Below are 57,671 nucleotides of genomic sequence, written 5' to 3'. Positions count from 1 at the left end.
GCAACTGCCCTGCTTTGCACGGGCAGGGCTGTTGCACAGGCAGAAGAATTACAACAAATAGGGCATCTTTTAAATGATGCCCTATTTTTTTCTGATCAGTACGTAACCCCTATATCCGATGCGGCGGTATATCAGTCTGTGTCCGGTTGGGTAAGATCGGCTAAAAACCCTGAGCCGTGGCAGGTTGGTTTGGAGTTTCATGCTAACGTGTTTTTTACACCGCAACACGACCGTACTTTTACCATTTATAATAGCGATTTTAGTTTTTTTCAGTTGCAGGAGGGCACTTCGGCTACGGTGCCTACAGCTGTGGGTAACGATTATCAGGTAACTATGATTGGTATGCTTGGTGACAGCGAGGTAAGGCTGAAAACTCCGGAGGGCATTGATATGAAAACCGTTGCCTATCCTTATTTACAGGCTTCGCTGGGGTTGCCTTATGGTAGCGAGCTTGTAATAAAATATTCACCGCAGGTCAATCTTAAAAAGAGCGACTATCAGGTATATGGTTTTGGTTTGAGGCATAATCTTAGTCATTATTTTATATCACTTGCCGATAAAAAGTTTCATATTTCAGTTCTTGCGGCCTACTCTAAAGAAGAGGTTTCGTTTAGTTTTCTGGATATACAGACTGATTATGGTACGCTGGGCATAAATAAACTTACAGGAATGGTAGATACATGGCAGTTTCAGGGCAGTGTATCTAAGGAATATGATGCTTGGGAGTTTATGGGGAGTTTTATGGTTACCACCAGCGACCTTAAATATAAAGTGAGTGGAGAGAAAGGTACGGTGGAAGAAATACTGCCTTTTCAAACCATTGTAAACAACCGTTTGAAAGAGATCTATAAAACGCGTGTAAACTATATAGGTGAAGTTTCTGCAAAATATAGTTTTGGTAAATTTAATGTACAAACTGCTCTCAATTTTGGGAAATTTGTAAATACTAATGTATCTTTACAATACATAGTTAATTAAATTAACCCATAATCAAATATAAATATGAAAGTAACTATAGTAGGCGCCGGCAATGTAGGTGCAACCTGCGCAGATGTAATTTCTTACAGGGGTATTGCTTCTCAGGTAGTGTTGCTGGATATTAAAGAGGGCTTTGCCGAAGGTAAGGCTATGGATATTATGCAATGTGCCCCAAACACGGGTTTTAATACCTATGTTACAGGTGTTACAGGCGATTACAGTAAAACAGCCGGGAGTAACGTAGTGGTAATAACATCAGGGGTGCCGAGAAAGCCGGGCATGACGCGCGAAGAACTTATTGGTATTAATGCCGGTATTGTAAAGGGTGTGGCTGAAAATGTACTTAAATATTCGCCTGATGCTATAGTTGTAGTGGTTTCAAATCCTATGGATACCATGACTTATCTTACTTTAAAGGCTACAGGGCTACCTAGGCACAAAGTTATTGGTATGGGTGGTGCGCTTGATAGTGCCCGTTTTAAATATTTCCTTTCTAAAGCTCTTGATAAACCTACCGGAGATGTTGATGGTATGGTGATTGGCGGTCATGGCGATACTACTATGATTCCGCTTACAAGGCTTGCTTCCTATAATGGTATTCCGGTTACCGATTTTCTTTCGGGAGAGGAACTTGAAAAAGTGGCTGCCGATACTATGGTGGGTGGTGCAACACTTACAAAATTATTAGGTACATCGGCCTGGTATGCACCGGGTGCTGCAGTTGCTTATTTGGTAGACAGTATATTGAATGACCAGAAAAAAATGATAGCATGCTCTGTTCTGTTAGAAGGAGAATATGGTCAGGACGATATTTGCCTGGGAGTGCCATGTATTATTGGTGCTAATGGTTTGGAAGAAATTTTAGACATCCATCTTAATGATGAAGAGAAAGCTAAATTTGAAAAAAGTGCTGATGCAGTAAGGAATATGAATGCCGATCTAAAGGAAGTGCTGGCGTAAGTTTTTAGCTATAAAACATAGGGCTGCCAATAGGCGGCCTTTTTTTTATGATATAATTTACAAATAAATTGGTTAATCTTATCGTAAATTATATATTTGCTCGTTTTTAAAAAATCGGAATAATTAATTTTTAGTAATAATGCAGAATAAGGGACTCGTTAAATTTTTCGCAATTTTATTTGCCTTAGTATGTATCTACCAACTTTCCTTCACGTTTGTGTCTCACAGGATCGAAGATGATGCTAAAGCACAGGCCGGTGGTGACTCAGACAAAGAGCTGGCATACCTGGATTCTATGAAGGATTCAGTAGTGTATCTTGGTTACACCTACAGCGAAGTAAGGGATAAACAAATTAATAAAGGTCTTGACCTTGAGGGTGGTATAAATGTTATGCTTGAAATATCTGTAAAAGATATCCTTAAAGGCCTTTCAAATAATTCTAAAAACCCTGTTTTTAACAAAGCTCTTGATGTGGCTACAAAAAACAGGCAGGGTAATCAGGATTATCTTGAAGCATTTTTTGTTGCCTTTGAAAATGAATCGAAAGGAAGTGTTAAGCTTGCATCGCCTGAACTGTTTACAAACAGGATAATGGGTAGCGAAAGCGTTAATACTGAAATGAGCGATGAGGCTGTTAAAAAAGTATTGCGTAAAAAAGTAAGCGAGTCTATTGACAGCGCTTTTGGCGTTCTTACTGAGCGTATCGATAAATTTGGTGTGGTACAGCCAAACATCCAGAGAATGGGAGAGTCTGGTCGTATCATGGTAGAGCTACCGGGTGCTAAAGATGAAGCGCGTGTAAAAAAACTATTGCAAAGTACTGCTCAGTTAGAGTTTTGGGAAGCTTATAAAGTAAGCGACCTACAGCAGTTTTTACTAACTGCTAACGAAACTCTTAAAGCTACAGAGAAAAACGTCGCTACTGCTGAAACTAAAACAGCATCTAACGATTCTATCGATAAACTTTTAGGTAAAAACGATTCTGCTGCTACAGTAAAAGGTAACAACCCGCTGTTTGATAAATTGGCAATCAGCCCTGCTGGTCCTGTTATTGGTATGGCGTCTGTAAAAGATACAGCTGTATTGAACGGTTACCTTAAAAGGTCTGATATCCGCAGCCTTCTTCCTGCCGACTTAAGGTTTGCACGTTTTGCGTGGGGTAAAGAAGATGTTAAGAAAAGTAAAGGTGTTCTTGAGCTTTATGCTCTTAAATCAAATAAAGATAACGTTGCTCCTCTTGGAGGAAACGTGATTACAGGTGCAAGTGCTACTTTTGACCAAATGAACAAACCTGCTGTAAGCATGCAAATGAATACTACAGGTTCTCAGAAATGGGAAGAAATGACAGGCAAGGCATACAGGGAGCAAGGCTTTATTGCTATTGTTCTTGATAATGTGGTGTATTCTGCTCCGGGTGTAACTTCTGGTCCTATTGCCGGTGGTAACTCTCAAATTTCAGGTGCTTTTGACGTAACTGAGACTAAAGACTTAGCAAACATATTAAGAGCAGGTAAACTTCCTGCAAAAGCAGATATCGTACAGTCTGAAGTTGTAGGACCATCACTTGGTCAGCAGGCTATCGATAACGGTATCAACTCATCTATCGTAGGTTTATTATTAGTATCACTATGGATGGTTGTTTATTATGGTAAAGCAGGCTGGTATGCAAATGCTGCGTTGCTTGTAAATATCCTTTTCCTATTCGGTTTCCTTGCAAGTTTAGGTGCTGTGCTTACACTACCGGGTATTGCAGGTATCGTACTTACAATTGGTACAGCGGTAGATGCTAACATCATCATTTATGAGCGTGCTAAAGAAGAGATTCGTCATGGCAAGTCGCTTGATGAGGCTGTAAAAACTTCATTTAGCTGGAGAGGTGCTATGTCGTCTATTACAGATGCTAACGTAACACACGTGCTTACAGGTTTAGTACTATTGATATTTGGTTCGGGGCCGGTTAAAGGTTTCGCAACTACATTGCTTATAGGTATCTTTACTTCACTATTTACTTCGATCTTCGTTACAAGACTATTCCTTGACTGGAGTGTTAAAAAGGGAGAGAGCTTAACATTTGTTACCGGAATGTCTAAAAACTGGTTTACGAATGTTCACTTTAATTTCCTTGGAGCTAAGAAATTTACTTACATATTCTCTTCTTTAGTAGTTGTTGTAAGTTGTGTATCATTCTATATAAATGGTCTTGATCAGGGTATCGACTTTGCAGGTGGACGTACGTTCCAGGTTAAATTTGAAAAACCTGTATCTATAGAAGAAGTAAGGGATGAACTTACCGCTGTATTTAACAGTAATGTAGATGTTAAAGTATTTGGTAACGAATCTCAGCTAAGAATAACTACTAAATATAAGGTAGACGAAAATACTGTAGAGGCAGATCAGGAAGTAAACACAATGCTTTACAATGGTCTGAAAAAATACTATTCTACACCTCTAACTGAGGCGCAGTTTATAAACACCAGCGAAGGTAAAACGTTAGGCTTACTTCAGTCGTCTAAAGTTAATGCTGCTGTGGCAGATGATATTAAAGCTAACTCTGTTTGGGCAGTATTAGGTGCAATGGCTATCGTGTTTATTTACCTAATGGTAAGTTTCAGGAAATGGCAGTACAGCCTTGGTGCAATTGCTGCTGTGGCGCACGACGTTATATTTGTATTGGGTATTTATTCGCTTTGCTACAAATTTATGCCTTTCCATATGGAAATGGATCAGCACTTTATTGCGGCTATCCTTACCGTTATTGGTTACTCAATGAACGATACTGTAATTGTATTTGACAGGGTACGTGAGTTTATTGCAGGTAAAACCCGTGGTAACTTTACACAAATTGTAAACGACTCTATTAATACTACATTATCGCGTACGGTAAATACATCATTAACGATGGTGTTGGTATTACTTATCATGTTCATTTTTGGTGGTGAGTCTATCCGTGGATTTATCTTTGCAATGCTTGTGGGTATCATAGTGGGTACATATTCATCGCTATTTATTGCTACTCCGGTTCTTGTAGACAGTATGTCTAAAGAAGATAAAGCAGCTATCGAGAAAAAACATAATGAAGAGCTTGAAGAAGTAAAAGCTTAACATTTTTTAATACTTTATAAGAGCCTGCTTATGTAAATAAGCAGGTTTTTTATTTTTTTGCATACTCAAAAAAGCATATATTCGTTATCCATTAAAAGCAGGCTTGCCTGTTTAAAGCCAAATACACTATAGCAACTAAAAGCAAAACATGACAAACTTATTTTTATTATTGCAGGATACCATCCCTGCCGCTGCTACAGATAGTACTGCAACCGTTGCAACATCGACCGAAGAATCTGTTAATTATTTTTCGCTGCTCATGAAGGGTGGTGTAATGGTAGCCCCAATTTTGTTGTTACTGTTCTTTACTCTTTATGTAATTATAGAAAGGGCACTTTACTATAAAAAGGTTGCTAAAGAAGATACAAGGCTTATAGACGATGTAAGGACGCATTTAACATCCGGCAAGGTAGATGCAGCGCAAATGGCAGCAGCACGTTCGGGCACGGCCTATGGTAATATTATTGAGAGTGGTATTAGCCTGGTTGGCATAGGAAGGCCACTTGGCGAGATCGAAGGTATTATGGAAAAAACCACCAATGTAGAGATTGGCCAGATGGAGAAGAAACTGGGGTGGTTGGGTCTTGTGGCCGGTATTGCACCCATTCTTGGATTTATTGGTACCATATCGGGGGTTATCAAGATATTCTATACCATTTCGATTACTGAGAATATCAGTATCGGAAGTATTTCGGGTGGTCTTTACGAAAAGATGATCAGTTCTGGTTTAGGTCTTATTGTAGGTGTAATTGCTTATTCAGGGTATCACTACTTCAACATGATCATTGACGATTTTTCACTTAAAGTGCAAAAGCAGGTTATACAGTTTGTTAATATAATAACGACCGGAAAATGAGAGTAAGGAGAAGTAAACGTTTTCATGCAGAGGTTGCAGCACACGCCCTTAGCGATATTATGTTCTTCCTGCTGTTGTTTTTCCTTATTATATCTACACTGGCAAACCCCAATGTTATAGACCTTGCTTTGCCCAAGGCAGATTCTAACAAAACAACAGATAAGGCGCATACAACCATTTCGGTTACTGCCGATAAGCAATATTTTGTAGACAAACAGCCTGTTGCCTTTGAAGAGCTTGAAGGCACACTTATGGCTAAATTGGCACAGAGTGGAGACAACGTGGTTATTGTAAGGCTTCCTAAGGACCTGCAGGTGCAGGATATGGTAGACATTTTACAGATAGGGCAGAGGAATAAACTGAAATTTTCTATTGCCACAACAAAATAATAGTATTGATGGCTGCATATACAGAACAGGAAAAAAAATCGTTAATTGCAACTACCCTCATATTCGGGCTGTTGCTTTTGGCGCTTATCCTGATTAAATATTCTGAAAAAACAGAACTGGCCGACCTTGAAGGCGGCGGCGGTGGCGGCGGTGTTACCGTTAATTTTGGTGATAGTGATGTGGGTTCCGGTGCCGATTTTAAGAGTGAGGTGCTTGAGGTTAAACAAACAACCAAACAGCAGCCTCCGGTTGCGAGCGCTCCCGAAGAAGAGATTATTGGCAGCGATCTTGAAGATGCGCCTGCAATAGCCAATACTAAGCCTGTAACTAAAAAAGAGCCTAAAAAGGAGGATGCTAAACCGCAACCAGTAAAGGCTCCGCAGCCTTCTAAGTCTACAAGCGATGCATTGTCTAACCTACTCAACGGAAACGCTAAAGGAGGCGATGGCGATGATGGTGTAGCCGGAAATAAAGGTAAGAGCACAGGCAGTCTTAGCAGTGGTAGTTATGACGGCGATGGCGGTAGCGGCGGAGGCCGTGGCGGCGGTAACGGAAGCGGAGACGGAACAGGTACTGGTCCGGGTAGCGGAAGTGGCTCTGGCGGTGGCAGTGGTTCGGGACGAGGCACGGGTGTAGGTAACTACAATCTTGCCGGACGCAAAGTGCTAACAAAGCCGGCTCCAAGATATACCTGTAATGAGCAGGGAACAGTTGTTATACAAATTACTGTTGATGATAGTGGTAAAGTAATTAAGGCAGAAAGAGGCAGGGGCACAACAAACTCTGCACAGTGTCTTTTCGACCAGGCCAAACAGGCGGCATTGAATACAAAGTTCGATAAGGGCTCTGTAGCGGCTCAGGTAGGAACAATTAAATATAACTTTACACTTACCGAGTAAGGTAATGCCAGATATAATAAAAAGAGGCTTTTTTGAGAAAATTCAGATAAGCCTCTTTTTATTTATTCAAACGGCTGATGGAATTTAATTGCTAAATTTGCGCTAAAATAAAGGCAATTACTGATAATAAACCTATTGCCTGCAACATATAATATGAAAATAAATTTAAAATCGGGTATTGGCCAACTTGTGTTTGGTATGAAGGAAAAAGACGTTAAAGCCATTTATGGTGAGCCTACGCGCCAATTTAAGGATGACGACAAAAATACTATTTACCTGTATAACAAAGAAAAGATAAGACTTACGTTTTATGCAGATGAAGATTTTAAGCTTGGTTACCTTATTGCAGCACATCCTGATCTTGAACTGTTTTCTGTAAAAGTTTTAGGCCAAAATTGGGAAAGCCTTAAAAAGGTATTAGAAGAAAAAGGTATTAAAGGCTTTGATAAAGAAACGTATGACTCTGAAGATAATTATTTTAATGAAGCTAATTGGGCCATTTTTCGTGTAGAATTTGGAGAGGTTATTCGTGTAGAACTTGGTGCTATTATAAATAGTAAAGATGAGTTTGACTGGAAGTTTTAACTATTATATCCAATTCTACTTTTAACTCAAATAAGAAAGGGATTCCGCTGCCGGAATCCCTTCTTATTTTTTGGATAGATAATGCTATTTTGCAAGCATTTCAAGCTCAAACACAAGGTTTGCATTGCCTGGAATTTTACCCTGTGGCATACCTCTTTCTCCATATCCAAGGTGAGACGGAATGAAGATAATAGCTTTATCGCCCAGTTTCATATTTTCTATACCTTCAATAAAGCCCGGTATCATTCCTGATTTTGTACCAATGGTAAAAGGTATTGGCTTATAGTATCCGGCTGCATCTTTTTGAGGGATGTAGTTGCCCATATCTTTAGCTACTTGTGGAATGCTCGAATCGAACAAAAACGCATCATTTTCAAGATAACCTGAATACTCTATCAATACTTCAGATCCATCAGCAGGTTTTTGCCCTGCACCCTGTTTTAGTATTTTATATACCAGTCCGCTGGCAGTTTTTGTACCTGTGGCTTTAGCTTCGGCAAAAAATGCAAGTTTATCGGTTTTTGCTTTTGCAAGCGCATCTGCTTTGGCTTTTGCCTCAGCAGCCGCTTTCTCATAATATTCTTTAAATACTTTGTCTGCCTTAAAGCGTTTAGCGTCTTTACCTACGCGTACAATCTTAACTGTTTTAATATCGTCGTTTTGCTCTATGTTGTTAACAACATCCATGCCCTGCACTGTGTGACCAAAAACAGTATGAAGACCATCCAGGTGAGGGGTAGCTTTGTGTGTTATAAAGAATTGGCTGCCGTTTGTTCCGGCACCTGCATTTGCCATAGAAAGTATGCCAGGCCCACTGTGTTTAAGGTCGGTTATTTCATCTTTAAACTTATATCCCGGTCCGCCCGATCCGTTACCTGCCGGGTCACCTCCCTGTATCATGAAATCTTTGATAACACGATGCCATTTAAGGCCGTCATAAAATGGTTTGCCTTTGTATTTTGCTTCTACCATTTCGTTTTTTCCTTCGGCAAGTGTAACAAAGTTAGCCACTGTAAGCGGTGTTTTTTGATACTCAAGTTGTACAACTATCAAACCTTTGTTGGTTTCTATTTCGGCATAAAGCCCGTCGCCTAATTTGCCATAGTCTGGCGGTGGTGTGTTCTTGCAGGAAAATAAAAGTGCTACTAAGCTTAAAAACAGACTTGTCATTGGTTTCATTTATATTAAATTAATTCTCTTTTACAGTGGTTTCAGCACCGCTTTCGGGCTTAATGTCGTTTAGTGTAACGGTACACATTAGCGGCTGGTTAATGCCAATTTTATCGTTGTCGCCATGATAGCCATAGCCCATGTGAGACGGAAATAAAAAGGTTACCTTTTCACCTTTGTTCAATAATTTTATACCGTCTCGAAGCCCCATCATTATATTTTGTTTGTCTACAAGATATACCTGTGGTTTAAGTTCGGCCTGGCTGTATATTACATTGCCTTTTATGTCTTTAACTTCATAATCAAAATAAGCCACATCACCGCGTTTTGGGGTTACAGTATCGGTAGTAACTTCTACGTCATAGCGATACCAGTATCCTTTGCTCGATGCTATATATTTTGCATTGGGGTTGTTCTTAATAACAGAGTCTATTTGCTGTTCTTCATTTGCAATAAGCTTTTTATTTCTCTTTACAGACTCGCGCATAAACGTACCCGAACTTTGCGACAGTGGCCTGCGCGCCTGTTGCTGAGAGCAGCCTGCAATCAAAATTGCTGCAGTTGCAAATACCAATATATATACCTTCTTCATATTCATCACTCTATATTTGTGTGTGCTAATGTAGCAATAAATTTTTGTATGGTAGCCTCTAACGATTCGGTGCTTTTGCCACCTGCCGCGTTTATATGCCCTCCGCCACTAAAATGTTGTCTTGCATAAGCATTAACGTCAAAATCTCCCTTAGACCTAAACGATATTTTAATAATGCCTTCGTCTTTGTTTTCGGTAAAAAAGGCTGTAAAAACAATATCTTTCATGCTCAAGCCATAGTTTACAATACCTTCAGTATCGCCTTTGCTATGTCCAAAGCTGTTAAGCTCTTCCTGGCTCATGCAGCTGTATGATGTTTTATAAGCAGGCAATACTTTCATGTTCTGCAAAGCCCTTGCCAAAATTTGTATGCGATTATGGGAATGATTGTCAAACAGCAGGCTGTGTATAGCACTGTTGTCTATGCCAAGGTCTATAAATTCTGCCGCAATGCGATGTGTTGTTCCTGTGGTCGAATGGTAACGGAAAGAACCGGAATCGGTAACGATACCTGTGTAAAGACAGGTAGCAATGGTTTTATTAAGCAGGTTGCCATGCCCCAGTTGTTGAATAAAATGATATACCATTTCGCAGGTAGAGCCATAGCTGGTATCACTAAAGGTTACAACAGCATAATCATCCGGTTTTTGATGATGGTCTATCATTATAAACGGCACTGTAAGTCTGCGCAATGCTTCGGCCATAAAGTCTCCTGTGCGGCTCAGGGTGTTAAAGTCGAGTGTAAAAACAAGTTCTGCGGCCTGTAAAATGCGGTTGCATGTTTCGGTATCCCTTTCATAAACCTTTACAGTATCCGATGACGGAAGCCATGCTAAAAAATCAGGAAATTCGTTAGCTATCAAAACGGTAGGCTCATGCCCAAGTAATTGTAAAAAATGGTATAAACCCAACGTAGAACCCATGGCATCTCCATCAGGGTTGCGGTGGGGTATAATTGCAATTTTTTTAGGGGTGGTAAGCAGTTGTTGTACCTTCTCTATATCGTCATGTGTCATCATTCTGCGAATTTACATTATTTTATCTTATAGCCAATAACATGGTGGGTATTAACAAAAAAGCCCGCCACAAATTTGGGCGGACTTTTTTCATGAAAAAGGCGTGTATTTTAAAGGCCTGTAACCTGTGTTTTTGGACCCGAAACTTCAAAGTATAAACCCGGCAAATTGTACATGTTTTGGTTTATTGCAAAATAGTCGTACTGGCCGTTTGTAGCATATTCATCGCCAACGGGTTCAAAGCCTAAAATGCTTACAAGCTCATATTCGTTGGTGGCATCTATTACGTGTATGCTGTTTTGTTTGGTAGTTCCGTCGCCACTGCTCAAAATAGCATCTATAATAATATCAGTTTGTGCACGCTCAATTTTAGCGTCTTTGTATAGCTCCAACTGCATAAGGCAGTACTGACGGTATTTTTTTATAGTAATGCTAAATGGGTTGGCCTCTAATAGTACTGCGGTATATTTTATAACATCGGTAAGATCGGCAGTGGTAGGATTTTCTTTTTTCAGGATATCATTAAGGCTTGCATGTGTTGTGCTAAGCAAAGCTTTGTCATAGGTTTTAGGCATAAGTGCGTAGCCATAATAAAGATGCCTGCTTTCCTCTGTAGTAAGGGTGCTGTCTCCTTTTTTATAACGGTTGTAAAGCTTTTCGAAATATAAAGGAGAATTTTTATCGCTAATGTTTTTTTGTATAAGGGCATAGTCCGGCATTGCGGTTTCAGTTTGCTGTGCATTAGCTCCTAATACCATCAGGAATACTAATATTGTAAATATCTTTTTCATAATCCTTGCGTTTTGTAGTATAAAGTTACTTGTGGTTAGCCTTAATTTTATCTCAATTGGCTGATTGTTAAGTCAAAAATACCATACATTTAACACACGGAAAGAGGCTTTAAGTTCAAACCATTATCGCTATAGTTCAATGGCAGAAATGTGTAGATAAACGGGTTTTAATGCCGTTGGTCGAAGAGGTGTAAGGGCAAGGAAGTAATGAAGCTTATATAAAACAAAAAATTGGCTCGCGCCAATACAAATTGAAATAATATTTAAAATAAAATTAGTCGCCACCACCGCAGCCTCCGCCGCATCCACTACATCCGCTGTCTCCTCCATCTGACGAGCAGCTGCTGTCAGAAGAGCAACTGAAAGATGAACATCCGTTTTCGTTTCCATTACCATTGCCTTTTTTTCTGAATATATTAAAGAGAATAATGGTTATGAATATTATTAGGAATCCAAAACTGTCAGATGCCTGGATGAACAACATTGCCAAAGCTGTTATAAACAATTGCATTATAAGTGATCTTATTTTTGCCGATGGTTTTCTTACAATCCAATATTTAGCTTTGTTAGTCCTCACAAAGTCAATATCTGAAAAACGGATTTTTTCATCGTGCCAGATGTCGGTTGGAGGTTGCGAATTAAACTTTTCGGTATACAATTCGTATAATTTTTTGTATGATATACTGAATTTTTGCTGTTCTGATTTACCGCCCTTTGTTGGGTTGTGATGAATTTCCATTCCCAATGTGTCACGACAAAGGTTCTGCCAGTAAGATTTGGTGTAAGTTAAGTGCAGATGCCATGCCTGATCTACAGGGTCTGAAGGAGTTATGGGCTCTGCCGAAGTGCAGCATAAAAAGATAAACTTTTTATACTCATCTATTACCCGTTTGGTGTAGATGGATGTCCAACCGTTTTCTCTCGCCAGTCTCGTTTTAAAGGTTAGTTTAGTTTCTGGGGCGTCAAATTCAAAATTCAGAATTTTGCTCCAAAGTTGATTTTCAAAATGTGTCATTTTTTTTATAAAGATACATCCAAAAACAAAGAGATGTATGTTTTTGATTCCGGTTTCATTTCATTATTTTGGAGGGATACTGCATATTTTCAATAGCTCCGGCATTTTAAATTCTATGTTCTGTTATCCCTTATCTAAAATCTAAAAATCTTTATAAAATTCTATTTTCAAATTTCAACAGTTTGATTTACTTTTGCACATGCAACACAACGTACTTATTTTAGACTTCGGGTCGCAATACACACAACTTATTGCGCGCAGGGTTCGCGAGTTAAACATTTTCTGCGAAATTTTCCCTTACAATAACCCACCTACAGATCTTTCAACTTATAAAGCGGTAATACTGTCGGGCAGTCCTTTTTCTGTCAGGGCTGAAGATGCCCCGCATCCTGACCTTTCAGAAATTCGCGGCAAACTGCCTTTGCTTGCTGTATGTTACGGTGCGCAATATCTTGCCCATTTTAACGGTGGCGAGGTAGCACCAAGCAATATTCGCGAGTATGGCCGTGCAAACCTGTCGTATATTAAAGAGGGCGAAGCCTTTTTTAATGGTGTAAGCCTTAACAGCCAGGTTTGGATGAGCCATAGTGATACCATTAAAAAACTTCCGGCTAGCGGTGTGGTACTTGCAAGTACTAAAGACGTGGCTAATGCTGCTTACAGGATAGATGGCGAAATTACCTATGCAATACAATATCATCCTGAGGTGTACCACAGCACAGACGGAAAGCAAATGCTGGAAAACTTTTTGGTACACATTGCACAAGTTCCGCAGAGTTTTACACCAACATCTTTTGTTGAAGATATTGTAGCCGAACTTAAAACTAAAATTCAGGACGATAAAGTAGTGCTTGGCCTTTCGGGTGGGGTAGATTCTACTGTGGCTGCCGTATTGCTTAATAAGGCTATTGGCAAGAATTTGTACTGTATTTTTGTGAATAACGGTTTGCTGCGCAAAAATGAATTTGAGAGCGTGTTGAACCAATATAAAGATATGGGATTGAACGTAAAAGGTGTAGATGCATCTGAACGTTTCCTTTCTCAGCTTGCAGGTGTCTCTGATCCGGAAACAAAACGCAAAACCATTGGTCGTGTGTTTATTGAGGTATTTGACGATGAAGCACATTTGCTAACAGATGTTAAATGGCTTGCACAGGGCACTATATATCCTGACGTTATTGAGTCGGTTTCAGTAAAAGGGCCATCGGCAACTATAAAATCGCACCACAATGTGGGGGGGCTTCCTGATTTTATGAAGCTTCAGGTGGTTGAACCATTGCGAATGCTGTTTAAAGACGAAGTGCGCAGGGTAGGAGCAACATTAGGTATTGACCCTGAGCTTTTGGGGCGCCATCCGTTCCCTGGACCGGGATTATCTATAAGGATTCTTGGTGATATTACACCGGAGAAAGTACAGATACTACAGGAAGTAGATTATATATTTATTCAGGGATTAAAAGATCACGGACTTTACGACAAAGTTTGGCAGGCGGGTGCTATACTACTGCCTGTAGACAGTGTTGGGGTTATGGGCGATGAGCGCACGTATGAAAAAGTGGTTGCCCTTCGTGCTGTAGAAAGTACTGATGGTATGACTGCCGATTGGGTGCATTTACCTTATGAATTCCTTATGAAAATAAGTAACGAGATTATAAATAAAGTTAAAGGTGTTAACAGGGTTGTATATGATATTAGCTCCAAACCACCAGCCACAATTGAGTGGGAATAATCTTTTTAAAAAACTCTAAACCGTGCAGTAATGTGCGGTTTTTTTGTGTTTAGTATTAAGTGTATGTAAAATTAGTAGTTTGTGATGCGTGCATAATAATTTTGAGAAACGAATTGTTTGTGAATTTATTATATTATGCTTTTAAATTTAACATTTGAATTTTTTAAAAGCATAAAAATTTATGCCTGATTGGTAATTATACAAAAATGTAAGAATTGGATTTAGTATGTTGACTGAAATTGTATAATTACGTAATTTTAGGTATCTGATTTATCCACTTACTAAACTACATCATGATTGCAAAAAAATACTTTATAGCCGCCTTACTAATCGGCTTATCGTGCACTGGCGCATTTGCCCAGGAACAAACTAATCAGGCTGCGAATGCTCCTGAAACAACAGGCTACCAAAAGAAAATGCTTGAGCCTAAGGAAGGCGAAGAGTTTTTAAACCACACTGTAGAGCTTGGTGAAACCGTTATGCTTATTTCTAAAAAGTATAAAGTAAAACCACAGGATATTTATGAGTATAATCCTGAAGCTGCCCAGGGAATTGGCGCAAGCGCTGTTTTGCAGATACCAATGCACAGGAAATTTAAAAGCAAAAAAGCTAAAGCTGCAGAAGCTGCCGCTGCAGAAAGTGCTTCTAATAACTAAATAATTTTCACATATTGTAAAAACACCAAAGCCTGTAGTTTTCTACAGGCTTTGGTGTTTTTAGTATTCAGAGTTTTTGAATTTTTCTATATCATTTATTGGGTTACATATACCCATCCAACAATAGGCTCAGGAAAATCAGGATCGTTTAATTCGAGTACAAAATAGTAAGTGCCTGTTGGTACAGTTGTGTCTTTATTACCCACTTTTTGCACATCGGCAATACCATTCCAGTCGGCTTCGTTGTGGTCTCCGGTCCATACAAGATTGCCCCAACGGTTGTAGATATTCATTTTAAAATTCAGGAATATATTGCGCAGACCTTCTACAAAAAACGTGTCGTTGTAACCGTCTCCGTTAGGTGTTACATAATTATAGGTTGTAGGAGCACACTTTTTTATTCTTAATAAAAACGATGCTGTAGTATGGCAGGTTCCGTTGTCAAGTCGCACAAATATGCGCTGAGGGTTAGTGTCATTTACAAATTGCGTGGTATTATAAATAGGGTCTATTGCCTGGTCAGCACTTTGCTGCGATCTGTAAAAGGTTACAGTTTCGTTAGGGTAGTTCTTCAGGCTTTCGGCATAGTCAGAAAAATCAAAAGCCCCTGTGCTGTATCCTTTATCGCAGGATGTTATATCATCAGGCTGCTGTAGCACAGGAGATAACACTAGCGTAGTTGGCAATGTATAGCTGTTATTGTTTTCGTCGGTCTCAATAACGATCCCTGTGCCGTCTCCGGTATCATCTGCCACAAAAGTAAGGTCAAAATCAAGAGGTACACCTATAGGTATAGTAAGGGTTATGTAGTTACTTTCGCTTTCGCCAATAGCTATATCTTCAATAGTTTCGGTGTAGTCTAAAAAGTTTCCGTTTACATATATGGCAACCGGGGTGGAGGCAGGCAGTACATCGGTACCGTTTAGGTTGCTTACATGGTAGTGTACATGTATAATACGCGAATTACATTGCTTATAAACTTCTTCTATTACTACGGTTGCATCCGGAAAATAACAGTCAATAATTATCAATGTAAATGGTTTAACATCATAGCAGCTGTTAACATCTTCTAATCTTACAAATATCTGCGTGTTGTGCGGGGCTATGTATGCGCTTGATAACGTAATATCATCGGTACCATTTATGGCTTGTTGCTGTGTGGCATGAAAGGTTATAACGTCAGTAGGAGTGTTTTTAAGGGATTGCTCATAAGCCGAAAAATCAAAACTGCCCACACCACTGCCATTAAAGGTTTCGCACGCAGTTATATTTGCAGGTTGCCTTAATACAGGAGATACCCACAGGCTAACGGCAAACGGTGCACTGCTGTTGTTGGTTTCGTCGTTCTCTACCACTACTCCTGTCCCCGTACCGTTATCGTCGGCAACAGCGACTAAGTTAAAGTTTAAAGGTATACCTGCCGGAATACTGAGCGTAATAACCGCTGTAAGGCTTCCGTTTACAGGTATATTACCAACAGTGCTCGCTAAACCAAGCAGTGTAGATCCTGTATAAAAAGCTACCGGGGTTGCAAGCGGCAAAATATCAAAACTATTAAAATTGTGTACGGTATAAACCACGGTAATATCGCGGCTATCGCACTGCTGTATTATTTCGTCTATTGTTACAGTAGCATCAGGAAAAAGGCAGTCTATTGCTATTAGCGAAAATGTTGCAATGCCAAAGCAACCATTTACATCCTGCAGCCTTACATATATGGTTTGTGGGTTGGCTCCGTTCGATGTATAATTTTCCGGATTGGTAATGTTGTTGTTTCCACCAAGCAGTGCATCGTTTTGAGTAGTGTAAAACCTAACAACATCGGTAGGGTTATTTTTAAGTGACTGTTCATAGGCCGAAAAATCAAAAATGCCAATATTACTGTTGTTGGCTGTTTCGCACTCGGTTATATTCTGCGGCTGGCTAACTGTTGGAGACACCCATAGTTGTACAGGCAGTGTAAAGCTGTTGTTGGTTTCGCTTATCTCTTCGACAGTATTGGCAATATCTACCCTGAATATAAGGTCAAAGCTAAGCGGGATACCTGTTGGTATGGTAAGAGTGACCGTAGCCTGTTCGCTACCGCCTACAGGTATAATAACAGCTGTTGCTGTTGTACTTATCAGTTGTGTGTTTGCATAAATGCCAATCGTTGTTCCTGCCGGGAGTACGTCAAAACTATTGAGGTTGCTAACAGTGTAGGTTACAGTAATAGATCTGCTGTCACATGCCTGTATAAGGTTAGTGGCAGTAATGGTGGCGTCAGGAAAAAGGCAGTCCCTCACATTAAGCAAAAACTGGGTAATGGCATAGCATCCGTTTGCATCCTGAAGCCTTACATATATGGTTTGAGGGTTAGTGCCGTTTGAGGTATAATTTTCCGGATCGGTAATAAAGTTATTACCTCCAAGAATAGCATCGTTTTGGGTGGTATAAAACCTTATAACATCTGTAGGTACATTTTTAAGAGATTGCTCATAAGCCGAAAAATCAAAAATGCCAATGTTACTGCCGCTGGTTGTTTCGCAAACACTAAGGTTTAACGGTTGTTGTACTGTTGGCGATGTTCTTAGCTGTATTGCAGGCAGTATAAAGCTGTTGTTAGTCTCGTTTCGCTCTATAATTGTGTTATTCTCGTCTACTATAAAATTGAGGTCGAAGGGAGATTGCACACCAGCCGGAATAGTAACGTTTACCGTTAGGGTTTGCGAACCTCCAATGGGTATGGCGGCTGTAGTGACAGCCGTAGTTAAACGTACTGTGCCCACATATATGTTTATAGGTGTACCTGCAGGTAAGGCTGCAAAACCATCTGTATTGCTAACAGTAAGGCTAATGGCTACATCTCTCGTGCCACATGCAGGAAGGGCAGTAGCCGATACTGTGGCATCAGGATAAAGGCAATCGTCTGTAATAAGTGTGAACGATGTAAAGGCGGTACAACCGTTCTCATCTTCTACACGAACATATATTTCCTGTGGGTTAGCAGTGGCTAAAAAAGCTGCGGCCTCTGTAAGGCTTATAGGGGTACGGGGTGTTTGGGCATCGTTTTGGGATCTGTAAAATGTAACCACATCGCCCGGTGCGCCCATGAGGGATTGCGCATATCCGGAAAAATCGAATATACCCCTGTGGCTCCCCAAAACTGTTTGGCAGGCGTGTATATCTGCAGCTGTCGGAGCATCCTGCAGCCATAGTGTTTCATTAAGTGTAAGGGTGTTATTGTCTTCGTTGGTTTCGGTAACGGTGCGCAGGTGGTCTACAAAAAAGAAAAGTTCAAAATCGCGGCCTGTTGCGGCGGGTACAGTAATGGTTACAGTGCCACTTTCGCTGCCGCCTATGGGTATATCTGCCACTGTTTGCGTAACAGCAACAAGTTGGGAGTCTACATAAATGCCTACGGTTGTTCCGGCCGGGAGTATCTCGGTGCTGTTAACATTGTGTATGGTGTATTGTATTTCTATATCGCGCGAGTAGCATTGCTTTATTATATTTTCTACTGTAATGGTAGCATCGGGAAGCTGGCTGTTGAGCTTTGTAATAATAGCGTTTATCATTACAAAATCTGCCCCGAATTGATTTCCGGATGTAAGCTGTATTTCTGCTGTTTGATCGCCTATGCGTATAAAATTCTGAATATCATAAACATCCAGATCCATATTATAAAGCGAGTCAGATTGTGTTATACTATTTGTGCCATTGAAAGCATTATCGCGCGGATTTAAAGGAGGATTACTCAATACATTATTATTGATCCTCAAAGTCTCGTTATAATCAAGAGGGGCATCACCTTCCCAGGCAACAAAACCTATTTTTGCCCCAATATTATCAACAACATTAAGGCTTGGCAGGCTAACGTTTACAACATAGGGTATAAACTCAAGCCCATCGTATAAGTTTAGCTGGTTTAGGGGTAAAGAACTATTTTCATAAACTACTACAATTACCCATCCGCCAAAATTTGTACCGTTCCTGCAATATAAATTATTGTTAGGGGTGGTGTTCATGTTAATAATGCTGGTAAGATCCAGATCAGATAATGTATATGTGCCGTTACCGGTTGAGCTTACTAATTCGGTAACATCGGCAAAAGCACTAAAAAAAGGCCTGCTGATGCCATCAGTGTTATTGGCTATAACAGGAAACGTCCGCTGTGCTGTAATATCCTGTCCGTTAAGTTTAACGTCAAAGTCACCGGTGCCTGATCCTGCCCAATATAGGTAAGCCTTTAGTATATTATTTCCGAAAGTTAGATTTAGATTTGCCGATGAAGATGTCAATATTTCGCAGGGATTGTCATTTCCTGTATTGGCGTGGGTGTTTAATGTGTTGCCCACATATGTAAAATCATACCTGCCGTTAAACTGCTCATATAAGCTTATACTTATTTGGCTGTGAATGCCTAATGAATATAAAATTAAAAGAGCTGTTAGTAGTAGTTTTCTTTTCACGGCATATTTTTTTCTAAAATTAACAAAAATATAGCAAAGCCAAATTTTTTAACTAAAAACAACAACAATGTGGCGGCAAATGTGTTTATATAACTAAACCCCGATTATTTTTGTACTTTTACCTTAAATAAACTAGTTATGGAGTTTTCTTTTTATATTTCATAACCGCCTTTAATGTATACTATACAACCATACAACATACAGTATTACGATCAGTGGAATGATTTTGTTGCCCGTTCTAAAAACGGTACATTTTTGTTTCATCGTGATTTTATGGAATATCATGCCGATAGGTTTACTGATTATTCACTGCTGGTTTTTAATGATAATAAACTTGTAGCATTGTTACCGGCCAACAGGGTAGGGGATGTAGTATATTCGCACCAGGGGCTAACTTATGGAGGGATTTTGCTTACCGCTCAAAATAAACTTGCTGATGTAATACATATTGTAAGGGCTATCCTGAAATATTTGAATGATAGAGGTATTACTGCTTTTTCAGCAAAAAGTATACCTGATATTTACCATAAAATGCCCGCACAGGAAATGGAATATACACTTTTTGTGGCGGGTGCAAAACTGGTAAGAAGGGATGGCCTTTCTGTTTATGATATATTGGGAACATTTCCTTTTACGAAAAAACGATTGGAGGCTATAAGGAGAGGAGAGAAAAATAATCTTTTAATTGTAGAGGAGCCTAATTTTGATTTATTCTGGAATGAAATACTTATTCCTAATCTAAAGGAAAAACACGAGGCAGCCCCGGTGCATACTGCTGAGGAAATAAAATTTTTGCATAGTAAGTTTCCTGAAAATATAAGGCATTTTAACGTTTACAATAATGGTACTATAGTGGCCGGTACAACCGTTTTTATTACAGATACTGTAGCAAAGCCTCAATACATTAGTGGCAATCCTGATAAAAATCAATTAGGAAGCCTTGATTATCTTTATAATCATCTAATCAGAAACGTTTTTAAAGAAAAGCAATATTTTGATTTAGGCCCTTCTCATGACCCTGACAGCCGCAAGTTGAAGGAAGGGATTATTTTTTGGAAAGAAAGCTTTGGTGCAAGAACACTTAACCATGATTTTTATGAAGTGCCAACCGTTAATTTTATAAATTTAGATAACGCCTTAATTTAATCAGGATGAACATAAAAGGACGTTTTTTAAAATTTATATTTGTTACTTTAAGAATAAAAAAGTATCAGTTTCTTTCTGATTGTAAGCGCGTTGAAGGAAACCTCCTAATGTATCACCCTGTTTTGTTAAAAGGACCGGGGAGGATAGTTTTTGGCAAAAACGTGCAGGTAGGTGTTATATCATCTCCAAATTATTATACCCATTATGCATATTTTGAAGCAAAATCCGAGAATAGTGAAATAATCATAGGTAACAACACAGCTATTAATAATGGGTTTTCGGCAATAGCCCTATCTAAAATAAGTATTGGAAATAATGTTTTGATAGGAGTCAACTGTTCGGTAATAGATTCAGATGGTCATTTATTAGATCCTCAAAAACGAAATCATGATTTGTTAAATGCTGTAGATGTAAATATAAGTAATAATGTTTTTATAGGATCTAATGTGGTGATTTTAAAAGGCGTTACTATAGGAGAGAATTCAGTAATAGGAAATGGCTCTGTAGTAACAAAAAATATTCCTGCTAATGTAATTGCTGCTGGTAATCCTGCGCGTGTAATCAGAAGTTTGTAATATTGTATAAGCCAGCTAACATATTCAAAACGCAGCTTTTTCGTGTATCGTCTCTCAATACGCTGAGCATTGTTGTGCGAATTGCCGGAGGGCTATTAGCCTCTAAAATGATAGCACTTTTTATAGGGCCTTCAGGAATGGCACTTACAGGCAATCTTCGTAACTTTTTAACTTCGGTAGATGCATTTAGCACACTTGGGCTTCAAAATGGCATAATAAAATATACTGCCGAGCATGAAAAAGACGACTGCAAATTAAAACAGGTACTTGCAACGGTTTGTTTAAGCATTTTTGCAACGGTTGTTGTGGTAAGCTTTTTACTTTTAATGTTATCGTCTTACTTTAGTTCGTGGATATTTAATGGCAACCAAAATTACAGTTGGGTTTTGCAACTTTTGGCCGTTGTGCTGCCATTTTATACAGGGAGTCTTGTTTTTGTAGCCATACTTAATGGTTTTGGCAGCTATAAGCAGGTAATATGGATCAATATATTTGGTAATGCTGCCGGGGTTGTAATGTCGGCAATACTTATATGGCAAATGGGGCTTTCGGGTGCTTTTTGGGGTATAGTGCTATCTCCTGTACTTGTGTTTTTGTTTTCTTTATTTTACATCAGTAAGCAGATTGTATTATCAAATATATTTAAAATGAAATGTTTTGATAAACACCTACTTAAAAAGTTATTATCATATAGCCTGATGAGTTTGGTAACGGCACTGTTGGGGCCTGTGGTATATATAAGCATTCGTAATTATATTGTAGAGGTTGATGGTGCTGAACAGGCGGGCTATTGGGAGGCAATGGGACGCATTGCTACCTTTTATATGCTTTTTGTTTCTACACTTTTAACACTCTATTTTTTGCCAAAACTGTCTGTTGCTAAAACAAATAAAGAAACAAAAAATATATTTTTTAGTTACTTTAAAAGTATAGTGCCATTATATGCCGTTGGGCTTTTGGTTGTTTACATACTAAGGTTTTTTATTGTAAAGTTGCTTTTCAGTGCAGATTTTTTACCAATGACAGACCTTTTTGCATGGCAGCTTTTGGGCGATTTTTTTAAAGTATGTGCTCTTATTTTGGGTTTTGAGTTTTTTGCAAAGAAAATGACCTCTGCTTTTATATTAGTAGAAGGATTCTTATTTTTAGTTCTTTACTGTTTCAGCAAGATATTTATATCTGTTTATGGAAGCGAGGGAGCAGTAATGGCTCATGCCCTTACCGGGTTTTTAAATTTCATACTGCTTTCTGTATATTTTAAAATAAAGTACAAAACCTTGTAGGGTATGCTACAATCCCTCTGCAAATCCTCTTATTGATGTAAAAGTTTCAATACCCTTTGGTAACGTATCTTTATTAATAAACGATATGCCTTTTCCAAAAACATACAATTGAGTTTGGGTATCATTAACCACTTCGGTTTTAAGTGTGCTCAGGTATTGGCCTATACGGTTAAGGTTGGTTTCAACGGTAAGATAGGTTACAAATGTAATGTTGGCAAAGTAATTCTTAATATCTGTAAGGTTTGCTGTAGGTATATTAGCGCCTATGTAAACAGTTTGATGTCCTATCCTGATCAGTTCGTAGTTGATAACCATAAGTCCCATTTCATGAATTTCCCCTTCGGGCAGATATAAAACAAAAGTACGGTCGGTTTTAGTAGGTGGGGTGTTTTGCAATGCCTCTGTGCTAACACTTATTTGCTGTTTAATAAGACAGCTTATAAAATGCTCGTGTGCGGGAGTAATGGTGCCTGTTTGCCACAGCATGCCTGTTTCGCGCAGCAACGGAACAAAGAATTCAAAAAATATCTCGCTTAACGATTTTTCGGTAAGCAGGTTGTTGTATGTAGTGCTAAAAAGTTGCCTGTCAAAATTTATCATAGCAAGCTTAAAGCTATTCAGGGCATGGTTGCTAAGAGTTTTTCGGCTCAGTATTTCGCGTACAATGACAGGTATGGTCTCTTCCGGTAATTTGGCAATAGCGCTTATCTTGTAGCCATAAGAAGTAAGCGTACAGATGTTGAGCAATTTTTGCAGGCTTTGCATAGAATAAACCCGTATGTTGCTTTCGGTACGCATGGGCTCAAGAATACCGTAGCGTTTTTCCCAAACTCGAATGGTATGTGCTTTTATGCCCGAAAGGTTTTCCAGGTCTTTTATAGTAAACGCATTTTTTAAAATGTTCATACTTTCGGGGGTAAAAGTTCAACAAATATATTAAATATATACGTTATTTTTACAGTTTTGGTTTTAGGTTTGTATGTGGTTGTTTTTTAAATATATACATTGTTTGGTGCGTTTTTTTATAAAAATATTTGTAGTAATTATTTCTATATTGTTTGTTTAGGAAGCATTTTTTAAATTCTTTTACTGAAAGAATGACTCTGTAAAATAGTTAATTCCCGTCTTAGAAAGTTGGTTTGGATAGGTAAAACGTTATCAAAACACTACCAGTATGTTACATTTTTTGCTAAATGTACAACTATGATGCAAAGCCCTCTGTATAAAGTTTTTTTTATCAAAATAAAGTGTACCTTTGCAGCTTCAAAAAAAGACAGATGGCTGCTATTAGAAACATTGCGATTATTGCCCACGTTGACCACGGTAAAACTACGCTGGTTGACAAAATTATGTACCATTGCCAATTGTTCCGTGAAAACGAGAACACAGGTGATTTGATACTTGACAACAACGACCTTGAGCGTGAGCGTGGTATTACCATTACCTCTAAAAACGTATCGGTAACTTACAAAGGTACAAAGATCAACATTATAGATACCCCGGGCCACGCCGATTTTGGTGGAGAGGTAGAGCGCGTGCTTAATATGGCCGATGGTGTTTGTCTTCTTGTAGATGCTTTTGAAGGGCCTATGCCGCAAACACGTTTTGTACTTCAAAAAGCTATCGACCTTGGTCTTAAGCCATGTGTGGTTATTAATAAGGTAGATAAAGAAAACTGTACACCTGAAGAAGTGCACGAAAAAGTATTCGATCTTATGTTTGAACTTGGTGCACAAGAATGGCAGCTTGATTTCCCGGCGGTTTATGGTTCGGCAAAAAATAACTGGATGAGTGACCATTGGGAAAATGTAACTGATAATATAGAGCCGCTTTTGGATATGGTTATAGAAAATGTTCCTGCTCCAAAAGTATCTGAAGGTACTCCGCAAATGCTTATCACATCGTTAGACTTTAGCAGCTTTACAGGTCGTATTGCTATAGGGCGCTTACAACGTGGTGTGCTTAAAGAAGGCATGAACGTATCGCTTGTAAAACGCGATGGAAAAATATTGAAATCTAAAATAAAAGAGCTTCACACTTTTGAAGGCCTTGGCCGTAAAAAAGTAGAAGAGGTTATAGCCGGAGATATTTGTGCTATTGTTGGTCTTGAAGGTTTTGAAATTGGCGATACTGTTGCTGATTTTGAAAATCCTGAAGCATTAGAGTCTATTGCTATCGATGAGCCTACAATGAGCATGCTTTTCACTATCAACGACTCTCCTTTCTTTGGTAAAGAAGGTAAATTTGTTACTTCTCGCCACATTAAAGACAGGTTAAACAAAGAGCTTGAAAAAAACCTTGCCCTGCGTGTTGCTGAGACAGACAGTGCAGATAAATTTATGGTATTTGGTCGTGGTGTACTTCACTTGTCTGTTCTTATTGAGACTATGAGAAGGGAAGGTTATGAGCTACAGATTGGTCAGCCACAGGTAATTATAAAAGAAATTGACGGTGTTAAATGCGAGCCTGTTGAAGAGCTTACAATTGACCTTCCTGAGAACCTTAGCGGCCGTGCTGTTGAGTTTGTAACTATTCGTAAAGGCGAGATGCTTAGCATGGAGCCAAAAGGCGAGCGTATGATCGTTAAGTTCAATATCCCGTCTCGTGGTATAATTGGCCTAAGAAACCAGTTGCTAACCGCTACAGCAGGAGAGGCTATTATGTCTCACCGTTTCCTTGAATACCAGCCGTATAAAGGCGAAATTCCAGGACGTTTGAGCGGATCGCTTATTTCTATGGAGAACGGTAAGGCAATTCCTTATTCTATCGATAAACTTCAGGAGCGTGGAAAATTCTTCGTTGACCCTAACGAAGATATCTATGAAGGCCAGGTTATTGGCGAGAACAGCCGTGGTGATGATATGACGGTTAACGTAACCAAAACCAAAAAGCTTTCAAACGTACGTTCAAGCGGAGCTGACGATAAGGCAAGGATTATCCCTGCTATTAAATTCTCACTTGAAGAGGCACTTGAATACATACAAAAAGACGAGTATGTTGAGGTTACTCCTAAGAGCCTTCGTTTACGTAAAATATACCTTAACGAGAACGACAGGAAACGTTTTAAATTCTAATCATCAATTTGATTTATATAAGGAACTCCCACCATTGGTGGGAGTTTTTTTGTTTTATAAAGATTGCGAATGTGTGTAATTATAATACATAAAAAAGGCGTAAACATAACGTTGCGCCTTCAATATAAATTATTTTTAGTTTGTTATCTTATAAGTGCAAAATGGCCTTTTACGGTATTACCATTTTCAAGTGTAATTACAAACCAGTAATCTGATGCCGGTAGTGGGTGACCGTTCAGTGTTCCGTCCCATCCTACATAATTGCCCCCTGTAAAGCCTGTAATTACTTTGCCATACCTGTCATATATTACTACAGATATGCCCGGTCTGTTGCGCATGTAGGGTATGCTCCAGTATTCGTGTACGGTATCGCCATTTGGTGTAAAATACTTAGGATAATCCAACACAGCCACTTCTTTTGTATAGGGTGATCCACAGCCGTTAGTGTCTCTTATATATACTGTATATTGTCCTGAAGGCAGGTTGTCGAACACAGGACTATCCTGATAATGCACCCCATCTATAGAATATTCATAAGTGCCAATACCTTCCGGATGTATAGTTAAAGAATTGTTGCCTCCTGTAAATTCAACAATTTCAAATTCGGCATTGATAGCCTTGCCCGATGGTTTTACCACAAAGGTTTTTGTGCCGGTACAGCCAAAATTGTTGGCCACTGTAACGGTATAGGTTCCTGTTTGGCTTACCCTTGCAATTTGTGTGTGCACTATAGGGTTAGTATCCCATGTATAAGAAGCATATCCCGGTCCTGCATTAAGCGGAACACCAACTGTAGCTCCTTCACATAAAAATACTTCTTCATCGTCTAATGCAGCGCCAAAAGAATGCACTAAAAGCGGAATTTGCGCAATGCCATAACAATCGCTGCCACTACTTACACGCGCATAGATAACCTGATTATAAGCAATGGTATTATTAAAACTTTGAGGATTGGCAATGGGTGTGCTTACCGTTAAAGCATTATCGTGAGATATATAATAATCTAACTGTAAACCTGTCGGGAGTCCGCTGAGTATTTCTCCTGCCCTTTGGGTAAGGTCAAAAACATACAGTCCGTCGTCTGTGCCGTCATCATCACATTCTTCTATAACAGTTGCATCATTAACAGTATTGGCAGATGTTGCCAATGTAACCGTTGCAATGCCTATGCAGTTATATTGGTTTTTCATCCTTATGTAAACCTGTTGGTTTATGCGTGTATTGGCAAACAAATTAGGTTCTGTTATTTCATTAGTGTTTGCTTCCGCATCGGTTAACTCGGTGAAATAATTAACGCCCGTAAGTTCCGGGTGATTATTTTCTACAAGCTCAGCCGCATTGTCAAGGTTGTAAAGTGTAAGGCCGTCGTTATTGTCGTCACATTGTAATAAAGTATAACTGCCTACTGTGACAGGAGTAGTGTACTCAATATCTATTGCCCCCTGAGAGATACATCCGGGTGTAAAAGTAACGTCTACAGTGTAAGTAGCATCAGGGCTGCTGTCGGTGGTAGGATTTACTGTATAAGTTCCGTTTGTTGCACCACTAATAATGTTACCATCTTTATACCACTGATAGGCTGTCGCAACTGTGGATGATGCATCTATTGTAAAAACCTCTCCGTCGCACAATGGATTCCCGTTGGCAAGGGTACGGTCAGGTCCAAGATCGGTAGTCATATCAAAACTGCCTCCACCAATAAATATAGCCGAATCGTAGCGAAAATTGGCTTCATCGGCAACAACCAGTTTTATATGGTAGCGCACACCGGGAGTAACTGCCGATATAGCTGTCATTACCTTTGTTTGCCCGTTAAAATTCGTAGGATGTTCGTAGCCGTTAAAAGCACCAAAATACTGTTCGTTCTGTGCCTCGCAGCTACCCGGAATTTCGGGGCGTACCGATGTTACTTTTACAGGAATATCGGTGCCGGGCACAACAGCAAGGTTGATGTATGGGGTTTCGTCATCGGCTGCTTTCAATAAGAAAGCAAATCCGTCAGAATAGCGACAGGGAGCATTATCATGATATTCTTCGCTCGACAGCATGTAATCAAAGCTAATGCGGTTGGCAAGCGGAATAAAGTCAAATTCCAGCACCGTTGCGTTTATAGAGTTGTTTATTTGCAGGGCATTTTCAAGATCGCGGTCTCCCGGCCAGTCTATATCGCCACCATCGTCCAACAGGCTGCTGTTAGGGCCAACTGCGCCAAGAGCTTTTCCTGTGCTCAGTATTATTCCGTTTTGAAACGGAAATGTAGAACCTGTGCCGGAAAAGTAGCCGTAACTCTGTTCGCCCGTGTATGCTGCTCCTGTAACCGAAATGTTGGATACTGAAGCACAGCCATTATTTAATAAAACATTTTCTACAAGCTGCTGTGCAGTATAATGGTCGTCTACCTGTATATATTGTGCCTGTGCTGTAGTGGCTAACAGAAACAATACCAGTGCTATGGCGCTTTTAAATACTTTTTTCATAAGTGCGGCAAAGATACAGCAATAGACCTGTGTAAAACAGGGGTAACTTTAATTTAACATTATAACAAACAGATGTACAAATGTTACTTATCTCATGAGCGAAAAGTGCCCTTTTATAATGTTTCCGTTCTCTAATTGTATTGTAAACCAATAATCATCAGCAGGCAGTGGGCTGCCGTTAAGGCGTCCGTCCCATCCGGTAGAATTACCTCCGTTAAAGGCTGTTATCAGTTTGCCATATCGGTTAAAAATGTTTACGCTTAATGCAGGTCGGGTGTACATGTATGGTATTAGCCAGGTGTCGTTTATGCCGTCTCCGTTAGGTGTAAAAACCCTTGGATAGTCTAATACATATATAGTTTTTTGATATACCGGCCCACAACCGTTAATATCTTTAATATACACGATATGACTGCCCGATGCTACATTATTAAACACAGGCTCATCCTGATAGGAATCTCCGTCTAAAGAATATTGGTAGGTGCCAATTCCCTGCAATACACTTACAGTAACCGTATTGTTGTTATCGGCAAAATCGCTAATATCAAACTTTGCAGTTATTGCTGGGCCCGATGGCGTTACTATAAATGTTTTAACCGCTTCGCAGCCAAAAGAATTCTCAACCGTAACACTATACGTTCCGGGCTCATCTATAGTAAGCAAGCGGGTTAGGACAGGAGGGGTGGTGTTCCAGCTATAGCTGTCAAATCCACTGCCTGCATCGAGCATCTGTGTAGTATTTTGACACAGGATTACCTCCTGATCTTCAAAATTTCCAACAAACGAGTGTACAATAAGGTCTAAAGGCTTGATGCCAAAACAGCCTTGTGTACTGTTTATCCTTACATATATGGTTTCAAGACGAGGCGTTATGTTTATGTAAGTAGCGGTAATTTCATTGGTCAAGGCCAATGCATTGTTGTATGTGGTGTAATAATTTAGTGTTGTACCTGCAGGGAAAAGGGTTAGAATGTCGGCTGAAGCGGCTGCGAGGTCAAACTCAGCAAGACCGGAACCAACACCTTCTGTTTCGCAATTCTCTAAAGGTGTCAATACAATACCATCGGGTGTATTGATCGAAAGTGTTAAAGGTACAGTAGCTGTACAGCCATATTGATTTTCAAGCACTACATATATTTCCTGATTTCTTACAGTATTGTAAAAAGGAGTATCTGTGGGTAATGCATTGGTGTTCGCAGCAGCATCTGTAGTGGTCAAAAAATAGTCTGTAACACTTGCATCAGGATCTGTAAACAACTCCTCAGTTATTTGAGATAAATAATAGGCCGTTAAACCATCATTATTATCATCACACTGTACAAAAGTTACGGGAGCCTGGCTTATAGCCGGGGCATATTCTAAATTAACAGTCCCCGAATATACACAGGTGCTAAAGGTTGCTTCGGTTTTATATTCGCCTGGTCCTGTTGCAATAAAAGTGCCTCTTGTTGCAGGCTGTTCAATGCCGTCTTTATACCATTTGTAGCTGTCTGCCCCGGCCATAGAGGTAAGGGTAACCGTTTCTCCGTCACATACGGGGTTAGAAGAAGACAGTTCTCTGTCTTCGCCCAGGTCTATAGAGAAATTAAAACTGCCACCGCCTAAAAATATAGCAGAGTCATACATAGTATCACCCTGATCGGCAATTACAAGTTTTATGTGATAGGCCACACCGGGGGTAACATCGGCCTTGGCAGTAAGCACTACTGTTTGCCCGTTAAAAGCCGTTGGGCTTATGGTGCCGTTATATCCGCCAAAATACTGCTCATTTGCAACAGGACACATGCCCGGCCCACGAACAGTGGTTACTTTTACAGGAATATCGGTATTAGGAATCACAGCAAGGTTTTGATAAGGCCTGTTTGTACCAGCAGGTTTAAGTAAAAATGCAAATCCGTCTGAATAATCACAATATTCTAAAAAAGGAACCTGCTGAAGATATTCTTCTGATGCCAGCATATAATCAAAACTAATGCTTGTAGTAAGGGGAACAAAATCAAATTCAAGTACTGTTGCGTTATAGGTTCGGCCGCTATCAAGTGCGTTTTGAAGGTCGCGGTCGCCCTCCCAGGTTTGCTCGCCATCGCTAAGATCATCATTCCTTCGGTTAGGGCCGGGCACAGATGTTGCGTATCCGGTACTTAAAAAGATACCGTCTGCAAATGGAAAATTAGACGACGCTGCATTAAAATAACCGTAGCTTGTACGCCCATTCGGGCTGCCTGTTACTACTACATTGCTAACCTGAGAACATGAGTTTGCCAGCAATGCATCGGTAAGTTGCTGTGCAGTATAAGTATCGTCTACCTGTATGTATTGCGCCGATACTGCCGTGGTTAATAGCAACAGTATTAGCGATATGCTGTGTTTGTAATTTATTTTCATAAGGAAGCAAAGATACTGTAAAGCAAAGCTGTTTTTAAAATTATAACAGTTAAGTTTTAACTATTTAATAATGCATTTTTAAACTTTAACATAGTAAGGCTGGTTTTATTATATCCTTATAATCATAAAAACACAAAAGCAGGCACATTGGCCTGCTTTTGCTTGTAATTGACTTTTACAGCAATTACAGATCTCTCTTTTTCAGTATTTTGTAGGATAGTGTAATAAACACTGCTGTCCATATCAACACGATAAGTATGGTGTACCAATGCACGCTGTAATCTTTTGGAGCAATGGCTGCTGCCTGGTTCACCTGATTTTCTATTGCTTTGTAGGCTTTAAACCGTGTAAATGGTTCTATTAGCAGGTTGCTGATAGACTCCAAAGGGAAAAACTGCATTACTTTGTCCAGAGCCTCTTTGCTTGGCACTACAAAGGCATACAACAATCCCTGAATAATTTTTTCTACAATAAACCACAGGAAGATAAAACCAATGGCAAATGCCGATCTTTTTACCAATATGCCTGCAAAAAGGCAGAAGGAAAAGAACCCAACGAGGTTTATAAAATAGCCCACTATATAACCCAGGTCGCTAAATACTATAGATGCTTCTGTAAACGATGAGAAACTATAACCCAATATAAGAGTCATTATAAAAATAAATATAGTAGAGCTTAGGGCAAAAATAAGAACGGTTAGCACTTTGCTTTGCATAAACTCTTTTTTACTTAAACCGTCTATAAGGTTTTGTTTTAACGTGCCATACGTATATTCGTTTGCCATCATAGAAACTATTACAATGGCTAAGAATAATTTGAGCAAAACGGCTATATAAGTATTAAAATGCCAGATGTAAGGGAAGTTAAAAATGCCCTGATCTGCCAGTCTGAAATCAATGCCAAAAAAAGTAAGTTTTACTGATGCTATAAGGGCAATGAACGATAATATTACAAAATAGGAAATAATGAGTATTCTGCTCGCCCTGTTTAACCAAAGTTTCTGGAATTCTATGCTTATTAATCTTTTCATGGCGGGTTAGTTTTCGGGCTGGTTAGAGGTTAGCTGTAAAAATTGTTCTTCGAGGCTGTTTTTTCGTTTTACCAAGTGGCTTAAAAATAAACCATTTGTAGCCAGATAGTGGTTGAGTTCGTGTGCTTCGAGCGGCTGACTAAGATATACGGTTAGCCTGCCATCCTGTTCTTCTATTTTGTCTATAGCGGCATGCCCCTGCAATAAAGATCTAAGCTTTGCATTATCGTTAGATTCCAGTTCAATAAAGCCATCACTGTTTATCATACCATGAACAGTGCCTGTATAAAGTATTACGCCTTTGCGCAACACTACAACGTGGCTGCACACTTTTTCTACCTCATCGAGCAGGTGAGAGGCCAGCAATATTGTAGTGCCCAAAGAGGCTATGTATTTTATAATATCCCTTATTTGGCGGATGCCCTGAGGGTCGAGGCCGTTGGTAGGCTCGTCGAGTATTAGTATTTCGGGGTCGTTTAAAAGAGCAGATGCAATGGCCAGTCTTTGTTTCATACCTAATGAAAACGTACGGAATTTACTGTCTTTACGCTCTAAAAGCCCTACCAGTTCCAGTTTTTCATTGATCTTGCTGTATGGTGCACCCTTAATTTTGCATACCAGCTTAAGATTGTCATAGGCACTCATGTAAGGGTAAAAATTGGGACGTTCTATAATGGCGCCTACTTTTTTTAAAGCTTCATGGGTTTCTACACTGCCACCAAACCAGCTGTATGTGCCGCCTGTTTTGTTTACTACATTTAGCACTATACCCAGAGTGGTACTCTTGCCACTGCCGTTTGGACCTAAAATGCCATATACATTGCCTTTTTTAATTTCGAACGAAACGTTATTAACCGCATGTATTTTGCCATACCTTTTGTCGAGGCCGTTTATGGTAAGGATTGTTTCCAAAAGATGATCGTTTAATTGGTTTGATATTTATAAGACGATCATATAGTGGATTTGTTACTTTTAAAGTTGAAAGTTTTTAAAGTTGTAAGTTGAAAGTCCGAAGCCCGATGGCTGTACCAAAAAAAGCTTTTTTAAAAAACAGTTTTTCTGTCAAAATTTTCACTGCTTGTGTGGCTTGAACTAAATAGGCATGGGTATTTTCTGAAACAATTTAATAAATTCTCAAAAAAACCTTAATCAGAAAAAAATACTCTTTGATGTCTTTGTTATATTTTTAGCGAACGTCAATAGTTAAATAGCATTTTAGTTATGAGATTTCCAGCATCCCAAACCCAATATCTAACACCCGAAGCCTAATAATAAGGTACCACCCCCGGTTTTGCGATCTGGAAGTCGGGCAGGGTAATATCAGTATTCTCCATAGTGTTGGTGCGGAAAATATTGTTGCCGTTGCCCGGTATGGTTGGATAAAATGCCACCGATAGCTGAAAGCTATTGAATATAAGGTAGTCATTATATATAAGCAATCCGAGACCTATGCGTGTATAGACCGGGCTTTTAAAAAGTTTTCTGTCTTCGGTGCCTACAATCCCCATAGTAAAATTTGCGAACGGGTTAAGACGGAAGCCCAGTACGTTCCATGGCGAATAAGATTGTGTTTGTAGGGTTAGCAGCACTTTTTTTGTTCCCTGAACCAGCCTTTTGTCAAAACCAAATTCGGCGTTAAGATTAAGCTGGTCGGTTATTATAGGTATGCGGTGGTCTCCCATAACAATAATGGGTTTTACAAAATGCCTGAAACGCCACGAACCCCAGTTGCGTATGTTACTAAAATATAGTGCCTCTATGCGCAGTGAGGTTTCGTCTGTGCGCTCGCCATAAAAAAACGAGCCCAATTGAAAATCGGTACTAAAATAGCCCCACTTGTAATAGTTACCAAAAGCATACCGCGCCCCAAGATATACGCGGTTCTCTGCATTTTTATTTTGTGTACCTATAGTGCCCGAATATACCTTACCAATGGGTATATCTTCTACAATATCGTAGTTAAATAAAAATTTATCCTGAACGAACTTTCTCGATGTTAAACCCACACTACCCATGTATAAGGTTTCGCTGGCATAATAATCGCGTGGGTCAAATTCTTCCGATGGCGATTCTAAATATTGCCTTGCATAATACCTGCCTGTGGTTACCAACCTCGTGGTTCGGTTCTCCTCGCTTTCGCCTTCATATATTTTAAAGGCATAACCACCCCAAAAATCCTGAGAGTTGCTTTTAAAATCCTGTAGCACATTTTCATTCTCCAAGTTAGGGAGCGAATCTCTTTGGTAGCGCGATTCTACATAGGCACCACCTGCCCATTTGGTATAGGCCGAAAAGAAATCGCGTTCCAGCCCAAAACTTTTAAGGTTGTTGTAGCTTTCCCATATTTGGTAGTTTACTGTGGCGTTAATATAAGTGTTCATTATATTAGGCACAGTATATCGGGCCAGATAAGAGGTTCTGCCGGTATTGAAACGTTTGTCGAAATCATTCTCAAATTCGTGTCCAAGACCAAAAAAGTTGCGTTCGGTTATGTTTACAGATGTCCCTGAGCTTGATGCCGACCCATTGGGTATAAGGCTCCATGAGTCTAACACCCTGATGTAAACATCAACAGAATCTTTACTGTTGCCGGCTGGGCGAGGTGTTATGGCAACGCGCCTTATATAGCGCTGTCTCCTCAATAAACGTTCGCTGTCCTGTATTAAAAGAGAATCGAGCGGTCGGTTCTTTTTAAAGAGTAACAAATTGCGAATGGTTATTTGCTTTGTTTTTAGGTGTACACGGTTACCAAAACGTTCTATGCCGTTGCGGGGTTTACGTGCTGTATCTGTTACCGAAAGCCCAAAGGGATCCAGTGTTTCTATAACTATATTCCTTACTATTTTACCTTGAGTAGTTTCGTATGTGGTTTGCAGCTCGGGCGTTTGGTTTTTAATTTTCTTACGGCTGTTACCTAACTCTTTGGGTTGCACCGACCTAAAAATGAGCTTGTGCAAAAAACGTGTAAACTTTTTGCGTTTGCTGTAGTTTTCAAGCTGCTGGTACATTTGGTCGCGCTTTTCTTTTACCGTATCGCGGGCAGGTGGGGCAACCTGTGCCTGCAATGGCGCAATGGCAAAAAATAACGCCAGTATAAAAAGCAGCCTGTAGTGTAGTGCCATGTAGTTGTGTCCCCTAACTTTTTTAGATATTACAAACGCGAAAATTAGCTATTATAAATATAACAAAAACTTAAAATTATGTATGCTTGCATAATTTACGATACATTTAACAACAAACAGGGAATCTATAAATTAGTTTTTAAAAGCTTTAATGATACCTTTAAAAAAATAAAAGGAGAAAATAAGTTGGGCAACAATGAAGAGGAGCAGAGAAGCAAAAAAAATATTTAATAAAATCATTTGATCATTTCCTCTTAAAACACCTGTTGAATTTAGTATATATATAATTAAAAAAGGAATTGAAAAGGTACTGAAAATTATAACTGTAGATTTTTTGACATAATTCTTAAGCAAGAAGTAATATGCAGTAATGACTATGATTAACCAGCCCAAAAATGCAAAAGCAACTGTTTGTGGAGGTATGATGGTTGTATGCCATCCGGGTAATAATGAAGCAGTAAAGTCAGAAGAAGTATTATTAAATACAGCAAAATAAAACACTATTAAGAGTATTAAAAAGATACTGTTTCTTTTCATGAGAGTCTTGTTCTTTTTAAGTCTCAAAAGTTAGTATAAAATAACTATCCTGTAAAAAAAATATTTACAGGATAGTTTAGCTGATATTCTAACTCTTTTGTTCTTTATTAAAATACACAAGGTAGTAGTACATCTGTTTTTCTTCGTCCCAGCCTTTTTCTACAAATTTTTCGGCACTTTCAGCATTAATAAAGTCCATTTTAATCTGTATGTTGGTATCCAGGTTAATAACGTTCTTTATTTTTTTACGGGCATCGGTAACGGCAGCATTGGCAATAGGAAAACTCGTAACGTCTTCTATACTGTATTTAGGGGCTTTTTCTACCTTATAGTTCTTGAATTCAGGTATAAGGTCCGGGTTGTCTATAACTTCATTTAAAAACGCTGTTTCTTCAAACATGTCGTTCTTAGCAAAATGGTTTACAGCTCTGTTCATAAACATAACCTCCTCTTTTTTGTCTTCTGCCGGTAGCACTACATCTTTGGCAAAATCCTGAACGAACTTCATGTACTTTTTAGTCATAAAGTTTTCATCCTGAAATGCATCTACCGAAAGGAAATGCTCCAGCCAGTAGCGGGCATCATAGCGGTTGTGGTCTACCGTAAGTATTTTATAGCCATCTTCTTTTTTGTAATTAAAGATAAGACAGCCTTTATCAAGTTTGTTCAGGTTTATGCCCTGTTGCAATATCATTTCGAGGTTAGAACCATCTTCGTTAAACTGAAGAAAATCGGTTTTTATCTCGCTTTTAAAAATACCAATAGCGTCTACCGGGTTGTTGTCTATATTGAGGTTGGTTAAGTAAGCCACATAAACTTCGCCATTTTTAATGTGCGGGTGGTTAGACTGCTCAAAAAGGTGCTTGGTTATTTTTTTAGATATTTCATGTGCCATGTTAGGGTTTGCAAACATTTCTGTAGCATAGTTGTACATGTCATGATAATCCAAATGTACATCGTGTGCAAACTGAAAATAATTCTCTTCTTTATCCCTAAAAGGCTTAAAAAAGTATTCTTTTAAAAGCGGCACTATTTCGTCAGACGGTTTGTAAGGCTGCTCTGATAAAAATATGGCTTCACTACGGCTTTTGTTGCCCACACGGTGTATAGAAAGGGTTTCTATCTGGGTATTAAATAAGTTGATCATTTCTTTGTGAAAGGTTCTTAGTTGCTTAGATACTGAGTTTCTTAGGCTATTAAGTAATTTGATTAAGATTAAAAAGCAGCATAGTAACATTTGCTACCAGCTGCTGTATGTATATTTTTTGAGTTGTATGTTTTTAACGTTACAACTTTCGACTTTATGACTTTAAAAACTAATTCCAGTTATGGTCATCCATTCCTAAGTCGTTAAAGTTTTGGTCGTCGTCAAACATGTCAAAGTCTTCTTCGTCATAATCATCGTCAAACTCGCCATACAGGTCGTCGCTGTCGGCATCGGTACCAAATGCCATTTCCGGCGCACTGGCAGGCATTTCCCCATGGGCAAAAAGCAGGTCAGGATAAGTAGTGCCACCTTCCGGCTCTTCAATAGCGGCCAACTCTACAAAGAAAGTCCACATATTTAAAAAGTCGTACACATAAATTATTTTGTTGCTTTCCTCGTTCAGGATACTCTCCAACGGATAATCGGCCATAGTTTTTTGTTCGCCCGGCACATCTCCTGTGTCAAAAAGTGCAATTTCATCTTCCTGTTCCCAATTATCGTCGCAGGTATAAAACGAGGCAGCCTCAAGCCCGTCAAACCCAAAGGCATTAACAATGGCATTATGCAGGTCTTCCAGCGTATCATCTTCCAGGATTGCTATATCCCTGAAAACATCTTCTTCGGCATCAAGTATTACCCTAAATTTATAAACCATGGTATGTAAATTTTAAAGTATCAAAGGTAAACCATTAATTCTGATTTTGCCTTTTGGAAGTTTAATAAATTTGATTAAGAGGGGGTATATATGCCTCAAAATCACGCTTTATGTGGTTTAAAGTCAGATGCTTTTGCGGTTTTGATCCTTGTGTTGCAGGATAGTTGTACAGAATTGTTATTTTTGAAAAGCAAAACCAACTGTTATGACTGTTATTATAATTGAAGACGAAAAACCTGCTGCACGACTGCTGCAGCGTAAACTGCAAAAACTGGATATAGAGGCCCAAACCATGCTGCACTCGGTTAAAGAGGCGATAGACTGGTTTGGCAGCAACACACATCCCGATCTTATATTTTTAGATATACAGTTGTCTGACGGGCTTTCGTTCGAGATTTTTGATAAGGTAAATATTAACAGTGCCATTATTTTTACAACGGCCTATGATGAGTATGCCCTGCGCGCCTTTAAGCTAAACAGTATAGATTATTTGCTGAAACCTATAGATGAGGACGACCTTGACGCTGCCGTAGCTAAATATAAAGAGCGTCGCCCTGCACCACAAGCATTACCTATAGATTTTGAACAAATAAAACGGATGCTGGTTAACCCTGCCGAAAAAGCCTATAAAAAACGCTTTACTATAAAAATGGGGCAGCACCTTAAAATGATTAATATTGAAGATGCTGAGTGCTTTTACAGTGAAAATAAAGGAACCTACCTACATACTACAGACGGACGTGACTACCTGTTGGAAAACACCCTGGAGCAGTTGGAAGCGGAGCTCGATCCTAAACAGTTTTACAGGGTAAGCAGAAAGTTTATAGTATCTGTAAATGCTATTAAAGATATTGTTGTGTACACCAACTCCCGTCTAAAAGTTATACCTCCCACTTATAAAGACGACGAAATTATTGTGAGCCGTGAACGTGTAAACGACTTTAAAGAATGGCTGGGGTAAGTTTTTAGCCGCTAATTTCACGAATTGGCATAAATTCTTCTTATTTGCGCCTATTGCGCAAAAACACTTTGTGTACTTTTTATAAATATTATAGATCTTTTGATTTGTCTCTCTGCATTTCTTTGCGAAACCTTTGTGTATCTCTGTGATATAGCTTTTTTGCATTACAAAATATTTTTTAACTGTTTTAAATACAGTGATTTGTGTTGTTTTATTTTGTAGATTTATATTGTAAATCACTTCATTATGGAAACAACTACAAAAACCCAAAACCTTTTCAGGATATTGCTGGGGCTGTTGCTGCTTTTTACAGGCACAGGCCACCTAACCTTTGTGCGTGCTGATTTTGCCGGACAGGTGCCCGACTGGGTTCCGTTAGAAAAAGACCTCGTTGTGGTACTATCGGGCATTGTAGAAATACTTATAGGCCTGGGGCTTTTGTTTGTAACAAAATACAGGGTTGCTGTTGGGTGGATAGCAGCGGCTTTTTTTATAGCGATTTTTCCGGGCAACTATGCACAGTATGTAAACCGGGTAGACGCATTTGGACTTAATACTGATGAATTGAGGCTAACACGCCTTTTCCTTCACCCGTTATTGGTTATATGGCCTCTTTGGAGCACCGGGGCATGGAGTGCAATGATCAAAAAGAAATTGGTGTAAATGTAAGAGGCATAATCTAACTTATGAGATACTCTTTACAACGTTCAAAAAACTTTAAACCTGAAACTTTGAACTAAAAATCAAACACTTATTTACCAAGCTCAAGCATTCTTGTTGCTTTCACTATTTTTTCAGACAGGCTGTTTAGCCAAACCAGTTGTTCTATTACAAGATGTGCTTCTTCCATTTTTAGCCTAAATTCTTCTTCGTCAGTGACGTGAATTTCGCGTAATTCACGTGCACGTATATTTTTAAGCTCAGTAAAACGCATGGCAAGGTCTTCGTTATTGTTCTGTTGTGCCTGTTGTACCTGCACATTTAGGGTAAGCAATGCAATGGCATTGTCCAGATTTTTAATAACGGTATTTACTACCACATTAAAGGCTTCGGAAGCCTTATAGGTTTTATGCGACTGAATGTAGGTGCCAAGCGATGCCAACGACGAAAGTAATGTGTGGTTTAGCACCGCAAGCTTGTAAATTTGCTGTAACTGTTTTTGCTTAGATTTTGGTTCCTGCGTCATGCGTTGATAGGACTGCATAAGGTTGCCCAGCTCAACAAATGCATTTTTCCTGGCGAGCCTGTAAGTGGTGGTCACGTTGCCTTTATTGTTGTAGTATTGCGATATTTCGGCAAGGTAGTTACGGTTTGCTTCAATAGACTTTTTAATAAAGACCGGCAGGTTCATAAACTCCCACGACGGCCAGAAAAAGTAATTACCCAAAAATGCCAGTACAGATCCTACCACTGTATCTAAAATGCGGTATTGCAGCACTTCGTCTATATTGGGGGTAAGCATACTGTATAAAAATATAACATACATGGTTACAAACGTGGCGCCAATGCGATAATTTATAGCTGTAAAGGTGTAGCCCAAAAGCATGCACACAATAATGAGCGTGCCAATAATAACGGGGTGGTGCACAAAACTTATTATGGCAAAAGCAATAATGCCTCCCGTAATGGTGCCCACAATGCGCTGATAAGAACGTTGTTTAGTGAGGCCGTAGCCCGGGCGCATAATCACTACTATGGTAAGCAATATCCAGTACACGTTTTGCAAAGGGAAAAGTGCACCAATTACAAATCCTAAAGCTATGGTTACAGCCAACCTTAGCGAATGCCTGAAAATAGTAGAAGAAAACGTGAGGTTTTCTTTAAGTGTTGCTAAAGGATAGTAGTCAGATGATATAAATTTATCAAGATCGTTATCCCTACTTTTAGTAATGTCTTTAAAAGTAATGTTTACTGTAAATGCGCGCTCAATAATCTTTATCTTTTCAATCTGCTTTTCGGCATAGTGCATCATGTTCATCAACATAAAAACACCTTCGGCTGCAGCCTCTTTACCTAACAATTGCTCGTATTCGTTAATCGCGTTTTCAAGAGCCTCAAGGTCGGCAATGAGGTTGTGTTTAGGTATATACTTTTTGCGGTTGTTGATGCTTTTGCCAATTTTTTTTAGTGTAGCTGCAAGGTTATAGGCAAGGTTTTGATAAGTAGCCAATACCTTAGAATGCTCCCCGAATTTTTGATGCAGCTTGCTATGGTCGAAAGAAGTAGAAAGGGCAAGTTCCAGTATTTCCATGAGCGATATAAACACCAGTAGCATTTTACGACTTCGGTTACTGCTGCCCGAGTTAGAGCGGTTGCGAATTAATATTTCACGTAGGTTTTCGTGAGTGGCGTTTATATCTACCTGCAAATGCAATTGCTTTTCTACAATAGAGGCACGGTTTGCGCCTGCATCCCACAGGTCGCCACGCAGTTTTAGGTATTTGGCGGTAAGCTTAAGGCATTCTGCAACTTCCAGTTCTGTATAGCGGTGCGGGTTGAGGTAATTAATGGTAAGTGATAAAAATGTGTATAAGAGCCCTCCACCCAGTATTAGCCCTGTATATACAGCAATTTCCCAGCCGTGATTAATGTGTCCTGTGCCCAAAGCAATGGCAAGCAGGCCGCTAAATGCTACCATAGTGGCACGCTGCCCGTAGACAGAGATCATTGAGAGAAAGAACACCACAAGTGTTATAACAGGATAGAACACCCATGGGTAGGGGTGGAGCAAATTAACCAAAAGAGTGCTGCCCGTTACAATGCCTACTGTTACCAACAAGCCTTTGGCGCGGTGTTGCAGGTTGCTCGGAATATCGGCCGGATATATCAAAAAAGCCCCAATTGCAATGGTAAGGCCAATATCGAACAGGTTAAAAAGGTTGAGTATAAATACAGGCAGTACTGCCGCAACCGTAACTATAACGGCACGGGCAAAATTTGCATTATCGGTAAACTGCCTTATGCTTTGTATCATTAAAAAAGCGTGAGCTGCAAAGGTAGCAATTGCTTTCTGCAATACAGAAATGTAAGCTTAATTCTCACAAAAATTTAGCATTCTTATAAAGCACAGCGATTCATTTAAGACACTAATTTTATCCATTTTCCACGAAAATATTTGGTGTCGGTCAATGAGATGAATGTCTTCAGAATATCCTGCTTTAAAGCACTGCCTCGGTAGGTTTGCCTGCAATAACCCTGCGGTGCTCAAGGCCCCAATCGGTCAGGCTGTTGATTATGGTTTGCAGTGAGCGACCGTATTCGGTTAGCTGATATTGTACCGTTACAGGCTGCGAGTCTAAAACTATGCGTTTTATAAGTAAGTTCATTTCCAGTTCCTTTAGCTCTTTACTCAGCATTTTGTTCGATATTCCGTTTACGTCGTTCAATATATCCGAAAACCTCCTTTTATTGTAATAGCAAATAGATGAAATGATCGATATTTTCCATTTGCCGCTCAATACATCCATAGCATCGTGCACGGCCATTATCTCCCGTTTATGGCATGCTGTATAATCGTTGTCTGTCATAAGTTACTTTGTTACTCAAATGTTACTGTTACTTTTAGTTACAAAGTTACTAAAATAAATAAGCTTGCTGTAACTTTGATCCATAATTAAAAAACAATTTTAAAATTATGGACTTTAGAAATAAAAATGTAGTGATTACAGGCGGAAGCACCGGTATTGGGTTAGCAACCGCAAAAGCTTTTATAAATGCAGGTGCCAATGTCTTAATTACCGGCCGCAGTGAACAAAACCTTGCAAAGGCTACTGCCGATATTGATAGCCCTAATCTTAAAACTATAGTATCTGACACGGCTAACCTTGCAGGGATTGCGGTACTTGAAAAAGCTGTTGCCCAAAGCGGAAGTAAAATAGATGTTCTTTTTTTAAATGCAGGTATTGCAGTTTTTACACCTATCGAACAAGCTACCGAGGCAGATTTTGATGCGCAGTTCAATACCAATGTTAAAGGGCCTTACTTTACGCTGCAACAACTGTTACCTCATTTAGCCGATGGAGCATCGGTGTTGTTTACATCGTCTACAGTGGCAACAGCAACAAATATAGGCACATCAATATATTCAGCCACGAAGGGAGCATTGAATAAAGTTGCACAAATTGCCGCCAATGAGCTGGCCGAAAGGAAAATACGTGTAAATATTGTTAGCCCCGGCCCAATACAAACACCGGGACTTGAAGGTGTGGTTCCGGTTGAGGCACGTGGATATCTGGCTTCGGCTACTGCCATGCAAAGAATAGGACACCCGGACGAAATTGCCAATCCGGTACTGTTCCTCGCTTCTGATGCAGCAAGCTTTATTACCGGTACAGAACTTATTATTGATGGTGGTTATATAAACTACAGCACAAAATAAAGTTGCAGGTATTGATTAATCTTTAACAGGACCGTCTCAAAAGACTATATAAGTCATAGTTGTTCCATTTCGACGGAGGAGAAATCTCTCATTACTGTGTGTATTGAGATTTCTCCACTTCATTTCACTTCGGTCGAAATGGAAACTTTTGAGACAGTCCTTTTAATGTATTACTCTGCTTTTTTACACAGCAATACTACCTTTTCATTATTGGCTGTGGTAGTAAAAAAGGCATAAGTATCGCCACCGTCTTTAATTTTCCATTTTTTTCGAATATCTGCAACCTGCAATGGGAAATTACGTGCCGTTACATTCATTTTTTTGCCCTCAATATACTGTTTCATTTCAGCTTTTTGATAAGGCAATACCTGATCGATAACAAATCTCCTGCCTGCAAACCCAACCAATTTTTCTGAAGTATATAACTGCGAATGCTTGTGCAGTTTATTGATGTTATAATGAACTGAGACGGCATCAAACGCTCCCGATTTCATTATGGCACTGTTGGGTTCATACAGGTATTTTTGTGGTTGAGAATAAGTGGCAATGGCTTCATTATCAAAAGAAGTTTCAAAAATATCCTTGCCGTCTTTTGTCAGGTTTACAGCTACGATAAAGGGCTGATTTGTAAAACCTTTTTCTAAAACCCAAAGCAACTCCTTTACTTCATTATTTACGGCAACAATATGTATGGCCTTTACAAAATGCAACTCGGTCAGTCCGGCAGTAATATCCAGTAATGGAGCAGTTTTTATAAGTATATTATTGGTATATTTAAAATAAGTATCCAGTAGTTCGGGTACATTAGGCAGGCAGTCTTTGAGCATAAAAACCTTTCCTTTGGCATCGTTGCGGCGGGCAGGGTCGGCATAAATGTAATCCCATTGTTTATCTTCAAGTTTCAGTATATCAAGGCTGTCACCGGGCATACACGTAATAGTATCTGGGCCAAGTACTTCAAAATTGTGTTTGGTAACAGAAGATAGTTCGAGATTCAGCTCGCAATGGGTAACCTGTTTTATTGTTTGAGCAAAATAGTAGTCGTCTATACCAAAACCTCCTGTAAGGTCTATGAGGCTTTCACCCGAAACCAGTGCGGCTTTGTATTTGGCAGCAGTTTCTGATGAGGTTTGTTCTACTGATATTTTAGACGGATATATAATATTTTGCGTTGCATACCAGGTAGGAAGCTTGCTTTCGGCTTTTTGGCGTGCCGATATCTGGTTGAGTATCTCTGACCATTCCACATCAGGAAATGGGTTCTTTTTTAGTGCGAGTTGTGTAACCGGCACTTGCGTATGTTGAACGATATAATCCTGCACATCAGGATGTAAAAGTTTAGAATGCAAATTTACAGGTCTTTAGTAAGGGCTTTAACTACAGGGTTTTGTGGGAAAAATTCTTTAGCAACTACTTTAACCACAGTGTATAATGGAATGGCAACGATCATGCCCAGTACGCCAAATACAAAACCGCTTGCCAGGATCACTATAAAAATTTCCAACGGGTGCGAATTCACACTGTTAGAAAATATTAGTGGCGAGCTAATGTTGTTGTCTATAAACTGTGCTACGCTGTAGCCAATAACTACATACAGGGTGGTAGACAGCATTTCGCCCTGTGTTTCAGGCCCTATGTTGCCCAGCAAAGTTAGTACAATTACCAAAACTGTGGCAATAACGGGGCCTATATAAGGAATAATGTTTAGCAATGCCGTAATAAAGGCAATAATAACCGCATTTTTAACTCCAAATATAAGTAGCACGGCAAGGTATATTACAAACAACACTGTCATTTGAATGATAAGGCCAATAAAATAGCGGCTAAGCAGGTAGTTGATTTTCCGTAATGAGTTAAGTATCTTATCCTCATGGGCATCGGGCAGGAGCTTGCGTGCCCCTACAAAGAATAGCTTACGGTCTTTAAGGAAGAAAAAGGTAATGAACAGTACCGATGCCAACCCTACGCCAAACCCACTTAAAATTCCTACAAGCGAGTTTAAAAAGGCAGGTATAAAATTAAAATTCAGCTTGCTGGTAATGTTAGATTCCTTCAGCATTTTTTGAGTATCTATGCCAAAATAGTCATTAACCTGATGGATCATATGCATAACATCGGCTTCGAGTTTGGCGGTGTCAAGTAATGACAGGTTTTCGCTTTGGGTTACTATAAGCGGCACGAACATCATTATAAAACCGGCCAGTAAGCCTACAAAAAGAACCAATGTAGTAATAACAGCTACAACGTGCGGAAATTTTAGTTTTCGTTTCAGGAAAAACACTATTGGGCTTGCAATCATGCTTATAATTAGTGCTATAAAAAGATAAATAAGCACTGTTTGTATTTGGAATAAAAACATTAAAAGCACAAAAATGCCGGCAAGCATAAGCACGGCACGCACAATTCCGTTGGCAATAATTTTAGAGGTCATGGTGTTAGTCAGGTGTTTTGTAGTCCGAATGTATGAAAAAAATTACTAACGCCATTTGGTTTAATATAACATTAAGAAAAGCCCACGTTGTTTTTTTGAGCCTGCTTAAGTTTTATTTTTGAGAATGTATATAGCTTATTTTTGTGCGAAACAAGGCGCATTTTACAGAGATAGCAGTGCTCTACCTCGAAAAAATGCAACGAAGTTGCAGCCAAAAAGAAGCAGATACAAATTATCAATAAAATTTAAACAGGCTCTTATATACATTTCAGAAGCAAAATTTCTGAAAGCCCATTAAATTTATATATTCATTAAAATGCCTCTGCCATAAAACTGTTGTAAATTTGTCTCTCAGATTCCTAACATCCAAAACCTAATAGCTACAAAATGTCTGACTTAAGCAATTACCGCCGCTCTTACGAAAAAAGTGAACTTACTGAGCTCAACCTGCCTGAAGATCCTATTACACTTTTTAAAAAATGGTTTATTGAGGTGGAAGAGTCCGGCAGCAGTGGCGAGGTAAATGCCATGACAGTTTCAACTTTTGGATTGGATGGCTTTCCTAAGTCGAGGGTAGTACTGCTCAAACAATACAGTTTTGAGGGGTTTACATTTTTTACCAATTATGAGTCGGAAAAAGGCAAAGCCATTGCGGCAAACCCCAATGTGTGCCTGTCTTTTTTTTGGCAGGAGTCAGAACGTCAGGTAATTATTAAAGGAGTGGCAGAAAAGGTGTCGGGGAATGCTTCCGACGGTTATTTTGAGAGCAGGCCAGTAGGCAGCCGCCTTGGTGCTATGGTGTCTCCGCAAAGCGAGGTAATATCTTCGCGTGAATATTTAGAGGGCATACTTAAAGATCTGGAGCAAAAATATGAAGGTAAAGAAATTCCACGGCCGGACTATTGGGGAGGCTATTTAGTGCGCCCCGTTACTGTAGAGTTTTGGCAGGGAAGGCCCAACCGACTGCATGATAGAATTAGATACTCGCAGCAGGAAGATTTTGGGTGGAAAGCTGAGAGGTTGGCGCCTTGATTTATTTAGGCGCTTTTAATAATTATCCTGTGTCTTAACTTGTTCCATTTTGAACTTAAACCTTGCAGGAAAATGAGATTACCATATTCGTCCATAGTATTTATTCTTTTTGATTTAAGAATCCAATTTTGATAAAACATATCAAATTGTTCGTAGTTCAGTTCAGGGAATTTATAATTCGACATATCCCAATATTTCTCAAAATCTCTTATATCCAAAGCATTAAAGCTTGAGAAATTTATGTTCATTAATTCGAGCAATAATTTTAGTTCGTTTTCATTCTCTAAAGAAATAGTTTGAAAGTCAGGATATTTTTCAACAAAAATTTCTATATCATTTAAAGAATTTACATCGAAACTATCAGTTGCTATAAAGTGGAAATTCATAATCTGTGAGGGATATATCTACTATAAACCTACAAAAAATTCCCAAATAAAAGCAATACCAATATAACTACAGCCTAAAACCTTTTAACACACATTAACAACCTATTGGCAAACAGTATTCTATTTTTCTGTATATTTAATAAACTGATTATTAATAACCGTAAACCCCGGAGATTCTATGAAAAATTTAATCCTGATACGCCATGCCAAGTCAAGTTGGGACGCGCCGCTTATAGATAAAGACAGGCCGTTGTCTAAACGGGGAATTAACGATGCCCACCTTGTGGCCGAAAATATAGAGGATCATCTGCCTAAAAGCTATGTGGTGTGGAGTAGTACTGCCCAGCGGGCAAAGAACACAGCCTGCATTTTTGCCGAAACATTGTCCATACCGCACGATACTATAGTGTTTAAAGACGATCTTTATACGTTTGACGAAAATAAGCTGGAAGAAATTATAAAAACCTGCGATAACCAATTTGATAACCTAATTCTTTTTGGTCATAACGGCGCGATTACTAACTTTGTTAATTCCTTTGGAAACCGTGCTATAGAAAATGTGCCTACTGCAGGGTTTGTTTCGCTTTCGTTCCATCAGGACGACTGGCGCAACATTACCAACGGGAAAACAGAAACAGTTCTATTTCCAAGCGATTTTAAAAAACATGATCAACCACTCACAGGTAAACCGATATACTGACAGGGAAAAAAGCTGGCTCGCCTTTAACGCCAGGGTATTACAGGAAGCTGCCGACGAAACCGTACCACTGCTGGACAGGCTCAGGTTTTTAGGAATATTCTCCAACAATTTTGATGAGTTTTTCAGGGTGCGTTATGCCGCCATTCGTCGTCTTAGCCTTGAGGGCATTACCAGCGAAGAGCTTCCGGCAAGTAACTCTGCTCATAAACTGCTGAGTGAGATTACAGATATAGTTATCGAACAACAGTCGGAAAGCCTTAGGACACTAAGCATCATTGAAAAAGAGCTGGAGCGTGAAAACATTTTTATGGTTAACGAAACCCAGCTTAACCGCGAGCAGCAACAGTTTGTAAAGGACTTTTTTATACAAAAGGTCAGTCCGGAGCTGGTAACCATTATCCTTAACGATCTTGATGAGTTTCCGCTCATTAAAGATACTATGGGGTATCTTGCCGTAAAGTTGGTCATAAAGGCTAAACACAGCGGTTTTGACGGTATAGAGGTAAAGCAGGAGGTAAGGTATGCGGTTATAGAAATGCCACGTACTATTAACCGCTTTATAGAGCTGCCAAGTGCCGATGATAAACATTGCATTATTATGCTGGATGATGTTATCCGATTTAACCTTCACAGCATTTTCAATATATTTAAATATGAGAGCATATCGGCTCACATGATAAAAATTACCCGCGATGCCCAGCTGGATATAGACAGCGACCAAAGCAAGAGCCTTATGGAAAAAATATGGACGGGTGTTAAAGACCGCCGTATTGGCGAGCCGGTGCGCTTTGTGTATGACCAGGCCATTGCACCCGATACGCTCGATTATTTTTTAACCCACATGCACATAGACTCTTCCGATAGTATTATACCGGGAGGAAGGTACCATAACCGCCGCGATTATATGGGATTTCCCCATCTTGGCAGGCACGATTTGCTGTACAAGCCCAATGCGGCATTGCCTGTAAACGGCCTTAGTCTTGAGGGCAGCATATTGCAGCGCATTAAAAAGAAAGATTACCTGCTGCACGCTCCCTATCAAAGTTTTGCTTATGTGATTAAGTTTCTTCGCGAAGCGGCGTTAGACCCTAAAGTCGTGTCTATAAAAATAACACTGTACAGGCTGGCGAAGAACTCACAAATAATTAGTTCGCTTATAAATGCAGCCAAAAATGGTAAAAAGGTAACGGTACAGATCGAGCTTCAGGCTCGTTTTGATGAGGCCAGCAATATAACATATGCAGAGCAGATGCAAACCGAGGGAATCAACCTTATATTTGGGGTAAAAGGTCTTAAGGTGCACAGTAAAATTTGCAGTGTAGAGCGATTAGAGAACGGAAAGATAAAGCGTTACGGTTTTATTTCTACCGGAAACTTTAATGAGAGTACGGCTAAGATATATACTGACGTTACATTGTTTACTGCCCATCAGGAAATACTGAAAGAGGTAAACAAAATATTCGACTTTTTTGATGTTAACTACCGTGTGCACCGCTATCGTCACCTGATAGTTTCACCGCACTACACCCGTTCTAAGTTCGTAAAATACATAGACAGAGAAATACTTAACGCCATTGCAGGTAAAGAAGCCTATATAAAACTGCGCATGAACAGCCTGACTGATTTCAGGATGATAGATAAATTATATGAGGCCAGCAGGCATGGGGTTAAGATACAGCTTGTTATTCGGGGGATGTGCTGCCTTATACCGGGGGTGCCTGGCATGAGCGAAAACATAGAGGCTATTAGTATTGTAGACAACTATCTGGAGCATTGCCGTATTTATATTTTTGCAAACAACGGAGACCCGGATGTGTACATATCGTCGGCCGATTTTATGACCCGTAACCTTGACTCGCGTGTAGAGGTTTCGGCTCCAATTTATGATGCCGATGTTAAAAAAGAACTTATCGATATTTTTGAGATAGGCTGGAAAGGCAACATAAAAGCCCGTTACCAAAGCGAGAATTTAGAGAACAAATATCGTAAGCAGCCAAAGGCAAAACCGTTTAGGGCACAGGTAGAAATGTATAATTACTACCGCAATAACCTCGACGTTATTTATGAACAATTGTAGCTTCTTGCCCCAAAGGGTGAACTTTGCTACTTTGTAATTTTAAACTTTGTAACTGAATTAATGATCAACATAAAAAAATATGCAGCTATAGATATTGGCAGTAATGCCATGAGGCTGCTCATATCTAATATAGTAGAACAACAGGGGGCAGCACCACAGTTTAATAAAAGCTCGCTGGTTCGTGTGCCTATACGTCTGGGTCAGGACGCCTTTACAGTAGGTGAAATTACCGAAGAGAACATTAATCGTATGATAGATGCCATGAAAGCCTACAAGCTGCTCATGAAGGTACACAATGTAGAACGCTACATGGCCTGTGCTACATCAGCCATGCGCGAAGCCTATAATGGTGTTGAGGTTGTGGCTCTTATAGAGCAGGAGGCTGATATTAAGATAGAGATTATTGACGGTAAAAAAGAGGCTGCCATTATTGCAAGTACCGATCTTGAGGAGTTTATTAAACCCGACCAGAATTATCTTTTTGTTGATGTGGGTGGCGGCAGTACAGAATTTTCTTTATTTGCCGGAGGGAAAATTGTAGCCAGTAAATCGTTCAAGAACGGAACAGTGCGTTTGCTAAATAGCATGGTTAACGATGTGGTTTGGCATGAAATAGAAAAATGGATACATACTGTTACAGAGCCTTACGAAAACATTAGCCTTATTGGCAGTGGCGGCAACATAAACAAGCTTTTTAAAATGAGCGGTAAAAAGCAGGACAAACCTTTGTCTTATTTTTATATACACTCGCAATACCAGTATTTAAACAGCCTGAGCTACGAACAGCGCATTGCAACGCTTGGCCTGAACCCAGACCGTGCCGATGTTATTATACATGCCACACGCATTTATCTTAACGCTATGAAGTGGAGCGGCGCGCGCAATATTTATGTGCCAAAAATTGGTTTGAGCGATGGTATTGTAAAAGCTATGTATTACAACAAGATATAGTTTATTCGGCTACGAATTACTAATATTGCTACTAAGTAAGTTTTTACGGGGCAGTTGAATTTTTACATACTTACCCTGCCAAGGCTGTATTTGATCAGCACTTCGTCGAGCATTTCTTTGGTAAGTGGCTTTGTTTTAAAGTCAGACAGTATGTTGTGGGTTTTGGCAAGTGCTTTATCGTCCGGATTATCAGATGTGCTTAACATTACCACGATCATACTGTTTTGCAGGCTTTCTTCGAGTTGTTTGTAGTGTTCTATAAATTCCCAGCCGTTCATTCCGGGCATGTTTATGTCTAAAAAAATTACGTTAGGCTGCACTTCGGCAGTGCCGCGCTTTAAGTATTCTAAAGCTTCAAACCCAGATTCTTTTGCTATTACAATTTTTGCCGCGTTGTTTTTGCGGATAACTCTTTCATGAAAAAAGTTATCGATCTTATTGTCGTCAATAAGCATTATGCAGTTAATGGGTTGTGGTGTCATGGCTTAAAATTTAATACGGTAAATTTAAAAGTACTCCCTTTGTCAGGTTCAGATTCTACCCAGATTTTGCCACCGTGCATTTCGGCAATTTTTCGGCAGTTGGCCAGTCCTATTCCATAGCCCTCATATTCTTCGTTTTTATTTAGCCGCTGAAAAATATGAAAAATGTGGTTAAAATACTTAGGTTCAATACCAATACCGTTATCCTCAACATAAAACTCATAATAACCTTTAATCTTTTGGCAGCCAATGGTTATTTGAGGGGCTACATCTTTTTTAGCGAATTTTACCGCGTTATTTATCAGGTTTTGAAAAAGCTGCCGCATCTCTGTCTCATAGCCATATAAAATGGGAAGTGCGGTGGCAACGGTAATGGTTGCGTTGTTTTTAGAGATAAGCCCATTAAGGTCGGCCACAACATTTGCTATAAGTTCCTGGCAATTTATAAGGCTAAGTGTTTTGTTTTTGCCCAGCCTGCCAAAATCTAGTAGAGAGCGCACCAGCAGGCTCATTCTTGAGACGGCACTATTCATGGTGCCCAGATGGGTTTTGATTTCATCGTTCATCTGCTCCGGATAATCTTCCTCTAGTAGCATGATGTAGTTAGAGACCGTGCGCAAAGGTTCCTGCAAATCATGAGATGCTATATAATTAAAATGCTCAAGCTCTTGGTTTTTAAGTTGTAGTTCTATGAGCTGTTTATTAATAATGTCTTCGTTAGTCTTGCGGGTAGTAATATCTTTTACTGATGCGAGCAGCGATATTCCGTTTTGGGTAACAATAGGTGTCAGGATAATTTCGGCAGGAAAAGTGCTGCCGTTTTTGCGTTCGGCATAAATATCATTTTCAGGTCCAAAAGATGTTACCTGTCCTAACCCTATATTGGTGTACTGTTCGTGCAGTTGCCTCGGAATAATACAGTGGATGTTCTTGCCCAAAAGTTCGCCACTTCTATAGCCATAAAGTTTTTCTGCCTGAAAATTTGCCTGGGTAATTTCTCCGCTCTCATTCGCAAGCACAAGTGCATAAGGGGCAGCCTCCACACCAATTTTAAGGTTGTCGCGGGCAATTTCCATTTCGGTTTCCAGCTTATTGAGCACAAGTGCTTTTTTAGAAATAAGGAACAGGCTTACCATAATGAACGATATGAGTAGAAAGGCAATGCTAACCTCTGCGCTAAACCAATGGTAGCGATGCGCCATTATGCGCATATAGCCTATAATTATTACTGCAATTAGAATTTGTGAAAAAAGACGGCGCGCCATGGCATTGCCCATTTTGTTTCCGGTAAATATGGCAGTAATTCCTATAGATGGATTTATGAGCGATGCCGATACCGACAGTAATAAAAAAGCAATGGCAGTGTAAAATGCCATAGTGGTAAAAAATGACAGTCTGTATAATGAGGGTACATTATAAATATAACCTAAAATAACCACAAAGGATATAAGCGTAACGATATGAAAAGTGTATTGGCAGAGCTTTTTATATTTTTGTGTATTGATGCCAATGCCAAATGTTCCGGTAGCCATGAGGCTAAAACAAATGGCATTTAATGGAGACATGCGGTCATGACCGTCGGCACTTATGTTAGAATGTGTATAAGATAAAAACATACGCATAATACCCTCATTATAAAATATAATACCCTGAATAATTGTGCTTATTCCTGTGGCTAAGACTATTAAAGAAAGTAAGCCTGTTAGCATATGGCCACCCCTGTGCCTGTATTTGTTGTGTAAAAGCAGAGCGGAACTTAGCAGGACAAAGCAAATGGCAGTATTAAAATGCATCGATATATGACCGGGAAGCACACTGGTAAGAGCCTTTACATTAAGAAGCCACCCGGCAATATCCATCAGCGCGATGAATATCACGAATATCCCTGTCAGGATAATAGGATATGTATATTTAAAAGGTGTGGCGACCCTCATAAAATATATGGTATTATGTTGGTTATAAAGTGCTTGTGTTTTTTTTATAACAACTCTAAAAAACAGGCAATTACCATAAAATTACCAATTTAATTTCACACTTTAAGGTTATAATCGGCAACACAATGGGTTTAATCGATAAAATACCCTTTTTTATAACAATTTAAGGTTATTGTGTCATGTTGTCATATTACGGGGACGCGGTGTCAAAATACTGTCGTGTTTTTAGTATTGGCACAATCATTGACTATTATGACAGCATAAGATTTAATAAACAAAAAATTTAAAATAAACTTTAAACAAGATGAGTAAAATAATCGGAATTGACTTAGGTACAACCAACTCGTGCGTATCTGTTATGGAAGGTAACGAGCCGGTGGTTATTCCTAATGCTGAAGGTAAAAGAACAACGCCATCAGTAATTGCTTTTGTTGAAGGCGGAGAGATCAAAGTGGGAGACCCTGCTAAAAGACAGGCAGTGACCAATCCTACAAAAACCATCGCTTCTATTAAGCGTTTTATGGGTAACAAATTCTCAGAAAGCAGCAAAGAAGCAAGCAACGTTCCTTACAGCGTTGTAAAAGGTGATAACGACACACCTCGTGTAGACATCAACGGACGTCTTTACACTCCGCAGGAACTGTCTGCAATGACACTACAAAAAATGAAAAAAACTGCCGAGGATTACCTTGGACAAACAGTTACCGAAGCGGTTATTACCGTACCGGCTTACTTTAACGATGCACAGCGTCAGGCTACTAAAGAGGCTGGCGAAATTGCAGGTCTTAAAGTTAGAAGGATTATAAACGAGCCTACTGCGGCTGCTCTTGCTTACGGGCTTGATAAAGCAGGAACTGACCAAAAAATTGCTGTTTATGACCTTGGTGGAGGTACTTTTGATATCTCTATCCTTGAACTTGGCGACGGCGTTTTTGAAGTACTTTCTACTAATGGTGATACTCACCTTGGTGGTGACGACTTTGACCAGGTAATCATAGACTGGTTAGCCAATGAGTTTAACAGCGAAGAAGGTGTAGACCTGCGCAAAGACCCAATGGCTTTACAGCGTTTAAAAGAAGCTGCTGAAAAAGCTAAAATCGAGCTTTCTGCATCGGCACAAACAGAAATAAACCTGCCATATGTTACTGCTACAGCAAGCGGTCCTAAACACTTAGTTAAAACGCTTACACGAGCTAAATTTGAGCAACTTGCAGACGAGCTTGTAAAACGCTCTATGGAGCCTGTAGCTAAAGCTCTTAAAGATGCAGGTCTTTCTAAATCAGATATCGACGAGGTTATCCTTGTAGGAGGTTCTACACGTATACCACGTATTCAGGAAGAAGTAGAGAAATTCTTTGGTAAAAAACCATCTAAAGGTGTTAACCCGGATGAGGTTGTTGCTATTGGTGCTGCTATTCAGGGTGGTGTGCTTAGCGGAGACGTTAAAGATGTACTGCTTCTTGACGTAACGCCACTTTCTCTTGGTATCGAAACTATGGGTGGTGTAATGACACGTTTAATTGAGTCTAACACAACTATCCCTACTAAAAAATCGCAGGTATTTTCTACCGCTGCCGATAACCAGCCATCAGTAGAGATCCACGTAATACAGGGTGAGCGCCCAATGGCAGGTGATAACAAAACCATAGGCCGTTTTCACTTAGACGGAATTCCGCCAGCCCCAAGGGGTGTACCTCAAATTGAAGTTACTTTTGATATCGATGCTAACGGTATTATCAAAGTATCTGCTACAGATAAAGGTACAGGTAAATCACACGACATCCGTATCGAGGCTTCATCTGGTCTAACACCGGAAGAAATCGAAAGAATGCGTAAAGAAGCTGAGCTTAATGCTGAGGCTGACAAAGTGGTTAAAGAGAAAGCAGAGACGCTTAACAAAGCAGACTCTATGGTCTTTGAAACTGAAAAACAACTAAAAGAGTTTGGTGATAAAATTTCTGATGGCAACAAACAGCCAATAGAAAATGCCCTTAACGAGCTTAAGGCTGCACACCAAATCCAGGATACTACAGCTATACCATCGCTACTTGAAAAAATCGAGGCTGCATGGAAAAATGCTTCTGAAGAAATGTACAAACAAGGCGGAGAACAGGGTGGTGCACAACAGGCACAACCGGAAGCTCAGGCTGAGGGAGACAACGTTCAGGATGTAGATTTTGAAGAAGTCAAATAATGACTGATTAACATCAGTTAATAATAAGTATTAAACCGCTGTAAACGAAATGTTTACAGCGGTTTTTCTTTTTTGTCCTTTTTTGTTTCTGCTGTTTTTTAATCATTTTTTACCATATATTTGTACCATATTTGTACCGGCACTTAAATGGAGACAAAGTGGCACTTATGTCTACTTATGGTACCTTAATGAGGAGACAAAGATGATAAAACGGATAAATAAACAATGTTTTAACTGTGGGGAGGAATTTCTGCCTAAGACCGTGGCTTCTGTTTACTGCTCGCATATATGCAGCAAAAAAGCATACAAACAGAAGATGAAGCGGCTTAAAAATGAAGCGGAGATCAAAGGGATGGCCGATAAAATACCCGAGAACAGGGCATTTCTTTCTGTCCCTGAGGCTGGCATGCTTTTTGGCATCGCCAAAAGAACCCTCTATAGGCTTGTCGAGCAGGGAAAAATTCCGTCAGTAAATCTTGGAACCCGCCTTGTAAGGATCGACCGCAGAGTCATGGAAGGGATATTCGGCCCAGCACGCAATCTGCCGCCGTCTGAGAGTGCACTGAAGAAAAAATTATACAGCCTTGAAAAGGAAGACTGTTATACCATTGGCGAAATAGCCGAGAAATTTCAAATATCTGAAAGTTCAGTTAACAGCCATATCAGGAAATATTCAATCCCCACCAGACAGATCGGAAAATATGTATATGCTCCAAAAAGCGAAATTGATAACTTGTATAACGGAAATAATTTTATATGAAACAATTAGCAAAAACCAAGGTGACTGTGCGTCTTCGAAAAGCAGAAGACCGAAAAGAATGGTATGTTTACATAGAAAGTTATCCTGTCCAAATTTTCGGAAAGGAAACTCCGCAAAGGATCCGTGAATATTTAAACAGGTCAGTAACAACTGTGGAGTGGGACAAAAAAAGAACTGCCCGTACAGATGCAGGGGGCATAAAATCCTATAAGCCAAGACGCAGCGATAACGGAATAATTATGTGTAGAAGCGAAAGCGACCGCGAGATAATGCTGTATGCTGAAGGAGTGCGTAAAATACGGCAGAAAGAATACGACAACATAGATTTGTTCAGTGACTCTGAGGCCCTATTGGCTGAACAGAGAGAAAAAGGCAAAGAGGATTTTATTAAATACTTAGCTGATACTGCGGCTAAAAGGCATGCGCGAAGTTCAAAATCTATTCAGATTAATTGGGATCGGACCAAAGAGCTTATAAAAAGCTATTCATCAGGCAGTCTCATGTTTTCCCAGATTAACAGCAGAATGGCGGAAGATTTTAAACTGTTTTTGCTGGCTGCACCGCTCGGAGGAGGCAAAAAGGGAACCATTTCGCGCAACACTGCGGCAACATATTTTTCTATATTTAAAGCGGCTTTGAAGCAGGCCTTTATCGACGGATATTTAACCGTTGATTTAGCTTCAAAAATAAAGGGCATCCCGGAGCAGGAATCAAGACGCGAATATCTTACAATACAAGAATTGAACGGATTGGCATCAACGCCATGTGAAAAGGATGTCCTTAAAAGGGCAGCGCTTTTCTCAGCGCTTACAGGACTGAGGCATTCAGACATTCAGAAGCTACGCTGGAAAGAGATGAGTGTGGAAAACGGTATGGCTAAACTGCATTTCACTCAGAAAAAGACAAAGGGTGTCGAATATATGCCTATTTCTGAGCAGGCTTTCCAGCTCTGCGGAGAACCACGACATCCCGATCAGCTTGTTTTTGAAGATCTTACAGACCCATCATGGATTTCAAGGCCTCTGAAAAAATGGGTGGAGTCTGCAGGTATTAAAAAAAATATTACCTTTCACTGTTTCCGCCACACATTTGCAACATTGCAGCTGTCGAGCGGGACAGACATTTATACAGTCAGTAAAATGCTGGGGCATACCAATGTAAAAACTACTCAAATCTATGCAAAAGTGATAGATGAGAAGAAAAACAGAGCTTCGCAGGCCATTCAGTTGGAATCTTTAAAAAAGAAAGAGCCATGAAAATAAAGTACTTCGAATATATTACAGTTTATCTGTCTGTTTTTTTAGTCTGTATTCTTATAGGCGTGATGGTAAGATCTGTGCTGATTGAAATAGGTATAGATCAGTATACAGCAGGTGTATTTTTCTGGATCAGCAGTGGATTTGGAATTTTAGTGTTTGCAATTCTAAGTTTATTATTTAACGATTTGGCCGAGAGATTACTGAAGCGTTTTTTAAAGGCTAAAAAAAACGAATCGCCAGTAAACCCAATTCCGAGTGAAGGCTTTGAGAAATTACAAGTGAAGCGGCTGGATGCTTTGGTTGAACCCGAATTGGCTGAAAATAAGAATTCAGAGATTGATATTGAACTGATAAGGGAGCAGCAGCAAAATATAGTCAAAAATCAAAGACTAGCGAGAATTGATAGTGCCATCCGTTATGCACAAAAGCAATTTGCACTATATACTTCGGACGATGATTTGAAACAATTGTGTGAGAATCTGATAATATATGCTGAGAACTTAAATTTCGAAAAGATTAAACCGGTAAAGGTAAAAGATTTGTCCAATCTCGATTTGTATCATTTTGGTTGGAATATCTGGAATTTTTTTAAAGTCAGCAGGCAGGAAAGGGCGGCAAAATTTTTAAAACTGAGTTTTGCTGACGCGTTAAAAGATGTTGAAGAGAACAGCATAAAGACGCATCTGAAAGATGATGAACAGAAAGGGTCTATAAAGATACTTGCAGATTTTAGAGATTTTTAAACGCAAATCATTGTGCAGCACCGTGTTTTTTGAGTGTTTCCGTTGTGATGAAGCTCACAGCTGAAACACTTTTTTCATTTGCACCTTAACTATTAAAAACGATAGGTATGGACATAAATGAAATCTCTTTTGAGAACCTGCCCAAAGCAGTAGCACACTTAGTGAAAGAAATTGGCGAGATTAAACTTCTGATTCAGAATGTTCAGGTATATGAATCTAAAGAATTAAGTATTCCTATTGGTATTGAAGAAGCAAGCCGGCTGATAGGAAAGGCAAAACCTACAATTTACGCTCTTGTAAGGCAGAGAAAAATTCCCTCATATAAATATGGCAAAAAACTGTATTTTTTTAAAGAAGAACTTTTAGAATGGATTTCGAAAGGAAAAAAGAAAACAATTCAGGAAATTGAATCTGAAGTATTGAAATATAATCATAATCGAAATAAAGATTATGGCCGAAAATAATAGTTATAGCATTAAATTACAGCATGCTTTAAATGTTCCTTTGCCTTGAAAAATTTCAACCGTTTGCACTTTAATACCTATAATTTCTCTACCAATATTACTACATATTTCTTTGACCAGGTTTTGTTAAGAACAAATGTAAAAACTTCATACCAGGAAATACATTCAAAAAAAGCAATGAAACTTTACTTCGCTTGCACTGCACAATGTGTTATCGCGTTTCGATGGATAATTTTCT

47 protein-coding genes (1 of these 47 running past the window's edge) are annotated in these 57,671 nt (G+C 39.4%); 25 read left to right on the top strand and 22 right to left on the bottom strand.

Annotation, left to right across the window (positions count from 1 at the left end):
* From GR160_RS17080 to GR160_RS17050, 7 genes are all read left to right on the top strand, one after another.
* Positions 1 to 978: the 3' portion of a DUF6588 family protein gene (locus GR160_RS17080; RefSeq protein WP_237421245.1), read on the top strand. Its footprint begins 30 nt before the window's first position; the window shows 978 of its 1,008 coding nt (coding positions 31-1,008); the start codon falls outside the window, past its left edge; it ends in the stop codon at positions 976 to 978.
* Between the two features lie 24 nt (positions 979 to 1,002).
* Positions 1,003 to 1,938, top strand: a complete 936-nt coding sequence (locus tag GR160_RS17075; RefSeq protein ID WP_160751110.1) for a malate dehydrogenase — start codon at positions 1,003 to 1,005, stop codon at positions 1,936 to 1,938.
* Positions 1,939 to 2,077: 139 nt separating this feature from the next.
* A complete protein-coding gene (gene secDF / locus GR160_RS17070; RefSeq protein ID WP_160751109.1) occupies positions 2,078 to 5,041 on the top strand; it encodes a protein translocase subunit SecDF in 2,964 nt (987 codons plus the stop codon).
* 148 nt (positions 5,042 to 5,189) lie between these two features.
* Complete coding sequence (locus tag GR160_RS17065) at positions 5,190 to 5,897, top strand: MotA/TolQ/ExbB proton channel family protein (RefSeq protein WP_160751108.1); 708 nt, start codon at positions 5,190 to 5,192, stop codon at positions 5,895 to 5,897.
* Complete coding sequence (locus GR160_RS17060; protein ID WP_160751107.1) at positions 5,894 to 6,286, top strand: biopolymer transporter ExbD; 393 nt, start codon at positions 5,894 to 5,896, stop codon at positions 6,284 to 6,286. Before GR160_RS17065 ends, GR160_RS17060 begins: the two co-directional genes overlap by 4 nt.
* An 8-nt stretch (positions 6,287 to 6,294) precedes the next feature.
* The gene (locus GR160_RS17055) at positions 6,295 to 7,185 is read left to right on the top strand and encodes an energy transducer TonB (protein WP_160751106.1); all 891 of its coding nucleotides are present in this window, start codon (positions 6,295 to 6,297) and stop codon (positions 7,183 to 7,185) included.
* Between the two features lie 153 nt (positions 7,186 to 7,338).
* Complete coding sequence (locus GR160_RS17050) at positions 7,339 to 7,770, top strand: hypothetical protein (protein ID WP_160751105.1); 432 nt, start codon at positions 7,339 to 7,341, stop codon at positions 7,768 to 7,770.
* A gap of 84 nt (positions 7,771 to 7,854) precedes the next feature.
* Here GR160_RS17050 and GR160_RS17045 read toward each other — a convergent pair whose 3' ends face one another.
* From GR160_RS17045 to GR160_RS17025, 5 genes are all read right to left on the bottom strand, one after another.
* Positions 7,855 to 8,940, bottom strand: a complete 1,086-nt coding sequence (locus GR160_RS17045; protein ID WP_160751104.1) for a peptidylprolyl isomerase — start codon at positions 8,938 to 8,940, stop codon at positions 7,855 to 7,857.
* A gap of 19 nt (positions 8,941 to 8,959) precedes the next feature.
* Positions 8,960 to 9,532 (bottom strand): gliding motility-associated peptidyl-prolyl isomerase GldI, encoded by a 573-nt coding sequence (gene gldI / locus GR160_RS17040; RefSeq protein WP_160751103.1) that lies wholly within the window; start codon positions 9,530 to 9,532, stop codon positions 8,960 to 8,962.
* 5 nt (positions 9,533 to 9,537) lie between these two features.
* The gene (locus GR160_RS17035; protein WP_370519232.1) at positions 9,538 to 10,551 is read right to left on the bottom strand and encodes a bifunctional oligoribonuclease/PAP phosphatase NrnA; all 1,014 of its coding nucleotides are present in this window, start codon (positions 10,549 to 10,551) and stop codon (positions 9,538 to 9,540) included.
* A gap of 107 nt (positions 10,552 to 10,658) precedes the next feature.
* Positions 10,659 to 11,339 carry a DUF4919 domain-containing protein gene (locus GR160_RS17030; RefSeq protein WP_160751102.1) on the bottom strand — a complete coding sequence of 227 codons (681 nt, stop codon included), beginning with the start codon at positions 11,337 to 11,339 and terminating at the stop codon, positions 10,659 to 10,661.
* A gap of 274 nt (positions 11,340 to 11,613) precedes the next feature.
* The gene (locus GR160_RS17025; protein WP_202390809.1) at positions 11,614 to 12,354 is read right to left on the bottom strand and encodes a hypothetical protein; all 741 of its coding nucleotides are present in this window, start codon (positions 12,352 to 12,354) and stop codon (positions 11,614 to 11,616) included.
* Positions 12,355 to 12,553: 199 nt separating this feature from the next.
* Between GR160_RS17025 and guaA the strand changes: the two genes are divergently transcribed.
* A complete protein-coding gene (guaA, locus tag GR160_RS17020) occupies positions 12,554 to 14,083 on the top strand; it encodes a glutamine-hydrolyzing GMP synthase (RefSeq protein ID WP_160751101.1) in 1,530 nt (509 codons plus the stop codon).
* A 293-nt stretch (positions 14,084 to 14,376) separates the two neighbouring features.
* Positions 14,377 to 14,739 carry a LysM domain-containing protein gene (locus tag GR160_RS17015; protein WP_160751100.1) on the top strand — a complete coding sequence of 121 codons (363 nt, stop codon included), beginning with the start codon at positions 14,377 to 14,379 and terminating at the stop codon, positions 14,737 to 14,739.
* A 95-nt stretch (positions 14,740 to 14,834) separates the two neighbouring features.
* On the opposite strand, the gene GR160_RS17010 is transcribed toward GR160_RS17015, so the two are convergent.
* Positions 14,835 to 19,190 (bottom strand): CARDB domain-containing protein, encoded by a 4,356-nt coding sequence (locus GR160_RS17010; RefSeq protein ID WP_160751099.1) that lies wholly within the window; start codon positions 19,188 to 19,190, stop codon positions 14,835 to 14,837.
* A 174-nt stretch (positions 19,191 to 19,364) separates the two neighbouring features.
* On the opposite strand from GR160_RS17010, the gene GR160_RS17005 reads away from it, so the two are divergent.
* From GR160_RS17005 to GR160_RS16995, 3 genes are read left to right on the top strand one after another with little or no spacing between them, the layout of a single operon-like run.
* Complete coding sequence (locus GR160_RS17005) at positions 19,365 to 20,336, top strand: GNAT family N-acetyltransferase (RefSeq protein WP_160751098.1); 972 nt, start codon at positions 19,365 to 19,367, stop codon at positions 20,334 to 20,336.
* 5 nt (positions 20,337 to 20,341) lie between these two features.
* Positions 20,342 to 20,911: a DapH/DapD/GlmU-related protein gene (locus GR160_RS17000; RefSeq protein WP_160751097.1), complete on the top strand. Its 570-nt coding sequence runs from the start codon at positions 20,342 to 20,344 to the stop codon at positions 20,909 to 20,911.
* 2 nt (positions 20,912 to 20,913) lie between these two features.
* Entirely contained in the window at positions 20,914 to 22,194 is a 1,281-nt protein-coding gene (locus GR160_RS16995) for an O-antigen translocase (protein WP_160751096.1), read from the top strand.
* 6 nt (positions 22,195 to 22,200) lie between these two features.
* Here the strand turns inward: GR160_RS16995 and GR160_RS16990 are convergent, their stop codons facing one another.
* The gene (locus tag GR160_RS16990) at positions 22,201 to 23,100 is read right to left on the bottom strand and encodes a MerR family transcriptional regulator (RefSeq protein ID WP_160751095.1); all 900 of its coding nucleotides are present in this window, start codon (positions 23,098 to 23,100) and stop codon (positions 22,201 to 22,203) included.
* A gap of 371 nt (positions 23,101 to 23,471) precedes the next feature.
* On the opposite strand from GR160_RS16990, the gene typA reads away from it, so the two are divergent.
* Positions 23,472 to 25,268: a translational GTPase TypA gene (typA, locus tag GR160_RS16985; RefSeq protein ID WP_160751094.1), complete on the top strand. Its 1,797-nt coding sequence runs from the start codon at positions 23,472 to 23,474 to the stop codon at positions 25,266 to 25,268.
* A gap of 143 nt (positions 25,269 to 25,411) precedes the next feature.
* Here typA and GR160_RS16980 read toward each other — a convergent pair whose 3' ends face one another.
* The 8 genes from GR160_RS16980 to GR160_RS16945 all read right to left on the bottom strand — a co-directional run bounded on the left by GR160_RS16980 (position 25,412) and on the right by GR160_RS16945 (position 36,681).
* Positions 25,412 to 27,745, bottom strand: a complete 2,334-nt coding sequence (locus tag GR160_RS16980; RefSeq protein ID WP_160751093.1) for a T9SS type B sorting domain-containing protein — start codon at positions 27,743 to 27,745, stop codon at positions 25,412 to 25,414.
* 87 nt (positions 27,746 to 27,832) lie between these two features.
* A complete protein-coding gene (locus tag GR160_RS16975) occupies positions 27,833 to 30,130 on the bottom strand; it encodes a T9SS type B sorting domain-containing protein (RefSeq protein ID WP_160751092.1) in 2,298 nt (765 codons plus the stop codon).
* A 184-nt stretch (positions 30,131 to 30,314) separates the two neighbouring features.
* The gene (locus GR160_RS16970) at positions 30,315 to 31,160 is read right to left on the bottom strand and encodes an ABC transporter permease (protein WP_160751091.1); all 846 of its coding nucleotides are present in this window, start codon (positions 31,158 to 31,160) and stop codon (positions 30,315 to 30,317) included.
* 6 nt (positions 31,161 to 31,166) lie between these two features.
* On the bottom strand, positions 31,167 to 32,072 hold the full coding sequence (locus tag GR160_RS16965; RefSeq protein ID WP_160751090.1) for an ABC transporter ATP-binding protein: 906 nt from the start codon (positions 32,070 to 32,072) through the stop codon (positions 31,167 to 31,169).
* 353 nt (positions 32,073 to 32,425) lie between these two features.
* Positions 32,426 to 34,282 carry a hypothetical protein gene (locus GR160_RS16960; RefSeq protein ID WP_160751089.1) on the bottom strand — a complete coding sequence of 619 codons (1,857 nt, stop codon included), beginning with the start codon at positions 34,280 to 34,282 and terminating at the stop codon, positions 32,426 to 32,428.
* Positions 34,283 to 34,414: 132 nt separating this feature from the next.
* Positions 34,415 to 34,819, bottom strand: a complete 405-nt coding sequence (locus GR160_RS16955; protein WP_160751088.1) for a hypothetical protein — start codon at positions 34,817 to 34,819, stop codon at positions 34,415 to 34,417.
* Positions 34,820 to 34,907: 88 nt separating this feature from the next.
* Positions 34,908 to 35,966: a nucleoid-associated protein gene (locus tag GR160_RS16950; protein WP_160751087.1), complete on the bottom strand. Its 1,059-nt coding sequence runs from the start codon at positions 35,964 to 35,966 to the stop codon at positions 34,908 to 34,910.
* Between the two features lie 169 nt (positions 35,967 to 36,135).
* The gene (locus GR160_RS16945) at positions 36,136 to 36,681 is read right to left on the bottom strand and encodes a plasmid pRiA4b ORF-3 family protein (protein WP_160751086.1); all 546 of its coding nucleotides are present in this window, start codon (positions 36,679 to 36,681) and stop codon (positions 36,136 to 36,138) included.
* 205 nt (positions 36,682 to 36,886) lie between these two features.
* Between GR160_RS16945 and GR160_RS16940 the strand changes: the two genes are divergently transcribed.
* A complete protein-coding gene (locus GR160_RS16940) occupies positions 36,887 to 37,642 on the top strand; it encodes a LytTR family DNA-binding domain-containing protein (protein WP_160751085.1) in 756 nt (251 codons plus the stop codon).
* Positions 37,643 to 37,888: 246 nt separating this feature from the next.
* Positions 37,889 to 38,305: a DoxX family membrane protein gene (locus GR160_RS16935; protein WP_160751084.1), complete on the top strand. Its 417-nt coding sequence runs from the start codon at positions 37,889 to 37,891 to the stop codon at positions 38,303 to 38,305.
* An 88-nt stretch (positions 38,306 to 38,393) separates the two neighbouring features.
* Here the strand turns inward: GR160_RS16935 and GR160_RS16930 are convergent, their stop codons facing one another.
* Both GR160_RS16930 and GR160_RS16925 read right to left on the bottom strand, forming a co-directional pair.
* Positions 38,394 to 40,658 carry an FUSC family membrane protein gene (locus tag GR160_RS16930; protein ID WP_370519231.1) on the bottom strand — a complete coding sequence of 755 codons (2,265 nt, stop codon included), beginning with the start codon at positions 40,656 to 40,658 and terminating at the stop codon, positions 38,394 to 38,396.
* Positions 40,659 to 40,800: 142 nt separating this feature from the next.
* A complete protein-coding gene (locus tag GR160_RS16925) occupies positions 40,801 to 41,169 on the bottom strand; it encodes a helix-turn-helix domain-containing protein (protein WP_160751083.1) in 369 nt (122 codons plus the stop codon).
* Positions 41,170 to 41,276: 107 nt separating this feature from the next.
* Here GR160_RS16925 and GR160_RS16920 point away from each other — a divergent pair, with 107 nt between their 5' ends.
* The gene (locus GR160_RS16920; RefSeq protein ID WP_160751082.1) at positions 41,277 to 42,020 is read left to right on the top strand and encodes an SDR family oxidoreductase; all 744 of its coding nucleotides are present in this window, start codon (positions 41,277 to 41,279) and stop codon (positions 42,018 to 42,020) included.
* A 170-nt stretch (positions 42,021 to 42,190) separates the two neighbouring features.
* Here GR160_RS16920 and GR160_RS16915 read toward each other — a convergent pair whose 3' ends face one another.
* Positions 42,191 to 43,369 carry a class I SAM-dependent methyltransferase gene (locus GR160_RS16915; RefSeq protein ID WP_160751081.1) on the bottom strand — a complete coding sequence of 393 codons (1,179 nt, stop codon included), beginning with the start codon at positions 43,367 to 43,369 and terminating at the stop codon, positions 42,191 to 42,193.
* Positions 43,370 to 43,371: 2 nt separating this feature from the next.
* Entirely contained in the window at positions 43,372 to 44,451 is a 1,080-nt protein-coding gene (locus tag GR160_RS16910) for an AI-2E family transporter (RefSeq protein ID WP_160751080.1), read from the bottom strand.
* A gap of 387 nt (positions 44,452 to 44,838) precedes the next feature.
* Here GR160_RS16910 and pdxH point away from each other — a divergent pair, with 387 nt between their 5' ends.
* Entirely contained in the window at positions 44,839 to 45,483 is a 645-nt protein-coding gene (gene pdxH, locus GR160_RS16905; protein WP_160751079.1) for a pyridoxamine 5'-phosphate oxidase, read from the top strand.
* Positions 45,484 to 45,488: 5 nt separating this feature from the next.
* Here the strand turns inward: pdxH and GR160_RS16900 are convergent, their stop codons facing one another.
* Positions 45,489 to 45,869 carry a hypothetical protein gene (locus GR160_RS16900; RefSeq protein WP_160751078.1) on the bottom strand — a complete coding sequence of 127 codons (381 nt, stop codon included), beginning with the start codon at positions 45,867 to 45,869 and terminating at the stop codon, positions 45,489 to 45,491.
* Between the two features lie 178 nt (positions 45,870 to 46,047).
* On the opposite strand from GR160_RS16900, the gene GR160_RS16895 reads away from it, so the two are divergent.
* The 3 genes from GR160_RS16895 to GR160_RS16885 are packed head-to-tail and all read left to right on the top strand — an operon-like array spanning position 46,048 to position 49,597.
* Positions 46,048 to 46,569, top strand: coding sequence for a histidine phosphatase family protein (locus tag GR160_RS16895; RefSeq protein WP_160751077.1), 522 nt, complete (start codon positions 46,048 to 46,050; stop codon positions 46,567 to 46,569).
* Positions 46,535 to 48,646 (top strand): polyphosphate kinase 1, encoded by a 2,112-nt coding sequence (gene ppk1, locus GR160_RS16890; RefSeq protein WP_160751076.1) that lies wholly within the window; start codon positions 46,535 to 46,537, stop codon positions 48,644 to 48,646. The genes GR160_RS16895 and ppk1 overlap by 35 nt, the downstream gene beginning before the upstream one ends.
* 60 nt (positions 48,647 to 48,706) lie before the next feature.
* Positions 48,707 to 49,597: a Ppx/GppA phosphatase family protein gene (locus GR160_RS16885; protein WP_160751075.1), complete on the top strand. Its 891-nt coding sequence runs from the start codon at positions 48,707 to 48,709 to the stop codon at positions 49,595 to 49,597.
* 62 nt (positions 49,598 to 49,659) lie between these two features.
* Here the strand turns inward: GR160_RS16885 and GR160_RS16880 are convergent, their stop codons facing one another.
* Entirely contained in the window at positions 49,660 to 50,079 is a 420-nt protein-coding gene (locus GR160_RS16880) for a response regulator (RefSeq protein WP_160751074.1), read from the bottom strand.
* Positions 50,076 to 52,013, bottom strand: a complete 1,938-nt coding sequence (locus GR160_RS16875; RefSeq protein ID WP_160751073.1) for an ATP-binding protein — start codon at positions 52,011 to 52,013, stop codon at positions 50,076 to 50,078. The genes GR160_RS16880 and GR160_RS16875 overlap by 4 nt, the downstream gene beginning before the upstream one ends.
* A 304-nt stretch (positions 52,014 to 52,317) precedes the next feature.
* Between GR160_RS16875 and dnaK the strand changes: the two genes are divergently transcribed.
* The 5 genes from dnaK (at position 52,318) to GR160_RS16850 (ending at position 57,433) form a co-directional block, all read left to right on the top strand.
* Positions 52,318 to 54,207: a molecular chaperone DnaK gene (dnaK, locus tag GR160_RS16870; RefSeq protein WP_160751072.1), complete on the top strand. Its 1,890-nt coding sequence runs from the start codon at positions 52,318 to 52,320 to the stop codon at positions 54,205 to 54,207.
* A gap of 202 nt (positions 54,208 to 54,409) precedes the next feature.
* Positions 54,410 to 54,967, top strand: coding sequence for a helix-turn-helix domain-containing protein (locus GR160_RS16865; RefSeq protein WP_160751071.1), 558 nt, complete (start codon positions 54,410 to 54,412; stop codon positions 54,965 to 54,967).
* Positions 54,964 to 56,223: a site-specific integrase gene (locus GR160_RS16860; RefSeq protein WP_160751070.1), complete on the top strand. Its 1,260-nt coding sequence runs from the start codon at positions 54,964 to 54,966 to the stop codon at positions 56,221 to 56,223. Before GR160_RS16865 ends, GR160_RS16860 begins: the two co-directional genes overlap by 4 nt.
* Positions 56,220 to 56,969, top strand: coding sequence for a hypothetical protein (locus GR160_RS16855; RefSeq protein WP_160751069.1), 750 nt, complete (start codon positions 56,220 to 56,222; stop codon positions 56,967 to 56,969). The genes GR160_RS16860 and GR160_RS16855 overlap by 4 nt, the downstream gene beginning before the upstream one ends.
* Positions 56,970 to 57,076: 107 nt before the next feature.
* Positions 57,077 to 57,433, top strand: a complete 357-nt coding sequence (locus GR160_RS16850) for a helix-turn-helix domain-containing protein (protein ID WP_160751068.1) — start codon at positions 57,077 to 57,079, stop codon at positions 57,431 to 57,433.
* Positions 57,434 to 57,671 lie beyond the last annotated feature (238 nt).

The sequence above is a fragment of the Flavobacterium sp. Sd200 genome (assembly GCF_009826935.1).
Taxonomy (GTDB): domain Bacteria; phylum Bacteroidota; class Bacteroidia; order Flavobacteriales; family Flavobacteriaceae; genus Flavobacterium.
Note: the sequence above shows the minus strand (reverse complement) of the source record. Positions and strands in the feature narration are given on the sequence as shown.

Coding starts and splice junctions, on each gene's coding strand:
- GR160_RS16980 (WP_160751093.1), bottom strand. CDS start 27,745: ATGAAAAAAGTATTTAAAAGCGCCATAGCACTGGTATTGTTTCTGTTA.
- GR160_RS16900 (WP_160751078.1), bottom strand. CDS start 45,869: ATGAATTTCCACTTTATAGCAACTGATAGTTTCGATGTAAATTCTTTA.
- GR160_RS16975 (WP_160751092.1), bottom strand. CDS start 30,130: ATGAAAATAAATTACAAACACAGCATATCGCTAATACTGTTGCTATTA.
- GR160_RS17050 (WP_160751105.1), top strand. CDS start 7,339: ATGAAAATAAATTTAAAATCGGGTATTGGCCAACTTGTGTTTGGTATG.
- GR160_RS16855 (WP_160751069.1), top strand. CDS start 56,220: ATGAAAATAAAGTACTTCGAATATATTACAGTTTATCTGTCTGTTTTT.
- GR160_RS16885 (WP_160751075.1), top strand. CDS start 48,707: ATGATCAACATAAAAAAATATGCAGCTATAGATATTGGCAGTAATGCC.
- GR160_RS17035 (WP_370519232.1), bottom strand. CDS start 10,551: ATGATGACACATGACGATATAGAGAAGGTACAACAACTGCTTACCACC.
- GR160_RS17015 (WP_160751100.1), top strand. CDS start 14,377: ATGATTGCAAAAAAATACTTTATAGCCGCCTTACTAATCGGCTTATCG.
- GR160_RS17060 (WP_160751107.1), top strand. CDS start 5,894: ATGAGAGTAAGGAGAAGTAAACGTTTTCATGCAGAGGTTGCAGCACAC.
- GR160_RS16990 (WP_160751095.1), bottom strand. CDS start 23,100: ATGAACATTTTAAAAAATGCGTTTACTATAAAAGACCTGGAAAACCTT.
- GR160_RS16875 (WP_160751073.1), bottom strand. CDS start 52,013: ATGAGGGTCGCCACACCTTTTAAATATACATATCCTATTATCCTGACA.
- GR160_RS16895 (WP_160751077.1), top strand. CDS start 46,048: ATGAAAAATTTAATCCTGATACGCCATGCCAAGTCAAGTTGGGACGCG.
- pdxH (WP_160751079.1), top strand. CDS start 44,839: ATGTCTGACTTAAGCAATTACCGCCGCTCTTACGAAAAAAGTGAACTT.
- GR160_RS17000 (WP_160751097.1), top strand. CDS start 20,342: ATGAACATAAAAGGACGTTTTTTAAAATTTATATTTGTTACTTTAAGA.
- GR160_RS17005 (WP_160751098.1), top strand. CDS start 19,365: ATGTATACTATACAACCATACAACATACAGTATTACGATCAGTGGAAT.
- GR160_RS17065 (WP_160751108.1), top strand. CDS start 5,190: ATGACAAACTTATTTTTATTATTGCAGGATACCATCCCTGCCGCTGCT.
- GR160_RS17025 (WP_202390809.1), bottom strand. CDS start 12,354: ATGACACATTTTGAAAATCAACTTTGGAGCAAAATTCTGAATTTTGAA.
- GR160_RS17055 (WP_160751106.1), top strand. CDS start 6,295: ATGGCTGCATATACAGAACAGGAAAAAAAATCGTTAATTGCAACTACC.
- GR160_RS16955 (WP_160751088.1), bottom strand. CDS start 34,819: ATGAAAAGAAACAGTATCTTTTTAATACTCTTAATAGTGTTTTATTTT.
- GR160_RS16970 (WP_160751091.1), bottom strand. CDS start 31,160: ATGAAAAGATTAATAAGCATAGAATTCCAGAAACTTTGGTTAAACAGG.
- GR160_RS16950 (WP_160751087.1), bottom strand. CDS start 35,966: ATGATCAACTTATTTAATACCCAGATAGAAACCCTTTCTATACACCGT.
- GR160_RS16880 (WP_160751074.1), bottom strand. CDS start 50,079: ATGACACCACAACCCATTAACTGCATAATGCTTATTGACGACAATAAG.
- GR160_RS16850 (WP_160751068.1), top strand. CDS start 57,077: ATGGACATAAATGAAATCTCTTTTGAGAACCTGCCCAAAGCAGTAGCA.
- guaA (WP_160751101.1), top strand. CDS start 12,554: ATGCAACACAACGTACTTATTTTAGACTTCGGGTCGCAATACACACAA.
- GR160_RS16945 (WP_160751086.1), bottom strand. CDS start 36,681: ATGGTTTATAAATTTAGGGTAATACTTGATGCCGAAGAAGATGTTTTC.
- GR160_RS16940 (WP_160751085.1), top strand. CDS start 36,887: ATGACTGTTATTATAATTGAAGACGAAAAACCTGCTGCACGACTGCTG.
- GR160_RS16910 (WP_160751080.1), bottom strand. CDS start 44,451: ATGACCTCTAAAATTATTGCCAACGGAATTGTGCGTGCCGTGCTTATG.
- GR160_RS16935 (WP_160751084.1), top strand. CDS start 37,889: ATGGAAACAACTACAAAAACCCAAAACCTTTTCAGGATATTGCTGGGG.
- secDF (WP_160751109.1), top strand. CDS start 2,078: ATGCAGAATAAGGGACTCGTTAAATTTTTCGCAATTTTATTTGCCTTA.
- dnaK (WP_160751072.1), top strand. CDS start 52,318: ATGAGTAAAATAATCGGAATTGACTTAGGTACAACCAACTCGTGCGTA.
- GR160_RS17075 (WP_160751110.1), top strand. CDS start 1,003: ATGAAAGTAACTATAGTAGGCGCCGGCAATGTAGGTGCAACCTGCGCA.
- GR160_RS16960 (WP_160751089.1), bottom strand. CDS start 34,282: ATGGCACTACACTACAGGCTGCTTTTTATACTGGCGTTATTTTTTGCC.
- GR160_RS16920 (WP_160751082.1), top strand. CDS start 41,277: ATGGACTTTAGAAATAAAAATGTAGTGATTACAGGCGGAAGCACCGGT.
- gldI (WP_160751103.1), bottom strand. CDS start 9,532: ATGAAGAAGGTATATATATTGGTATTTGCAACTGCAGCAATTTTGATT.
- typA (WP_160751094.1), top strand. CDS start 23,472: ATGGCTGCTATTAGAAACATTGCGATTATTGCCCACGTTGACCACGGT.
- GR160_RS16860 (WP_160751070.1), top strand. CDS start 54,964: ATGAAACAATTAGCAAAAACCAAGGTGACTGTGCGTCTTCGAAAAGCA.
- GR160_RS16865 (WP_160751071.1), top strand. CDS start 54,410: ATGATAAAACGGATAAATAAACAATGTTTTAACTGTGGGGAGGAATTT.
- GR160_RS16925 (WP_160751083.1), bottom strand. CDS start 41,169: ATGACAGACAACGATTATACAGCATGCCATAAACGGGAGATAATGGCC.
- ppk1 (WP_160751076.1), top strand. CDS start 46,535: ATGATCAACCACTCACAGGTAAACCGATATACTGACAGGGAAAAAAGC.
- GR160_RS17030 (WP_160751102.1), bottom strand. CDS start 11,339: ATGAAAAAGATATTTACAATATTAGTATTCCTGATGGTATTAGGAGCT.
- GR160_RS17045 (WP_160751104.1), bottom strand. CDS start 8,940: ATGACAAGTCTGTTTTTAAGCTTAGTAGCACTTTTATTTTCCTGCAAG.